The organism is Mucilaginibacter sp. AK015 (assembly GCF_014200785.1).
Lineage (GTDB): Bacteria > Bacteroidota > Bacteroidia > Sphingobacteriales > Sphingobacteriaceae > Mucilaginibacter.
This window is the reverse complement of record NZ_JACHCV010000001.1, coordinates 1671230-1728900: the sequence shown is the minus strand read 5'-3', so window position 1 is coordinate 1728900 and position 57671 is coordinate 1671230. Positions and strand designations below refer to the sequence as shown.

The 57671-nt window shown below is 45.5% G+C and carries 54 protein-coding genes (2 of these 54 running past the window's edge); 25 read left to right on the top strand and 29 right to left on the bottom strand.

From position 1 onward, the window contains the following. On the top strand, positions 1-216 hold the end of the coding sequence (locus HDC91_RS07605) for a hypothetical protein (protein ID WP_183550088.1). The gene continues 381 nt to the left of window position 1, outside the view; the window shows 216 of its 597 coding nt (coding positions 382-597); its start codon lies off the left edge, out of view; it ends in the stop codon at positions 214-216. Here HDC91_RS07605 and HDC91_RS07600 read toward each other — a convergent pair. Genes HDC91_RS07600 through kaiC form a run of 4 tightly spaced genes read right to left on the bottom strand, consistent with a single transcriptional unit; the run spans position 185 to position 4206 of the window. Beyond that, a complete protein-coding gene (locus HDC91_RS07600; RefSeq protein ID WP_183550086.1) occupies positions 185-1834 on the bottom strand; it encodes an ATP-binding protein in 1650 nt (549 codons plus the stop codon). The two genes, HDC91_RS07605 and HDC91_RS07600, sit on opposite strands and share 32 nt — an antisense overlap. A 1-nt stretch (position 1835) precedes the next feature. Beyond that, a complete protein-coding gene (locus tag HDC91_RS07595) occupies positions 1836-2156 on the bottom strand; it encodes a circadian clock KaiB family protein (protein WP_162431445.1) in 321 nt (106 codons plus the stop codon). 17 nt (positions 2157-2173) lie between these two features. Continuing rightward, positions 2174-2464 carry a circadian clock KaiB family protein gene (locus tag HDC91_RS07590; RefSeq protein ID WP_183550083.1) on the bottom strand — a complete coding sequence of 97 codons (291 nt, stop codon included), beginning with the start codon at positions 2462-2464 and terminating at the stop codon, positions 2174-2176. Beyond that, on the bottom strand, positions 2464-4206 hold the full coding sequence (kaiC, locus tag HDC91_RS07585; protein ID WP_183550080.1) for a circadian clock protein KaiC: 1743 nt from the start codon (positions 4204-4206) through the stop codon (positions 2464-2466). Before kaiC ends, HDC91_RS07590 begins: the two co-directional genes overlap by 1 nt. A 359-nt stretch (positions 4207-4565) precedes the next feature. Between kaiC and HDC91_RS07580 the strand changes: the two genes are divergently transcribed. Both HDC91_RS07580 and HDC91_RS07575 read left to right on the top strand, forming a co-directional pair. Next, the gene (locus HDC91_RS07580; protein WP_183550077.1) at positions 4566-7181 is read left to right on the top strand and encodes a PAS domain-containing protein; all 2616 of its coding nucleotides are present in this window, start codon (positions 4566-4568) and stop codon (positions 7179-7181) included. A 62-nt stretch (positions 7182-7243) separates the two neighbouring features. After that, on the top strand, positions 7244-7609 hold the full coding sequence (locus HDC91_RS07575; protein WP_183550074.1) for a response regulator transcription factor: 366 nt from the start codon (positions 7244-7246) through the stop codon (positions 7607-7609). Between the two features lie 75 nt (positions 7610-7684). On the opposite strand, the gene HDC91_RS07570 is transcribed toward HDC91_RS07575, so the two are convergent. Together HDC91_RS07570 and HDC91_RS07565 are read right to left on the bottom strand one after the other, a co-directional pair. Next, the gene (locus HDC91_RS07570) at positions 7685-8131 is read right to left on the bottom strand and encodes a DUF983 domain-containing protein (RefSeq protein WP_183550071.1); all 447 of its coding nucleotides are present in this window, start codon (positions 8129-8131) and stop codon (positions 7685-7687) included. Continuing rightward, complete coding sequence (locus HDC91_RS07565) at positions 8128-9006, bottom strand: helix-turn-helix transcriptional regulator (RefSeq protein ID WP_255476670.1); 879 nt, start codon at positions 9004-9006, stop codon at positions 8128-8130. The genes HDC91_RS07570 and HDC91_RS07565 overlap by 4 nt, the downstream gene beginning before the upstream one ends. A gap of 226 nt (positions 9007-9232) precedes the next feature. On the opposite strand from HDC91_RS07565, the gene HDC91_RS07560 reads away from it, so the two are divergent. Then, the gene (locus HDC91_RS07560; protein ID WP_183550068.1) at positions 9233-9865 is read left to right on the top strand and encodes an HAD family hydrolase; all 633 of its coding nucleotides are present in this window, start codon (positions 9233-9235) and stop codon (positions 9863-9865) included. 68 nt (positions 9866-9933) lie between these two features. Here HDC91_RS07560 and HDC91_RS07555 read toward each other — a convergent pair whose 3' ends face one another. The 3 genes from HDC91_RS07555 to HDC91_RS07545 form a co-directional block, all read right to left on the bottom strand. Beyond that, a complete protein-coding gene (locus HDC91_RS07555) occupies positions 9934-10254 on the bottom strand; it encodes a hypothetical protein (RefSeq protein ID WP_183550065.1) in 321 nt (106 codons plus the stop codon). A 1-nt stretch (position 10255) separates the two neighbouring features. Further along, on the bottom strand, positions 10256-10732 hold the full coding sequence (locus HDC91_RS07550) for a PA2169 family four-helix-bundle protein (RefSeq protein WP_162431453.1): 477 nt from the start codon (positions 10730-10732) through the stop codon (positions 10256-10258). 188 nt (positions 10733-10920) lie between these two features. After that, positions 10921-11697 carry a DNA-formamidopyrimidine glycosylase family protein gene (locus tag HDC91_RS07545; RefSeq protein ID WP_183550062.1) on the bottom strand — a complete coding sequence of 259 codons (777 nt, stop codon included), beginning with the start codon at positions 11695-11697 and terminating at the stop codon, positions 10921-10923. Positions 11698-11822: 125 nt separating this feature from the next. On the opposite strand from HDC91_RS07545, the gene HDC91_RS07540 reads away from it, so the two are divergent. From HDC91_RS07540 to HDC91_RS07530, 3 genes are all read left to right on the top strand, one after another. Further along, positions 11823-12881 (top strand): type III polyketide synthase, encoded by a 1059-nt coding sequence (locus HDC91_RS07540; protein ID WP_183550059.1) that lies wholly within the window; start codon positions 11823-11825, stop codon positions 12879-12881. A 4-nt stretch (positions 12882-12885) separates the two neighbouring features. Continuing rightward, entirely contained in the window at positions 12886-13377 is a 492-nt protein-coding gene (locus HDC91_RS07535) for an isoprenylcysteine carboxyl methyltransferase family protein (RefSeq protein WP_183550054.1), read from the top strand. Positions 13378-13503: 126 nt separating this feature from the next. After that, the gene (locus HDC91_RS07530; RefSeq protein ID WP_183550051.1) at positions 13504-13941 is read left to right on the top strand and encodes a lipocalin-like domain-containing protein; all 438 of its coding nucleotides are present in this window, start codon (positions 13504-13506) and stop codon (positions 13939-13941) included. Between the two features lie 71 nt (positions 13942-14012). Here the strand turns inward: HDC91_RS07530 and HDC91_RS07525 are convergent, their stop codons facing one another. Then, the gene (locus HDC91_RS07525) at positions 14013-17033 is read right to left on the bottom strand and encodes a DUF2723 domain-containing protein (RefSeq protein WP_183550049.1); all 3021 of its coding nucleotides are present in this window, start codon (positions 17031-17033) and stop codon (positions 14013-14015) included. Positions 17034-17268: 235 nt separating this feature from the next. On the opposite strand from HDC91_RS07525, the gene HDC91_RS07520 reads away from it, so the two are divergent. From HDC91_RS07520 to HDC91_RS07490, 7 genes are all read left to right on the top strand, one after another. Then, positions 17269-18921 (top strand): gliding motility protein RemB, encoded by a 1653-nt coding sequence (locus tag HDC91_RS07520; protein WP_183550046.1) that lies wholly within the window; start codon positions 17269-17271, stop codon positions 18919-18921. Positions 18922-19180: 259 nt separating this feature from the next. After that, positions 19181-20431, top strand: coding sequence for a DUF2130 domain-containing protein (locus HDC91_RS07515; protein ID WP_183550043.1), 1251 nt, complete (start codon positions 19181-19183; stop codon positions 20429-20431). Between the two features lie 223 nt (positions 20432-20654). Beyond that, the gene (locus HDC91_RS07510; RefSeq protein ID WP_183550041.1) at positions 20655-21722 is read left to right on the top strand and encodes a M20 family metallo-hydrolase; all 1068 of its coding nucleotides are present in this window, start codon (positions 20655-20657) and stop codon (positions 21720-21722) included. Between the two features lie 37 nt (positions 21723-21759). Next, the gene (locus HDC91_RS07505; RefSeq protein ID WP_183550038.1) at positions 21760-22110 is read left to right on the top strand and encodes a four helix bundle protein; all 351 of its coding nucleotides are present in this window, start codon (positions 21760-21762) and stop codon (positions 22108-22110) included. Between the two features lie 42 nt (positions 22111-22152). Continuing rightward, complete coding sequence (gene argH / locus HDC91_RS07500) at positions 22153-23487, top strand: argininosuccinate lyase (RefSeq protein WP_183550035.1); 1335 nt, start codon at positions 22153-22155, stop codon at positions 23485-23487. Positions 23488-23581: 94 nt separating this feature from the next. Next, positions 23582-23782 carry a YwbE family protein gene (locus HDC91_RS07495; RefSeq protein WP_183550032.1) on the top strand — a complete coding sequence of 67 codons (201 nt, stop codon included), beginning with the start codon at positions 23582-23584 and terminating at the stop codon, positions 23780-23782. A 20-nt stretch (positions 23783-23802) separates the two neighbouring features. After that, positions 23803-24492, top strand: coding sequence for a DUF1345 domain-containing protein (locus HDC91_RS07490; protein WP_183550029.1), 690 nt, complete (start codon positions 23803-23805; stop codon positions 24490-24492). Positions 24493-24529: 37 nt separating this feature from the next. Here the strand turns inward: HDC91_RS07490 and HDC91_RS07485 are convergent, their stop codons facing one another. Further along, positions 24530-25831: an MFS transporter gene (locus HDC91_RS07485; protein WP_183550026.1), complete on the bottom strand. Its 1302-nt coding sequence runs from the start codon at positions 25829-25831 to the stop codon at positions 24530-24532. Between the two features lie 94 nt (positions 25832-25925). Between HDC91_RS07485 and HDC91_RS07480 the strand changes: the two genes are divergently transcribed. Further along, positions 25926-27212 (top strand): DUF2851 family protein, encoded by a 1287-nt coding sequence (locus HDC91_RS07480; RefSeq protein WP_183550023.1) that lies wholly within the window; start codon positions 25926-25928, stop codon positions 27210-27212. A gap of 1 nt (position 27213) precedes the next feature. Then, positions 27214-27435, top strand: a complete 222-nt coding sequence (locus tag HDC91_RS07475) for a PspC domain-containing protein (RefSeq protein WP_162431466.1) — start codon at positions 27214-27216, stop codon at positions 27433-27435. A gap of 146 nt (positions 27436-27581) precedes the next feature. Here the strand turns inward: HDC91_RS07475 and HDC91_RS07470 are convergent, their stop codons facing one another. From HDC91_RS07470 to HDC91_RS07460, 3 genes are all read right to left on the bottom strand, one after another. Beyond that, positions 27582-28499 carry a DUF72 domain-containing protein gene (locus HDC91_RS07470; protein WP_183550020.1) on the bottom strand — a complete coding sequence of 306 codons (918 nt, stop codon included), beginning with the start codon at positions 28497-28499 and terminating at the stop codon, positions 27582-27584. A 141-nt stretch (positions 28500-28640) separates the two neighbouring features. Beyond that, the gene (locus HDC91_RS07465; protein ID WP_183550017.1) at positions 28641-29402 is read right to left on the bottom strand and encodes an SDR family oxidoreductase; all 762 of its coding nucleotides are present in this window, start codon (positions 29400-29402) and stop codon (positions 28641-28643) included. A gap of 194 nt (positions 29403-29596) precedes the next feature. After that, a complete protein-coding gene (locus HDC91_RS07460; RefSeq protein WP_183550014.1) occupies positions 29597-29989 on the bottom strand; it encodes an AraC family transcriptional regulator in 393 nt (130 codons plus the stop codon). Between the two features lie 139 nt (positions 29990-30128). On the opposite strand from HDC91_RS07460, the gene HDC91_RS07455 reads away from it, so the two are divergent. Together HDC91_RS07455 and HDC91_RS07450 are read left to right on the top strand one after the other, a co-directional pair. Then, on the top strand, positions 30129-30521 hold the full coding sequence (locus tag HDC91_RS07455; protein ID WP_183550011.1) for a hypothetical protein: 393 nt from the start codon (positions 30129-30131) through the stop codon (positions 30519-30521). 2 nt (positions 30522-30523) lie between these two features. Beyond that, on the top strand, positions 30524-31678 hold the full coding sequence (locus tag HDC91_RS07450) for a hypothetical protein (protein WP_183550009.1): 1155 nt from the start codon (positions 30524-30526) through the stop codon (positions 31676-31678). Between the two features lie 253 nt (positions 31679-31931). Here the strand turns inward: HDC91_RS07450 and HDC91_RS07445 are convergent, their stop codons facing one another. The 5 genes from HDC91_RS07445 to HDC91_RS07425 form a co-directional block, all read right to left on the bottom strand. Continuing rightward, on the bottom strand, positions 31932-32177 hold the full coding sequence (locus HDC91_RS07445; protein ID WP_183550006.1) for a hypothetical protein: 246 nt from the start codon (positions 32175-32177) through the stop codon (positions 31932-31934). 453 nt (positions 32178-32630) lie between these two features. Further along, on the bottom strand, positions 32631-34247 hold the full coding sequence (locus HDC91_RS07440; protein WP_183550003.1) for an amidase: 1617 nt from the start codon (positions 34245-34247) through the stop codon (positions 32631-32633). 53 nt (positions 34248-34300) lie between these two features. Continuing rightward, positions 34301-34816 (bottom strand): hypothetical protein, encoded by a 516-nt coding sequence (locus HDC91_RS07435; protein WP_183550000.1) that lies wholly within the window; start codon positions 34814-34816, stop codon positions 34301-34303. 13 nt (positions 34817-34829) lie between these two features. Continuing rightward, positions 34830-35333, bottom strand: coding sequence for a hypothetical protein (locus tag HDC91_RS07430; protein WP_162431475.1), 504 nt, complete (start codon positions 35331-35333; stop codon positions 34830-34832). Next, entirely contained in the window at positions 35330-36616 is a 1287-nt protein-coding gene (locus HDC91_RS07425; RefSeq protein WP_183549998.1) for an ectonucleotide pyrophosphatase/phosphodiesterase, read from the bottom strand. The genes HDC91_RS07430 and HDC91_RS07425 overlap by 4 nt, the downstream gene beginning before the upstream one ends. Positions 36617-36931: 315 nt before the next feature. On the opposite strand from HDC91_RS07425, the gene HDC91_RS07420 reads away from it, so the two are divergent. Beyond that, positions 36932-37897: a glycoside hydrolase family 5 protein gene (locus tag HDC91_RS07420; RefSeq protein WP_183549995.1), complete on the top strand. Its 966-nt coding sequence runs from the start codon at positions 36932-36934 to the stop codon at positions 37895-37897. A 50-nt stretch (positions 37898-37947) separates the two neighbouring features. Continuing rightward, complete coding sequence (locus HDC91_RS07415) at positions 37948-38409, top strand: hypothetical protein (RefSeq protein ID WP_183549993.1); 462 nt, start codon at positions 37948-37950, stop codon at positions 38407-38409. Here HDC91_RS07415 and HDC91_RS07410 read toward each other — a convergent pair. The 3 genes from HDC91_RS07410 to HDC91_RS07400 all read right to left on the bottom strand — a co-directional run bounded on the left by HDC91_RS07410 (position 38403) and on the right by HDC91_RS07400 (position 39926). After that, positions 38403-38825 carry a BLUF domain-containing protein gene (locus HDC91_RS07410; protein ID WP_183549990.1) on the bottom strand — a complete coding sequence of 141 codons (423 nt, stop codon included), beginning with the start codon at positions 38823-38825 and terminating at the stop codon, positions 38403-38405. The two genes, HDC91_RS07415 and HDC91_RS07410, sit on opposite strands and share 7 nt — an antisense overlap. Before the next feature lie 70 nt (positions 38826-38895). After that, positions 38896-39657, bottom strand: a complete 762-nt coding sequence (locus tag HDC91_RS07405) for an MBL fold metallo-hydrolase (protein ID WP_183549987.1) — start codon at positions 39655-39657, stop codon at positions 38896-38898. Further along, positions 39654-39926: a hypothetical protein gene (locus HDC91_RS07400; protein ID WP_162433190.1), complete on the bottom strand. Its 273-nt coding sequence runs from the start codon at positions 39924-39926 to the stop codon at positions 39654-39656. Before HDC91_RS07400 ends, HDC91_RS07405 begins: the two co-directional genes overlap by 4 nt. Before the next feature lie 171 nt (positions 39927-40097). Here HDC91_RS07400 and HDC91_RS07395 point away from each other — a divergent pair, with 171 nt between their 5' ends. Next, positions 40098-41231, top strand: coding sequence for an acyltransferase family protein (locus HDC91_RS07395; RefSeq protein ID WP_183549984.1), 1134 nt, complete (start codon positions 40098-40100; stop codon positions 41229-41231). Positions 41232-41301: 70 nt separating this feature from the next. On the opposite strand, the gene HDC91_RS07390 is transcribed toward HDC91_RS07395, so the two are convergent. The 3 genes from HDC91_RS07390 to HDC91_RS07380 form a co-directional block, all read right to left on the bottom strand. Beyond that, on the bottom strand, positions 41302-42180 hold the full coding sequence (locus tag HDC91_RS07390; RefSeq protein ID WP_183549981.1) for a diiron oxygenase: 879 nt from the start codon (positions 42178-42180) through the stop codon (positions 41302-41304). A gap of 59 nt (positions 42181-42239) precedes the next feature. Beyond that, a complete protein-coding gene (locus HDC91_RS07385) occupies positions 42240-42911 on the bottom strand; it encodes an outer membrane lipoprotein carrier protein LolA (RefSeq protein ID WP_183549978.1) in 672 nt (223 codons plus the stop codon). 178 nt (positions 42912-43089) lie between these two features. After that, positions 43090-45660, bottom strand: coding sequence for a DNA translocase FtsK (locus HDC91_RS07380; RefSeq protein ID WP_183549975.1), 2571 nt, complete (start codon positions 45658-45660; stop codon positions 43090-43092). An 84-nt stretch (positions 45661-45744) separates the two neighbouring features. Here HDC91_RS07380 and HDC91_RS07375 point away from each other — a divergent pair, with 84 nt between their 5' ends. Then, the gene (locus HDC91_RS07375) at positions 45745-46395 is read left to right on the top strand and encodes an ankyrin repeat domain-containing protein (RefSeq protein WP_183549972.1); all 651 of its coding nucleotides are present in this window, start codon (positions 45745-45747) and stop codon (positions 46393-46395) included. A 5-nt stretch (positions 46396-46400) separates the two neighbouring features. Here the strand turns inward: HDC91_RS07375 and HDC91_RS07370 are convergent, their stop codons facing one another. From HDC91_RS07370 to HDC91_RS07355, 4 genes are all read right to left on the bottom strand, one after another. Continuing rightward, entirely contained in the window at positions 46401-46586 is a 186-nt protein-coding gene (locus HDC91_RS07370) for a hypothetical protein (protein ID WP_162431487.1), read from the bottom strand. A gap of 180 nt (positions 46587-46766) precedes the next feature. Continuing rightward, positions 46767-47501 carry a DNA-formamidopyrimidine glycosylase family protein gene (locus HDC91_RS07365; RefSeq protein WP_183549969.1) on the bottom strand — a complete coding sequence of 245 codons (735 nt, stop codon included), beginning with the start codon at positions 47499-47501 and terminating at the stop codon, positions 46767-46769. A 126-nt stretch (positions 47502-47627) separates the two neighbouring features. After that, positions 47628-48488, bottom strand: coding sequence for a YitT family protein (locus tag HDC91_RS07360; RefSeq protein ID WP_162431489.1), 861 nt, complete (start codon positions 48486-48488; stop codon positions 47628-47630). Positions 48489-48679: 191 nt separating this feature from the next. Continuing rightward, positions 48680-49441: an NUDIX domain-containing protein gene (locus tag HDC91_RS07355; RefSeq protein WP_183549966.1), complete on the bottom strand. Its 762-nt coding sequence runs from the start codon at positions 49439-49441 to the stop codon at positions 48680-48682. A gap of 181 nt (positions 49442-49622) precedes the next feature. On the opposite strand from HDC91_RS07355, the gene bglX reads away from it, so the two are divergent. The 3 genes from bglX to HDC91_RS07340 all read left to right on the top strand — a co-directional run. Beyond that, a complete protein-coding gene (bglX, locus tag HDC91_RS07350) occupies positions 49623-51932 on the top strand; it encodes a beta-glucosidase BglX (RefSeq protein WP_304609458.1) in 2310 nt (769 codons plus the stop codon). Between the two features lie 858 nt (positions 51933-52790). After that, the gene (locus HDC91_RS07345; protein ID WP_221262122.1) at positions 52791-56003 is read left to right on the top strand and encodes a TonB-dependent receptor; all 3213 of its coding nucleotides are present in this window, start codon (positions 52791-52793) and stop codon (positions 56001-56003) included. A gap of 33 nt (positions 56004-56036) precedes the next feature. Then, a protein-coding gene (locus HDC91_RS07340) for a RagB/SusD family nutrient uptake outer membrane protein (RefSeq protein WP_183549960.1) crosses the window boundary here: on the top strand, positions 56037-57671 show its 5' portion. 201 nt of this gene lie beyond the right edge of the window; 1635 of the gene's 1836 nt are visible here — the first part of the coding sequence; it begins with the start codon at positions 56037-56039; its stop codon lies beyond the right edge, outside the window.

The following is a 57671-nucleotide window of genomic DNA, read 5'->3' as shown; positions in this document are numbered from 1 at the left end:
GCGGTGGGCATTATGCTGGCGCGAACCAAAATGATACCGTTGTGGGCGGGTATAGTTCTTTCGGCGGCGGGTGTATTGTTTCCGGTATCGCGGATTTTACGAATAGAGGCAATAGCCCACGCCGTTGATTTGTTAATGCTGGTGCCGATGGGTTATGTGGCCTTTCGCGGTGTAAAAAGTACAACTAAACCAGCGGAAGCTCAAAATAGAAGGTAGAACCCTGGCCGGTTTCGCTATCTACACCTATAGTGCCGTTATGATTGCTGATGATCTCCTGCGAAATGTACAGCCCCATGCCTAAACCGCTGGTCATGTTCTTTCTGTCTTCTACACGGTAAAAGCGCTCAAAAATGCGGGTTTGCTGGGGCTGCGATAGCCCGATACCGTGGTCGGTAACAGATACGCGTGCTTTATTGTTATTCTTTTTAACCGTTATCAGCACGTTTTTATCGTTTTGCGAATACTTTACCGCGTTGTTGATCAGGTTCATCAACACCTGTTCAAGGCGTTCATTATTTCCTTTTACAATAAGATCACCCTCTATCTGCTTCTCAAATATATACGATGAATAAACATGTTCGGCATTTTCAACGCATTGGTTTACCAGCTCGGTTATATTTACATCATTCAGGGAATACTCTAACCTGCCGGCCTTTATCTTGCTCACATCAAGCAAGTCGTTTATCAGGCTTTGCAATTTGTTTATGGATACCCCTGCTTTGTTAATGTATTGGGTAATAATTGGCGGCAGTTGTTCCTTTTTATAGCCGGCAATAAGCTGCAGGTAACCTTTTAAACTGGTTAAAGGGGTTTTCAGTTCGTGGCTGGCAATACCAATAAATTCATCTTTACGGTCCATCTCGCGTTTCTGGTCTTCAATATCGGTTGCCGTACCAACCCAAAAAATAATTTCACCTTTATCGTTTTTAAGCGGCTGGGCGCGGTTAAGGTGCCAGCGGTAAACGCCATCGTGGCGTTTGTAGCGATTCTCCACCTCAAACATTTCGCCCGTAGCCAGCGAGTGGGTATATTTTTCGATGGTCATTTTCAGGTCGTCCGGATGTATCAGTTCTTTCCAGCCCAAACCCCCTGTTGTCTCGAAATCTTTTCCTGTGTAATCGTACCAGCGCTGGTTGTAAGAGTTTACATTGCCATCGGGCAGGTTTGTCCAGGTCATTTGCACAATGTTGTTGGTGAGCAGCTTAAAGTGCTCACGGCTTATTACCAGGTCGTGGGTACGCTCTTTTACCGTAGCCTCTAAAGTATTGTTCAGCTTTTCGGCGTTGGCGCGCGATTCTTCCAGCTGCTCGTTACGCAGTTGCAGCTGTTTTTCTGTTTCCTTTAGCAGGCTTAGGTCGGTTACAATTATACTTAAAGCCGTACCGCCATCAAGGTCGATGGTATTGCACGAGAACATGCAATGCATATCCTTACCGCCGCCATCTTTTAATATAATTTCTAACCGGCACTCTTCGTTCCAGCTGCTTTGTATCAGTTCTTCCAGCGCAGTTTTAGATTGATCGGGCACGAAGGAAGCCAGGGGGGCGCCTATAGCTTTTTCCAGAGGCGTATCAGCCATTAAGGCAAAGCGGGTGTTGCAATACAAAATTATGCCTTCGCTGTTTATGGTGACCGCCCCTTCGCTCATTTTTTCAATAAAAACGCGATAGGTTTGGTCGGCAGTTTTTAACGTATATAACTGGTGGCCCTCAGTATCCTTTACTACCAGGGCATCAACCTGGCCGGTACGTATAGCATTTATGGTTTCCTGCGCTTCTTCCAGTTGAAAGCGCAGTTCCCGAATTTCTTCTGAATGTTGATCCTGCTGCTCCATATTAACTGTTATGTGCTATTCCAAGCCCTCTTAGCACCCTTTGCGTATCGCTCATATCGCCTATCATCCGGCGTTCGGGGTAGGGTGCTTTCTTTATCATTAAAGGTACGGCTATCACATCGTCGCCCTCGGCAAGCTGGGGCTGCTGGTGTATATCAATAATTTCCAGCTGATAGTTGCCGGCCAGGTGTTCTTCGCAGATAGCTTTGATGTTTTCAACCGCGCGGATAGAGTTGGGGGACGCCCCCGTTATAAACAAACGTAATATAAAAACCCCGGCGTCTGTATCAGACATGCCTGCAACCTCGTTCTGATCGGCCATAACTATGTTTATTACAATTAAGCCGGGCGAATGTTTAAACCAACCAAAACCTTTTCTTCGTTTGACAGATCGCCTATAATTTTACGGATAGGCTCCGGCACCTTTCTAACCAGGGTGGGGATAGCCAGTATCTGGTCTCCTTCTGCCAGCTGAGGTTTCTCTAAAAGATCAATTACTTCAATGCGGTACTGGCCTTTCAGATGTTCTTCGCAATATTTTTTAAGGTTGCTTAACGCGGTAACCGATTTTGGTGTTTTACCCGCTACATACAACCTAAGCTCCCATTTTTTTTCAACGTGTTTTACCATTACTTTTTACGGCTTGTTTTTGATTCGGCAACCGTTTCGCCTTTTCTTAGCCTCACCACTTCCTCACGGTTTTTGTTTAGTATTTCTTTTTTAAGTTCTTCTTCCAGGTAAACCTTGTTCAACTCCTCTTCAACTGATTCGAACTCGGTATGCAGGCTGGCTATTTTGGCTTCAAGCACCTTACGTCTCCGTAGTATCTCCCTGTCCTTACGGCCTATAGCACTGCTGTGAAGTGCCTCGCCTGCCTTTTCAAGCAGCATTTGCTGCTCGCGGGCCGACCCGGTTAACACTCCTTCGGGGCCTAAATACACCTCAACAAGTTTTAGCCCGTTATTGGTAATTATAAATTCGCGCACCTGGTTTGAGTGTTTCATCCCGCGCGATTTCATGACATACAGCCCCCGGTTGCGTTCGCCGTTAAATTCAATGTCACGTACCAGTATCCAGGCATCAACCAATGATGATACGCCTTCATCGGTTTGCTCGTTTACAATGGTGTTTAATGATAGTGCGGTAAACATTACCGAAATACCCTCCTCCTGTAAAAAGTCTATCATCCGCACCAGCATGTTCTTTACTTCGATTACCGATCCGATGTTGATGAAGTTGGTTATCGGGTCGATGATGACCACTTTTGGCTGGTATTTTTTAATGCATTTATGCATAGCCACCAGGTGCATTTCAAGCCCGTATAAATTCGGCCTCGAAGCGTTAAAGTGCAGATATCCATTATCTACATGTTTTTGCAGATCCATACCGATCGACCTCATGTTCCGGATGATCTGGCTTGGCGATTCTTCCATGGCAAAATACACGCACGTTTCTTTACGCCTGCAGGTTTCGTTAGCAAATGATGCAGCTAAGCTTGTTTTCCCGGTGCCTGCCGTACCCGATACCAGCACGCTGCCCCCGCGGTACAAACCTTTGCCGCCCAGCATCTCATCCAATGCAGGTATCCCGGTCGACAATCTTTCCGTAGAGACCTTATTGGCCATTTTTAGCGATGTAACCGGCAGCACCGAGATGCCGTCCTCATCAATCAGGAAGGGGTACTCGTTTGTGCCATGCACGGTACCTCGGTATTTTATAACGCGCAGTCGGCGGGTAGATATCTGGTTTACCACGCGGTTATCAAGCAGGATAACACAATCAGACACGTATTCTTCCAGCCCCTGCCGCGTTAATGATCCTTCGCCACGCTCGCCGGTAATTATTGCCGTTACTCCCTTTTCTTTCAGCCAGCCGAACAAGCGGCGCAGTTCCATACGCAGCACAGTTTGGTTGTTTAACCCCGAAAATAAATTCTCGAGTGTATCAAGCACCACTCTTTTGGCGCCGATGCTATCGATAGCATAGCCTAAACGAATAAACAAACCTTCCAGGTCGTATTCGCCTGTTTCCTCAATTTCACTGCGATCAATATGTACGTGATCTATTTTTATTTTTTTATCGGCCTGCAACTTGTTAAGATCAAAGCCCAGCGAGGCTACGTTCATGGCTAATTCTTCTGATTGTTCCTCAAACGCCACAAACACGCCCGGCTCATTGTACATAACAGCCCCGCGAACGATAAACTCTATCGACATTAGTGTTTTGCCCGATCCTGCTTCGCCGCATATTAAAGTTGGCCTGCCCAAAGGCAATCCTCCTTCGGTAATTTCGTCAAGGCCGGTAATACCCGTTAAGGCCTTGGGTAATGTGCTATATTTTATAGGCTCTTTATTTTTTTTTGACTTACTCATGTAATTCAGTAGTTTTCATAAAAGTATAAATTATACTGTAGCAAGCAACTCATTTGCTTAAAACCAGCCTTATTTATTCAAATAAGTTGTAAATTTTCTATCTCAAAATTATCTGCTTAACTACCTGAATTTATAATTGTTTGAATTATAACATTTTATTTGCAGGAATCCGTTCAAGAATAACCCTTAAATAAAATCTTTAACAATCATTTAATTTATTTAGAGATAAGGTAAACCATAGTTTGGCTTTTGCAGCCCGTTTTATTAACCAAAAAAATTAATGCTACATTTACATTCTGCTTACAGTTTATTAGCCGGTACTTTGTTTCTGAATATTTATACATTTATTTCTGCCATAAATGGAAAGTTACAGCTACCCTGTGCAAAACGAAAATCTGTTTAAGACTATCATAGATCAGTCGCCCTCGCCTGTGGGCTTATACGTTGGGCGCGATATTGTAATAACCTTAGCTAACGATGCCATATTAAAGGTTTGGGACAGGGACCGGTCGGTTGTTGGTAAAACCTTCCGCCAGGCCTTGCCCGAACTGGAAAGCCAGCAGTTTTGCGATATACTTGACGAGGTTTTTGCAACCGGTATAGCTTACCAGGCCTATGCCGAAAAGGTTGACCTTATTGTGAGCGGCGCACTGCAAACCTTTTATTTTAATTTTACCTATAAGCCGCTTAAGGATGATAAAGGCGAAGTGTGGGGGATACTAAACACAGCCGAGAATGTAACCGAGCTGGTGCTTACCCGCCAGAAACTGGCCGAAGCCGAAGAGCGCTCGAGGTTCGCCCTCGACTCGGCTGAGATGGGGGCGTGGGATATGGACCCGGTGAGCGAAACCGTAACCTGGGACGACCGCTGTAACACTTTGTACGGCTTTGCTAAAGGCGAGGGTGCCAGGTATAGCGACGTATTGGCACACATACATCCTCACGATCTTTCAAAAGTGGAAGAAAAGATTAGGGAAGCGCTGAACCCTGATGGCTCGGGTATCTACGATGCAACTTTCAGAATAATTGACCCGACTAACAAACAGGTGCGCTGGCTGCGCAGCAAAGGCAAGGCACATTTTAATAGCTCGGGTAGCTGCATACGGTTTGCCGGCACTACGCTGGATATATCTAACGAGATAAAGGATAAGGAGGAGCAGCGCAAGCTGATGACCCTGATAGATAATACATCAGATTTTATAAGCCTGTCTGAAGTTGACGGGAGCGTTAAATACGTTAATGCTGTTGGCCGCAAAATGGTTGGACTTGATGATGAAGACGTTTTGCCGCATAATTCTCAGTTTATTATGCCCGAAGAAATTGATAAACTGAAAAATGAGGTAAATAAAGCGCTGGAAGAGCAGGGTAAGTGGAGCGGCGAATGTTTATATCGCCATTTTAAAACCGGCGAAGCTATACCGGTGTATGGTACCACCATGTATATTTATGACCCTAACGGAAAGCCGCAGGGCAGGGCTACTATAGCCCGCGACCTGCGTTCAGAAATTGTAGGCAAACAGGCGCTTATCAATAGCGAGCACCTTCTGAAAAATATTACCAGCGCCGCCCCCGCCGCCCTGTGGATGGCCGACGATAAGGGCATGATCATTTATGCCAACGAAACCTGGACAACGTGGACGGGCCAATCAAACGAGCAGTTTTTAGGTAAGGGATGGCTGGAATTTATTTTGCCTGAGGACAGGCACCGGGTGGCCGAGAAGTTTTTGGAAGACCTGAAAACACAACAGCCATATAAAGTTGATTTTAGGATACGCCGTAAAGATGGTGAGATACGCTGGTGCATTGCTACCGGCAACCCTCAATATAACCACTCAGGTAAATTTATGGGATACATTGGCGCTTGTACAGATGTAACCGAAAAAACCATTGCCGATATAGAGCTGCAACTAAAGAACGGCGAACTGAACGACCAGATAAAGCAGTTTGAATTTGTTACCGATTTTATGCCCGTACAGTTGTGGACGGCAAACACCGCCGGCGAACTGGATTACGTAAACCAACAAACCGTTGATTATTTTGGCTTGCCAATGGCAGACGTTATTGGCGAAAGGTGGCTTAGCCATGTACACGATGACGACCGGGATGGATATATAAGCGCGTGGATGCAGGCCATAAAAGCCGGTAGCCTTTACCAGTACGAATTTAGGCTGCGCGATAAAAACGGTAATTATAAATGGCACCTGGTAAGGGCATTACCCTTTATATTGGATGGAGAGATAGTAAGGTGGTTTGGTACCAACACCGATATTGACGAACAAAAGCAGATGCAGCGCCAAAAGGACGATTTTTTGGGTATTGCCAGCCACGAGTTAAAAACGCCCGTAACCAGCATTAAGGCCTATGCGCAGGTATTGGGCGCCATGCTAAGCCGCGAGGGAGAGGAAAAAAAGGCTGCCATGGTTATGAAAATGGATGCGCAGCTAAACCGGCTTACCAATTTAATAGGCGATTTGCTTGATGTAACCAAAATAAACTCGGGCCGGATATTGTTCAACAGGGCATGGTTTGATTTTAACCAGGCCGTGCAGGAAACCCTTCAGGATATCCAGAATACTACGCACAAACATTTACTGGTGATGGATTTTAAAGAAACCGGCAAGCTTTATTCTGATAAAGAGCGCATTGGGCAGGTGGTAACCAACCTGGTAACCAATGCCATCAAATACTCACCCCAAAGCAACCGCATCATCATCAGTACCAGCCGTAGTGATGACATGGTAACAGTTTGCGTAGAAGACTTTGGTATTGGTATCCCCGAGGATAAGAAGGAAAAGGTATTTGAACAATTTTACCGGGTAAGCGGCAGTAAGCAGCATACTTTTCCCGGTTTGGGGCTTGGGTTATATATCTCGAACGAGATAATACGCCGCGAAGGCGGAAAAATGTGGGTAAACAGCACAGAAGGAAAAGGGTCTACTTTTTGCTTTTCGTTACCCGTTAACAAAGGCGCGTAATTTGAACCAGCCGGTTAATACCTGGTTAAACCTGCCTTATGTTTTCAACTCTAATATCATAAATGAGCCAGATGCAAAAAAAAATAATGATAGCCGATGATGACCCCGGAATAGTGGATGCCGTAGAAATGCTGCTTCAGTTTGAAGGCTATGCTGTAACCACCACATTCGACGGCTCTACCGTGCTTGATATGCAGGACGAACTGCCTGATTTACTGCTGCTTGATATATGGATGAGCGGCGAAGACGGACGCGATATTTGCCGGCAGTTAAAGGCTGCTGCCGCCACCCGTAATATCCCTGTTATCATGGTGTCAGCCAGCCGCGATATCCAGGAATCGGCATTAGCTGCCGGCGCCGATGATTTTTTGGCTAAGCCTTTCGAAATGAACGAGCTGTTAGAAAAGATAGAACGGTTAACGCATTAAGGGTATTAATAAAGAATTTCACTCCCCGCGATGCCTTCTTTGCGAAGAGAAGGGATTAATAGCAAATTACCGAAATTATTTCTTTTTAATGTCAGGCTGCTCAACCTTATTTCTGTCTTCCGCCCTCCAGGGTTCGTAATGTAAGCCTGGTGTAAGCCAGTATAACAAAGCCACCCGCGAATACCGGTAGTTAAAAGGTGATAAAACGAATATCACACCCAGTAACACGGCCACATAAAGCCACGGCGAGTTTGACCCTGTCAGGATGTGCAGGCCCACCGCGAAGGTTACCATCTCTGCAACGTTAAAGGCATAACTTATAAACATAGCCACATACCAGTATCCCGGTTCACGCTCGTAATGAAGCCCGCAGTGCGCGCATCGCTCGTGCATTTTTTGCGAGCCAAAGTTGTAGGTAGGCGTGCTGTAAATATCGCCCCTGCGGCAGCGCGGGCATTTAGCTTTTATATAAGCTTCTAAAACAGGTACGTAGCTGGCGGGTTTTATGTTTGTAGGTGTCATTGGGCAATAGGGTTTTTCCGGAAATCCTCGGGGGTTAGGCCGGTATATTTTTTAAAAAACTTGGTGAAGTACGAGTTATCGGCAAAATTAAGCTTGGCGGCAATTTCTGTGATGTTAAGGTCAAGGTTTATCAGCAGGCGTTTTGCTTCTAATATTACGCGGTTGCGTATAACCTCGCCTGCGGGGATACCCAGCATATCATTACACAACGCGTTTAAATGATTAGGCGTAATGTACAGCAGGGCCGCGTAATCTTTTGGCAGGCGCAGGGTAGCAAAGTTTTTATCGGTAAGCTTTTTGAAACTTTGCAGCAAAGTATAATTATAGTTTGGCGTGGTATTTTGGCTGCTGTATACGCCGTGCCTTGCCACTAAAATAAATAATTGCAACATTAGCGCGCGTATCATATCCATGGCCATATGGCCCGGGCCATGGCTCTCTGCTATCAACTGTTCAAACAGGGCGGTAACCTGCAGTTGTTTATCTGCGCTTATATTTATTACTTCGTCATCAACATTGCCGGTAAAAAACGGCAGGCTTTCCAGGTAATCTGGCCGCAGCAGGAACGACTGGAAAAATTCCGCCGAAAAATTGATGATATAACCATCTACCGGGCCTTCAAAACTCCACCGGTGTACCTGCCCCGGCGACATAAAATAGATCTGGTGAGGCTCAACAGGGAAATATTTAAAGTCTATAGAATGTTTGCCGCTGCCTTTTGTAAAAAAAACTACGTGGTAAAACGTGTGCTTGTGGGGAAGGCTAAGGTTTTGATGTTTTTGCAGATACGGGGCAAAACGGCTGATGAGCAGATCGCTGTGCTGATGATCAGCCAGGGAACAAATATCATAAACCGGGAATGCTTTTTTCATCATCACAAAGATAGTTAACTATTACCTGTAGTAATGGTGTAAAATGGTGTTGTTATGGTATTTTTTACCGATTTGTGATTTTGACGTTTGCTGCGTTGTAAAGTGTTAAAGACGCGATACTTCGCGTTTCATTCCATGCAATACTTCGCATCTCATTTTCATAATATGGGTGTCAACAGCATTATATATAAATCACCTGATTTTGAAATTAACTTATTAATTTCACCCCATGCAAAAACCTGACAGTCTTATTTTTGATATGGACGGTACCCTTTGGGATGCCGTTGACACTTACGCCCATTCATGGAATGTTGTTTTCGCGGAGCAGGGTATCAATAAAACAATTACGCGCGATGTTTTAGCCGGCATGGTGGGCTGGGAAGGGAAAAAGGTTATTGAGGTTTTAATGCCTGATCTGGAGCATGACAGAAGAATTGAAATATACGATATGGTGAACGGCCAACGCCATAACCTGATCAGCGAAAAGGGCGGCATATTGTACGATGGTGTGAAAGATGGCCTTAAACTGCTGGCCGAAAAGTACCCGCTTTTTATACTTAGCAACTGCGCCAAAGGCATTATCAGGCAGTTTATTGACTGGGCGGGGATAGACGACCTGATAAAGGACGAGATGGCACATGGCGTAAACTTTATGCCTAAAAACCATAACATCAAACTATTGATGGATAAGCACGGGCTTAACAGCCCTGTTTACGTTGGTGATACCGCCGGCGATGGCGAGCAAAGCCGCCTGGCGGGCATACCCTTTGTATTTGTAAGTTACGGCTTTGGCCAAACAGACGATTACGACCTTAAGTTCAACGATTTTACCTCGCTGGTAAATCATTTTGTGAACTTATAAAGCCCCCCTGTAGCCATTGCCACGGTGCAGCGAATTGACGGGGTGGTTGCAATGATTTTGGCCCGTGTTTAAAACAGTGTATCTGCCTTTCCGGAGTTAGGCGTAAGTATTTTGCTTAAGTTGTATTGTCTGTCGGGGGCGTCGTTACCCTTTATAAGCCCTTTAGTGAACAAACCCTCCAGTACCTCGCGGGTTTGCTGCAGGTGTGTAGCCGTATCTGTTTGCGGCTCCAAATCGTTGAGCTTAGCGGCTACCTCAGGCGCTGTGGCGTATTCCAGCTGCGCCAGGGCATATATCACATTGTCCTGCATAGAAGCCCCTGCATCATACTTATGGGGCACATGCAGAGGCTTGTAGTCTTTTAAGAAATCCTGGTCGGGGCTATCCATGTTATGCTACGTTTTTGCTTGAATCGCGCAGTGCTTTAATGGCATCGTGCGCTATTTTTAAACCGTTTATATGATTATTCAGCAGGCTTACAACCTGTTCGTCCTCCCATATCAGTTCCTTATCATCAAGGGCTTTTCTGTAAGCGCTTTTGGCTACGTCTTCACCGTATTCGCAGTCAGACAGTACCGAAACGTTATCCTTTTTGGTGAAAGCCGATTTTACGTCCATCCAGGCATGATAAAACTTCCCCGAAAGGGTAGTGCCGTCGGTCGGCGAGCCGCCCAGCAAGTGGATGTAATCGTTCAACTCATTTACATATCCTTTGCTCTGGTCAATGTACCCTTCAAACACTGTTTTTAAAGCGGTGTCTTGTGTGCCTTCAACAGCTTTTTGATAACCCGTTATCCGGTCGTTATTTATCTTTATCAGATCGTTCAATGCCGATATCTGGTGTTGTATGTGTTGTAATGTTCCCATGTTGATAGCTTTTCTTTGCTAAACATGGCGTTGGAGTTAAATGTTTTGAGTTTATAGAAAATATATTAATCAAATAAAACCTGTCACGTCCTTGGCACCGATTGGGTGGCATTGTCGATAGAAAGGCAGGCGGTAAGCGTGTCGCAGATTACCCACATCGCCACGCTCGCCGCAATAACGCGTTTTTATTATTTATACAATTCCTGCTCTTCCGTATAATACGTTTTACGCGATTTTTCGTCTATCAGTATCGGCGCGCCTTTGGGGCTATGTTTCTTTTTTGAATTATGTATCAGCATAAAATCGCGCACTTCGCCGGCTATGATATCAGGGTTTGCCTTGATGATCTCTTTTTCGGCGTTTTTTAAAACGGAATGGATGGAGCTGACCAGGTCCTTCACTTTCCCTTCCGGGATCTTATTACAAACCGAAAACGGCGATATACCGGCATCCCACAATATCTCGTCGGCATAAGCATTGCCAATGCCTCGAATGATCTTTTGATCGAGCAATACGGTTTTGATGTTAGTTTTCTTTTTGCCCAGGATGCCCGTTAAGTACTCTAAACCTGCACCGGGCGATAAGGCGTCGGGCGCGTCTTTGGCATCGGGGTTAAGGGTAGGGGTGGCAATCCCCTGAAAATCCGTAAGCACCAGGCCGGTATCGTCCGTAAATAGCAGTTCCATTATGGGATATTTATTATCGTGTTTGCCCTCAAATAAAAAAAGTTTGCCGTGCAGCATCAGGTGCAGGCCCAGCACATCCCCTTTGCTGAATTTAAAGAACAGTTCTTTCCCGTCGCGATAAACCGAAGAGAGTTTCTGCCCATGCAGGGTGTCTTGTAATTCCTTATGGGTAACGTTTAGCTTTGGAGCCTTATGTATGGTTACCTGTTTAAGGGTTTTACCGCTTAGCTTTTTATCAAGGTTATGACTAAAAACCTGCAGATCGGGTAGTTCGGGCATGTTGTTGTTTTTTAAATCACTAAATTAAGCTTAGGTATAAATAAAACAATAGCCCCGGTTAAAAGTTGTCAACCAAAGTCCCTTTTATAACGTATCTGTTATAGGGCTTTATTAAATTAATACAAATGCCACATATAGCAGCAATTTCTAAGATAGATCTACCGGACAAGGTTGACCAGCAGCAGGTAAAAAAGCAGGCACGCGAAATTTTCCTGGCCAATTTTCCACAAGCCGACAGGCTCATTCAGGCTTTTGACAATACCGGCATTGTTACCCGCAACTTCGCGAAGCCGATAAGCTACTATGCAGAAAATACCACTTTTAAGCAGCGGAATGATGATTATATACAACTTTCGCTGCAATATTCGGTAAAGGCCATTGAAACGGTTATTACAAAGGCTGGCATTAGTAAAGCACAAATTACCGATATCATATTTATATCCACTACCGGCCTGGCCACCCCAAGTATGGATGCGCTGATTATCGACCGGATGCAACTTGATCCGCATATAAACCGCACGCCGGTTTGGGGCTTGGGCTGCGCAGGCGGGGTGTCGGGCATGGCAAAGGCGAATATAGCGGCAAAGGCAAACCGCGATGCGGTGGTGCTGCTGGTTGCCGTGGAACTTTGCTCGCTTACGCTCATAAAAAACGATTATAGTAAAAGCAATTTCATAGGGTCGAGCTTGTTCTCTGACGGGATAGCGGCATGCCTTATAAAAGGCGATAATCATGAATATGTTGCACCTAAAGTGGAGATAAAAGCGGCCAGCAGTAAACTATACTACAATTCGCTTGATGTAATGGGCTGGGATTTTGGCGAAGAGGGTTTCAAGGTGGTTTTTTCTAAGGATATCCCCACTTTTATTCACCAGAACATCAGGCATGATATTGATGATTTTTTAGCAAAGCAAGGCCTGCAGCTTAGCGATATCAAAAACTTTATTTTTCATCCCGGCGGCAAAAAGGTGCTGGACGCATATGCCGACGCTTTAGGAGTTGAAGGCGACTTTTTGAAAAACACCCGCGAGGTAATGAACAACAACGGTAACATGAGCAGCGTAACAGTGCTTTATGTGCTGGAAAGGTTTATGACCGATGGTTTTACCGATGGTTACGGGCTGATGCTGGCTATGGGGCCGGGCTTTAGCAGCGAAATGGTTTTACTTGATATGAAAAACTGATCACATGATATTCACGGTATTTATTCTGTTCCTGATATTTCAGCGCCTTGCCGAACTTTATGTATCCTCGCGCAACGAAAAATGGCTGCTTAAAAACGGTGCCGTGCAATACGGACAGGAGCATTACCCTTTTATTGTAGCATTGCATACCCTTTTCATTATATCGGTAATCGCCGAATATATGTGGCGTGACAACGCTATGGTTAGTTACCCGCTTATCGTGCTGTTTTTTGTACTGATCGTTATCAAGGTGATCGTCATATCTACCCTCGGGCATTACTGGAATACTAAAATTTATAAGGTACCCGGCACCCGCCCGGTTGCTACCGGCATTTATAAATACATAAAGCACCCCAACTATATTATAGTTATCTGCGAGATAGCAATAATACCACTTGCATTTGGGCTGTATTATACCGCAATAACATTCACTATCCTGAACGCTATAATGCTTTACGTGCGTATTAAAAAAGAAAATGAGGTTTTGGCGATGTAATCCACGTGATTGACCAGTTGGCCTTGGTTATAATTTAAATTAACTATGAGGAAATAAATTTAAAAATATTCGGTATAATTGTAACAAACGCGGTTAATAATTATCCAAACCAACAAACTAAAAATAATGAAATTAAAATTAATTACAGCAGTGGCAGCAACGGTGGTGCTATCTGCTTTTACTATTGTATCAACGTCTGAAAAGGATTTGGTTGGTTCATGGAAGATCGACGACTCGAGTATAGAGGGCACGGTTAACAAGGTTATCAAAAAAGCTGTTGAAGCCAACCCCGACGCGGAAGACCAGATCAATGCTCAAAAGGATGCTATTGCCGGCATGGTGAAAGCAGTAAGGCTGAACATTAACGCAGATCATACTTATGAGTCGGTTTCACCGCAGGGTACAAAGCCGGGCAAATGGGCTTTGACTGATAATGGCAAAACACTTGAATTTACAAAACAGGACGGCAGCATCCGTAAAGACGCGATAATCGAATCGTCGGCAACCCGCCTTAAAATGGTTAACGGCGATCTGGCCGATACGTTAGTTTACGTTCACCCGTAATTTAAAATTTTCCAAAAAAAAAGCGCCCTGCCGGTATTTACCGGCAGGGCGCTTTTGCTTTACAAAGCATGTTAAGGTTGTCCCATTATCGGCGCAAACTTGGTAGCGTAATCCTTTACCTGTGCCTGCAACTTGTTGCTGAGCGCGGTTTCTTTAGCCGTTTCCGAATATTCGGACATGCCGTTTAATACCTGCATGCCGATTTGTACATCGCGGGTGTTTACGCTGTTGGCGTCGTCTTTTAACAGGTGATAATTGTAATCAAGCTGATCAACCAAAAACTTATCAATACTGGTTATGAACTTATTGCCAAGTTTATGATCGCCTAACTCGTAAGCTATTTTTGCCAAAAACATTTTGCGGGCGGTAACATCTATATAAGGGTAAAGGTCTTCAGGCAATTCGTCATCGCATTTGTGCAGTACTTTAAGCGCCATATCCGGGTGGCCTTCCTTTACCAGGTTTTCGGCCAAGTCTAAAAAGGTGGTCAGCAACACCGGGTAAAACATATTGGTCGATTCGTGATCAAGATATTTTGCTGTTTTAAACTTGCCGTATTTAAACTTGTTCATCATGTTATCGTACATCACCAGGCTGTTGGTTTTGCTAAGCTGGTCGTGGTTGGCGGTATCGGCCTTTAGGGGCAGCAAGCGATAGGTGAACCCTTCCTTATACAGGTATGGCTGCAGGCCAATAAGGTTGCTGTTGCCAATAGTTGTGGTAAAACATATCGGCCTTTTCCAGTTGGTATGTGCCAAAATATCAAGCAAGGCCAAATTATCCTTAGTAACATAATTTGATGTGTATTTCCACTCGATAGTGCCGGCCAGCTGATCTTTTTGCGCCGGCGTTATTACCTTGTTTTTCATCACATCATCAGGCTTAACGGTGATCTTAAAGTTTTTGGTAGGCAGGTAGTTGATCATTTCGCCGCCCTGGCTCTGCGCCATTACGCTTTTATCATCTGATGTCAGAAAATCAAACACATCCTTTAGTTCAACAGGCCCTGCAATTTTGGCGTCGTTGTAATAAATAACATCGCGTACGCCATCTTTATATTTATCATACGGCATGGTTATCGGCAGCGGTTCCGACTGGTTCATTTTCTTTTGCATCTGGCGTATATACCAATCGCCGCTAAACAAACTCAGGTTAACAATTCGTACGTCAGGGCGTATGCCTTCCACTTCCTGGTCGTACCATAACGAGTAGGTGTCATTATCGCCATATGTAAACAAAATAGCGTTTGGCGGGCAGGATATCAGGTAGTTATAGGCCATATCGTGCGCTGTCATTTTGGTAGAACGGTCGTGCCCCGGCCACTCCTTAACGGCCATGAGTACGGGAGCTGCCAGCAAACAAATACCGGTAGCGATATAAGCCGATGCACGGACGTTAACCTTACGGCTGATACCATCGGCAATGGCAATAACCGCCATGCCTATCCAAATGGCAAAGGCGTAGAATGAGCCCACGTACGAGTAATCGCGCTCACGCGGTTGTACCGAAGGCTGGTTTACGTAAAGCACAACCGCAAGGCCGGTAAAAAACCACAGCAACCCGATAATAAGCGCGTCTTTCTTTTTACGCTCTACCTGGTAAACCAGGCCTATCATGCCCAATATAAATGGCAGGGCGTACAAGGGTGTGTAAGTAGGGCTATTTACTACCGACTTAGGCAAATGCCTGCCGCCATCAAAGATACCGCTTGTCCAGTTACCGTCAATGCTTTCCGTGCTTTGCTGGCCATCCTGATCATTATACCGCCCTACAAAGTTCCATAAAAAGTACCGGAAATACATTTGGTACACCTGCCAGCTGGCCATCCATTTAATATTGTCAATAAAATTCGGCGCCTGCCCTTCGGGCAATTGCAGCCAGCCGCGATAAAATTGTACGTCACCGGCGTCGGTGCTATACATGCGCGGCAATATGGTGGTATGGTCGTACTGGTAATTGGCCCGTTTACCCGCAACTTCATATTTATCCTTCCCTTTGCGGTATATAGTGCTGCCATCGGTTTGCCCGGTTATCTGCGCGTCGAAATACGGTCCGGTAAGCAGCGGGTTTTCGCCGTATTGGATGCGGTTAAGATAGCCATACAAGGTAAACGCGTTATCAGGGTGGGAGTTATTAAGGTTGGTATTGGCCGTTGCCCTGATGGGTATATAAGCAAACGAACCATACCCGAAATAAATGAAAGCTATACACAAGAACGCCAGGTTTAGTGTTGGCTTATTTTTACGGATGCTGTAAACAATACCCGCCACAATACATCCTATCAGTAATACAAAAAAGAACAACGCCCCGCTGCCGAAACCCAGGCCCAGGCTGTTTACAAAAAACAGATCGAAAAACGCGGCGAATTTGATAGTATAACCCCGTATGCCGTATTGCACAAAACCAAGTATGGCAATACTTACCAGGAAGGCCAAAAACGCGTTGCGTACCGTAATATTTTTGTATCTGCGAAAATAATATACCAGCGCAATTGCAGGGATGGTAAGCAGGTTTAACAAGTGTATGCCGATGGAAAGCCCCATTACGTAGGCTATAAAAATCAGCCATTTATCAGCGCCCGGTTCGTCGGCGTGGGCATCCCATTTTAGTATTGCCCAGAAAACAATAGATATGCACAGCTGCGATAACGCAAAAACGATGGTTTCGACAGCCGAGAACCAAAATGTATCGGTAAATGTAAAGGCCAGCGCGCCAACCAGGCCGGCGCCCATAATAACGGTGGTTTGTGCATCGCCAAAGTTGCGTTTGCCGCTGGCCAGCAGCTTTTTGGCCATAGCGGTTATGGTCCAGAATAAAAACATTACCGCTGCCCCGCTTGCAATAGCCGAGCCCATGTTGGTAAAGTAGGGCACTTTGGTGTTATCGCCCAGTGATAGCAGCGAGAAAACTTTGCCAAGCATGGCAAACATAGGGTAGCCGGGCTGGTGCGATACCTGCAGCCTGTATGCGCACGAAATAAATTCTCCGCAATCCCAAAAACTTACTGATGGCTCTAACGTTAAGATGTAGGTTGCTGAAGCTATAACAAAGCAAAGCCAGCCAAAAAGGTTATTTATTTTATTGTATTGCATCCTTAAATGGTATAATTAAGCGCGGCAAATATCAGTATTTTTTGCAGCTTGATAATGCTATAACCAACCGGCATATATAAATTTAACAGAAATTAACTGTTCAGGGGGGTATTGTTTCATTAGTTCAATGGTTCATTGGTGTAAATTGAAGCTATTTAAAGTTTAGAAATTTAGGATTTAACATAGGATTTTTAACGTTTTAGAATTTAAATAAATAACAGTTATTTTGTTGTGTATGCAAAAAAACTATACAAGGCTGGCAGGTAAAATAGTTTTACTACTGTGCGTTATCGCTTTATCAGTAACGGTAGGTAAAGCGCAATCTGTTTATTTGCCGCAATCGTATCAGTTATATCAAAAGTTTAATGCCGATATATACTCAAAGGGCAGCCGTATGCACACCGCATTACGCCCGTTTTTAATAGACAGCACGCTGAATGAAAGGTACGGGCAACTGTTGGATCGCGGTGTTGATACCACCCGAAAAAATTGGTTTTCGCGTAAGTTGTTTAACGAGCACTTGATAGATGTTAAAACCAACGAATACACCTTTTACGGTGATATACTTTTAGAGAGCACTTTTGGTAAAGACTTTAACGACGAATCTACCGAGCCAATCAATTTTAAACCTGTAGGGTTTGGCCCCAACTCCCGGATCGGTTTAAATACGCGCGGGTTTCAGTTTGGCGGCACAGTAGGTACAAAATTTTCGTTCTACACCAGCGGCTACGAAAACCAGGCCTCGTTCCCGGATTATTATACGGATTATGTAAAGCTTACCGGCTTTGTTCCCGGGCAGGCTTATGACCGTGCCCCATCAAAAAGCTACCGCGATTATTCGTACGCTACCGCCATATTATCTTACACACCTATAAAGCAGCTTAATATTACTTTAGGGCAGGATAAAACCTTTATTGGCGATGGTTACCGCTCTATCCTGCTATCAGATTATAGCGCCCCCATGCCATTGTTACGTTTAACCGCCAACGTTGGCAACATACAGTACATGATGATGTGGACCTACATGCAGGATATCAATGTGCCTCAGTTTGACAGCTTTGGTGGTAACCGCCGTAAATGGGGCCTGTTTCACTACCTCGACTGGAATGTAAGTAACAGCCTGTCGTTCGGGTTCTTCAATGCTTATACAGTGCCCGAGGCTGATGACCAGGGCAACCGCCGAGGGTTCGACGTTAACTTTATAAACCCCGTTATCTTCGCGAGCGGCCTGGGGCCATCATCGCAGCCGGGCAATGCTTTGGTAGGGTTTACCGGCAAGTATAAGATATTTGACAAAACCGCTTTATATGGCCAGTTGCTGATAGATCGTTTTAAAGCCAGCAGCTTTTTCAAAAATAACACCACCGACAATACCAACGGTGTGCAGCTGGGTATACGCGGCGCGGATATTTTTGGCGTAAAAGACCTTAACTACCTGGTAGAATACAATGCGGTTAAACCTTACACCGGTTTCAGCAACCAGGTTATCAGTTCCTATTCTTACTACAGCCAGCCGCTTGGAGATCCCTTCGGAGCCAATTTCAGGGAAGTTACAGGCATCATGAACTACTCGATAGGCCGGTTTGATATCCAGGGGCAATTGCTGTACGCCAAATATGGCACCGACGGGCTGAACGAAAATAACGGCAGGGATATCATGAAACCTTTCCCGGCGACACCGGCTAATACCACCATAGGGCAGGGCATAACCAGTAATTTATATTATGCAGAAGGCACGGTATCGTTCCTGATCAACCCGAAATACAACATGCGTTTAGAGCTTGGCGGCATATATCGTCAGGAAAAAAGCGATCTTGCCAATAAAAAGGCTGCGGTAATTACTTTTGGTCTGCGCAGCAGCTTCAGGAATTTATACCACGATTTTTAAATAAGTTTTCAAATGTAGCGACGCAATACTTCGCGTCTTTGTTCTCCAAAGCAGTTTCATAATTTATATCACGATTTTGAAGTTCCCGCCCAGATAAATTCCCTCCCCTGGGAGGGGTGCGGTTGACAGTTTAGTGGCAGGAAGGGGTTTAGCCGCTTTTGTTAAACCCCTCCCTACACCCTCCCGTTGGGAGGGAATCGCACAAACCCTCGCTCATTTCTTTTCCAAAACCCCTATCTTTGATGCTCTATTTTAAATTATGGCTACAGAAGTTAAGTGCCCAAGCTGCGGACATGGTTTCCCTATTGAGGAAGTTATGGCCGAGGAATATAAGCAACAGCTAAGGCTGAAAATGCAGGATTATACCCGGCAAAAAGAGGAAGAATTTCAAAAGAAGGAGGCGGAATTTTTCGCGCGCGAAAAAAAGCAGCAGGACGCTTTTGAACAGCGCCTTGCCGGCGAAAAGAAGGCCCTGCAGTTAACGCTTGAAGAGAACCTGCGCAAATCCATCGCCTCGGATTTCGAGAACCAGTTGCTGATGCTCCAAAACTCGGTTAACGCAAGTGCCGAAAAATTAAAGGAATCGCGCCAGAAAGAGCTTGAATTTTTACAGCGCGAGCAGTCCCTTAAACAAAAGGAAGAAGAAATGGAGATTGCCCTGCAGCGCAAACTGCAGGAGCAGCGCGCCGAATTGAGCGAGCAGATACGTAAACAGGAAAACGAAAAGCACAACATAAAAGATACCGAATACCAATTGAAGCTTAAGGAGTTGGAAAAGCAGTTGGAGGATCAGAAAAAGCTTGCCGACGAGATGAAGCGTAAAGCCGAGCAGGGGTCGATGCAATTGCAGGGCGAGGTGCAGGAACTGATACTGGAAGAACAGCTGCGCAGCTATTTCCCGTTTGATGTGATCGCCGAGGTAGGCAAGGGTGTGCGGGGGGCCGATTGTGTTCAGATAGTGCGTAACCAGTTTGGGCAGGAGTGCGGCCGTATCATTTACGAAAGCAAGCGCACCACGGCCTTTGGCGGCGATTGGATAGATAAACTGAAAAAGGACATGCGTGCCCAGGGCATTGATGTTGCCGTTATTGTAACCCAATGTTACCCTAAAGGCATGGATTGCTTTGGCGAAAAGGACGGTGTATGGATATGCAGCTTTGACGAGGTGAAGGCGGTATCTTATATACTGCGCGATGGGGTGATCAAGCTGGCCAATATGGCAAAGGCGCAGGATAACAAAGGCGATAAAATGCACCTGCTGTATGATTACCTTACCAGCAGCGAGTTCTCGGAACAATGGAAAGCCATCCGCGAAGGCTACATGAGCATGCGCCTGTCTATACAGAAAGAACGGGATGCCATGGAAAAGCTTTGGAAGGCGCGCGAGAAGCAGCTGGAAAAAGTGTTGCTGAACGCTGCCCATATCAAAGGATCGATAGAAGGCATTGCAGGCAGCGATGTGATACAGCTGAGTTTAGATGATGAGGATGAGCCATTGCTGTTAGAATGAGCGTTTAACGCGTATGTAAAGTATTAATTTTCATTAAAAACGGGGATTTTTCGACTTGTCTAAAAATTAAATATCTGACTATCAGGTGTTCACGTATGTTCACGATGTTCACGTGCGCCGAACGTGAACACTTTTTGGGCATTAACCAATTGTACCCGTTGCCCACTTTCGTCAAAAAACTATTACTTTTACCGTTTCAACATCGGGAATATTCCCGCTACATATGGCCGATATAACCACATTGTCGCAAGTGGCTTTACAACTGCTGCAGCAACTCATTTCTATACCATCTTTCAGCAAAGAAGAAGACCGTACCGCCGACCTGATAGACCAGGTATTGCAGCAGCATGGTATTGAAACGCATCGTAGAAAAAATAACATTTGGGCGTACAACAAATATTACGATGCTGCTAAACCCACCATCCTGCTCAACTCGCACCATGATACGGTTAAACCCAACAGCGGCTACACCCGCGACCCATACGACGCCAAAATAGAAGACGATAAATTATATGGCCTGGGCAGTAACGACGCCGGCGGCTGCCTGGTATCGCTAATTGCTGTATTTCTGTATTACTATGAGCAGGAAAATTTAAAATACAATTTTTGCTTAGCCGCTACCGCCGAAGAAGAGATCTCGGGCGTTAACGGGCTGGAACTGATCATCCCTGAACTTGGCCCGCTTGATTTTGGTATAGTAGGCGAACCTACACTGATGCACCTGGCCATTGCCGAACGCGGCCTGATGGTATTGGATTGCACTGCCCACGGCAAAGCAGGCCACGCCGCCCGCGAGGAAGGCGAAAATGCTATTTACAAAGCGCTTGCTGATATCGAGTGGTTCCGCAGCTATAAATTTCCGAAGGAATCGGAACTGTTTGGGCCGGTAAAAATGTCGGTGACCATTATCAACGCCGGTTCGCAGCATAATGTAGTGCCCGCAAGCTGCACCTTTACCGTTGATGTAAGGGTAACCGATGCCTACCGGAATGAGGAGGTGCTGGAGATCATCCGCCAGCATGTAAGCTGCGATGTAAAACCGCGTAGCATCCGCTTAAAACCGTCGTCAATAGATAAAAACCACACGTTTGTTCAGGCTGGTGTTGCATTAGGCCGTAAAACATACGGCTCGCCCACCACATCAGACCAAGCCCTGCTGGATATTTCGTCCATTAAAATAGGCCCCGGTGACTCGGCCCGTTCCCACATGGCCGATGAATTTATCTATGTAGATGAAATAAGCGAAGGGATAGAAATGTATATTGAAATGCTAAATACTATATTATTTTAGATTTACGAATTACGATTTTAGATTCATTTAACACACTGTGAATAAACAGGAACTGCTTTCGAGAACCAAACAATATTCAATTGCAAATGCAAGATTAGTGCTTAGTATTCCCGTAAATATTGTTAACCGAAATTATTGCGATCAACTTGCGCGCAGCGCCAGTTCCACTGGTGCAAATTACCGGGCGGCCTGCAGGGCAAAGTCAAAAGCAGATTTTATTAACAAATTGAAAATTGTAGAAGAAGAACTTGATGAAAGCATGTTCTTCCTGGAGCTTTTGGTAGAACTTAATCCGGAGCTAAAAGAAAAAATTACACCGATCTATAAAGAAGCGAATGAACTTCTTTCTATTATTGTATCATCAATTAATACATCCCGCGGAAATTGAAATTTGTCAAATCTAAAATCGTAAATCTAAAATCGTAAATCCATGACGAAGCTTTGGCAAAAAACCACCAATGTTGATAAGCTGGTAGAAAATTTTACTGTTGGCCGCGACCGCGAGCTGGACAGGCAAATGGCCGCTTTTGACGTGCTTGGCTCCCTTGCACATACAAAAATGCTGGAATCCATCGGACTGATGGATGCTGCCGACCTGATGCTGGTGCAGCAGGAACTTAAAAACCTGTATACCGAGATAGCAAACAATAATTTTGAGATAGAACCGGATGTGGAGGATGTGCATTCACAGGTTGAGATGCTGCTTACGCGTCGTATTGGCGACGCCGGTAAAAAGATCCACAGCGGCAGGTCGCGCAACGATCAAGTGCTCGTTGACCTGAAACTGTTTTTTCGCCACCAATTACAGCAGGTGGTTGCCGAAACCGATACTTTATTTCGCCAGTTGATACAGCTGAGCGAACAACATAAAGATGTGCTTTTGCCGGGTTATACCCACTTGCAGGTGGCTATGCCATCATCTTTCGGGCTCTGGTTTGGCGCTTACGCCGAGGGCTTGGTCGACGACCTGGAAATGGTTTTAGCCGCCTGGAAGATCACCAATAAAAACCCACTGGGATCGGCCGCGGGTTACGGCTCATCGTTTCCGCTTAACCGCACGATGACCACCAAACTGCTCGGCTTTGAAAGCCTGAACCATAACGTAGTTTACGCCCAAATGGGTCGTGGCAAAACCGAGCGTGTTATAGCGCAGGCGTTATCTTCAATAGCGGCAACGTTGGCCAAAATGGCTATGGACCAATGCTTGTACCTGAGCCAAAACTTCGCTTTTGTAAGCTATCCCGAAAACCTTACCACCGGCAGCAGCATTATGCCGCATAAGAAAAACCCGGACGTTTGGGAGATCATGCGTGGTAAATGTAACCGCCTGCAGGCCCTGCCCAACGATGTGGCACTAATGACGACCAACCTGCCATCCGGCTATCATCGCGAACTGCAGTTGTTAAAAGAGCTATTGTTCCCGGCGTTTACCGACCTGATTGATTGCCTGCAAATGGCAACGTTTATGCTGCAGAACATCACTGTAAACAAAAATATCCTTGACGACCCTAAGTATGCTTACCTGTTCAGCGTGGAAGAAGTAAATAAATCGGTACTGAATGGCACTCCGTTTCGCGATGCGTATAAACAGATAGGGCTGGATATCGAACAAGATAATTTTAACCCCGAAAAAACGGTTAACCACACCCACGAGGGCAGCATAGGCAATCTGCAAAACCAGCAGATAACCGAATCGATGGATAAAGTGATCGGTAGTTTTGACTTTAAAAAGGTTGAGGATGCGATTAGCTGGTTGGTGAAGTAAGAGAGTCAGAAAAGACCGTATGTCCGTAAGTCAGAAAAGACGGAGGACTTATTAATGAATTTAATCTTTCGGACTTTCGGACTAATAAAATAACATGCACGGACGTAACAGAACAAACATATACCCAGGACTTGAAGTAGATATCATCCTGAAAAAGGACCAGCGCAGCGGGAAGCTTACACGCGGCGTGGTGAAAGACCTGCTTACCAGCGCCTCTTACCACTCGCGTGGTATAAAGGTGCGGCTGGAAGACGGGCAGGTGGGCCGTGTGGCAGCGATAGTAGAGGAAGATTAAATTAGTTCATAGACTACAATATGCAACGTGTAACCCAACCTAAAAAGAATCTGCTGCTTCGCCTGGATGCGCATTACAAGCTTTATTTAGCGCTAATCATAGGGGCGGTTACATTCTTTTTTGTCAGGCATAATCCATCAATACCTGCGGTAACCCTCACAACATGGATTGGTATTGCATCAAGCATTATTATATTGGATTGGGTAACCATCATATGGGCTCACCCAAAAGATATCCGCAAAACTGCCAGCCTGGAAGATAGCAGCCGGGTAATGATATTTGTTTTTGTGATGGCCGCCTCGCTGGTGAGTTTAATAGCGATATACCTGTTGTTAAAATCAACCAAAGGCCAATCTGACCAAACTGTTACCAGCTATATTATACTGGCAATGGCAGCTGTGGTAGTTTCCTGGTGGATGGTGCACACGGTTTTTACCATGCGTTACGCTCATTTATATTATAACACCGATGATGGCAAAAAAACACCTTTAGGCGGCCTGGATTTTCCGGGCGAAGACAAAGACCCGGACTACCTTGATTTTGTATACTTTTCTTTTGTAGTAGGTATGACCTTCCAGGTATCCGACGTCGAAATATCTTCTAAACACATCCGTCGGTTGGCGTGGGGGCATGGCCTTATTTCCTTCGCGTTCAATACAACTATTGTTGCATTAAGCATTAACGTGATCTCGGGGCTGGTATCGAAATAAGAGCCTCTCCCCAGTCATCTCCGGAGGAGGGCGAATTTTAATCCTCTATCTTCGAATGCTTCTGGGTATCATTCATAGTAGTATAAACCACAAGCGATACAACGATACACCCGGTAACGTACCAGTAAAACCAGTTCTCGTGGCCGTATTTTTTGAACTCTAAGGCCAGCCACTCGGCCGAGCCGCCAAATACGGAAACTGCTATGGCATACGGAAAGCCAACTCCCAACGCCCGGATATGCGCAGGGAAAAGTTCGGCCTTAACTACAGCGTTAATAGCAGTATAATTACTTACAATAAGCAATGCAAACATAATTAATGCAAAGGCTACCCAAAAGTTATGGGTTTGGCTTAGGTAAATAAATATGGGTACGGTGGTAACTGTACCTAAAACGCCAAAAGTTTTTAGCATAGGTTTGCGGCCTATCCTGTCGGATATATAACCATAGAGTGGCTGTATCAGCATAAAAACAAAAAGGGTTAGGCTGGATATGAGTGTAGCATCGTTCTTACTGAAACCGTTAGTGTTCACCAAAAACTTTTGCATATAAGTAGTAAACGTGTAAAACGCAACTGTACCGCCCATGGTAAGGCCAATAACGGTTAATACCGCCCGGGGATGTCCGGCCAGCGCTTTTAAGCTACCCCGCAAATTGTTGTCAACAGCTTCCTTCTTATCTAATGCAACAGATTCTTGTAAACTGCGCCTTAAATACATCACTATGATGGCCAGCATAGCGCCAATAGCGAACGGGATGCGCCATCCCCAGGCATGCAGTTGCGCCTCGGTCAGGAAAATACGCTGCAGCAGTATCAATACGGCAAGTGCAAGCAGTTGCCCCATTATCAGCGTAACATATTGAAAGCTCGAGTAAAACCCGCGGTCTTTTTTGGTGGCCATTTCGCTGAGGTAAGTAGCGCTGGTGCCGTACTCGCCGCCTACGCTCAAGCCCTGTATAATGCGGGCCAGCACAAGCAGTATCGGCGCGGCGATGCCGATGTGTTCGTAATCGGGCGTAATGGCGATGATCAGCGAACCTGCGCTCATCAGTAAAACCGAAAAGGTAAGCGCAGTTTTACGTCCGCGTTTATCAGCAAAGGTGCCCATCAGCCAGCCGCCTATGGGCCGCATTAAAAAACCAATGGCAAAAATGCCTGCGGTGTTCAGCAACTGTACCGTAAGGTTCCCCTTTGGGAAGAACGAACCCGCAAAATAAAGTGAAAATGCGGAGTAAACGTACCAATCGTACCATTCGACCAAATTCCCCAGAGATCCGCCCACTATTGACCATAAGCGGGTTTGGGTAGTTTGCGGGAAGGGGGTGGGATTGGTGTCCATGTGATTGGTTTTGGTGCAAGATAAAATTAATTATGGGTAAGATTTGACAACTTTTAAAAGTTGTCAAATCTCGTTTTCTTAATTATATTGCTTAATGCTTTTCACCGAAGACTTTTTGCACTACATCTGGAAGTTCCGCTTGTTCGACCGTATCGACCTGCGCACAACCGAGGGTGAAGAGTTAGAGGTATATTCGTCGGGTTTGCATAATACCCATGCCGGGCCCGATTTTCAGAACGCCCGTATCCGTATAGGGCAAGCTACCTGGGCAGGGAACGCGGAATTGCACCTTTCCTCGTCAGACTGGCAACGGCATGGGCATACAACAGATAACGCATACGATAATGTAATTTTGCACGTGGTTTATCGTGATGACGAACCGTTGATAAGGGCCGACGGCCGTAAGGTGCCTACCCTTGAACTTAAAGATCGTATATCGCCGGATTTGTATAACCGGTATCACAATCTTGTTTTTGGTACGCAGACGGTTATCCCTTGCGAAGCAAGTATTGCCAGTGTAGATGGCCTTACCATGCAAAACTGGCTAACACGGATATTGGTTGAGCGGCTGGAAAAACGTTCAGAGTCGGTTATTGCCGCGCTTGAAATAAACCGCGGCGACTGGGAGGAAACCTTTTACCAGTTCCTGGCGGCAAATTTCGGGTTTAAAACCAACGCCCTGCCATTTGAGTTGATGGCAAGATCGCTGCCGCAAAGTATCCTCGCCAAAAATAAAAACAACGCCATGCAGATAGAAGCCCTGATATTTGGGCAGGCAGGTTTTTTAACTGGAAATTTGGAGGACGAGTATCCGCGAAAGTTGAAACAGGAATACGAGTATTTGGCTAAAAAGTACACGTTGCAGCCCATCGAAAATCACCTTTGGAAGTTTTTAAGGATGCGGCCTCAAAACTTCCCCACCATCAGGCTGGCGCAGTTTGCCGCTTTGGTGGTAAAATCGAACCACCTCTTCTCAAAAGTGCTGGAAATAAAGGATGTTAAAAACCTGCGCGAACTGTTCACTGATATCGGCGTAAATCCATATTGGGAAACACACTACCGCTTCGATAAGGAATCGGCACCGGCAAGTAAGGGCCTGGGGGCGGCATCTATTGACACGATATTGCTCAACACCGTCGTATTGTTCTTGTTTAGCTATGGGCGGCACATGAAATTGCAGCATTTTGTAAGCCGGGCACTAAAATTGCTTGAGAATTTACCTGCAGAGCAAAACAATATTACGGCAGATTTTGCTAACTTAGGGGTGAGAATTGATAATGCCTTTGAGTCGCAGGCGCTGCTGGAGTTAAAAAATACGTATTGCGATTATAAGAAATGCCTGCAATGCGGCGTTGGTATTAAAGTGTTAAGACCAAATTGATATGTTACAACGGATAATCACCTTTTTTGAGCGCTACTCGTTTGGGGTATGCACCTACCTGGGCGAGCGTTTTAATATTTCGATCAGCAAGATCAGGCTTTTCTTTATCTATTCGTCGTTTTTGGCGGTGGGATTCCCGCTGATATTTTATTTCTTTGCGGGCATAGTACTCGATATCCGGAACTATATCAAACGCAGCCGTACGCGCGCCGTAGACATGTGATCTCTTGAAAAAACTCGACTTTTTTCCGGTAAAATCTTAAAAAATTACAGCCTTTTATTGATAAAACGGTTTCCATTTTTAGGCCAGGTATTTTCGCCAAAAACACGCTCGCATCTCCCTGACGCAGTCAGCGGGTGAGCGACGATCTATCCAAACAAGCCCTTGTCCCGGTCAATAAATTGGGGGCGCTGCATTTGCATATCCAGCGTTTGGTTTAGCTTGTCAATCACGTAATCACATAGCTCCGGCGAGTAGCGCTCATCGTGCTGGTGCATAAAAAACCATACCGACTGCAATCCCTGCTCTTTCCATTCGGCAATGCGTTCTACCCATTCGTCGCAGCGGGCATAATCAGTAGGGTGCAGGCTGTTGCCCACAAAACGTATAAAGGCATGCGGCGTGGGCAGCATCATGTGCAGGCAATCGCGGCGGCCGCTGGCATCGGTTATTATAGAGCCTATGTTCAACCGTTTAAAAAGGTTAAAAGCGGCATCGCGGTTTTCGGGTACGGCAAACCAGTCTTTGTGGCGCAGTTCAACAAATACAGGCACATCGGTGGGCAGCTGCTCAAGGTAGGCGGTTAGCTCCGGTAAGCTTTTGGGTGTGAAGTTGTCGCTCAACTGCAAAAACAGCGGGCCAAGCTTATCGCCGAAGGCCATAACACCCTCGTAGTATTGGGTGGTAACATCCTCAGCGTTTTTAAGCCTGCGGATGTGGCTGATGCTTTGCGAAAACTTGGGGCAAAATTTAAAATTTGGGTTTACATCTGCTTTTTGTTTCCATTTGGTGATGGTTTCGGGGCCGTATGTTTGATAAAAAGTTGCGTTAAGTTCAATGCAGTTAAAATGCTTTACGTATTCATCTAAAAAGTTGGCGTCCTTGGTTTTAGGCGGGTAAATTTTGCCCACCCATTCTTTACGGCCCCATTTGGCACAGCCCACATGCACCTGAAGCGGCTGACTTTTATCAGCTGCGGCCAGGGTTTCGCGGGTAAAGGCCGGGTCGGGCGGCAGGGTAAAATCTACAAGGGGCAGTTCATGATCGGTTACGCGGCCAAATTCCATATCGATAATTTTTGGTGAGCAAGTTAAGTATTAATATCATCGCCATAAATATTGGTTTAACAAAAAAACGGCGATCCAAATTGTTCGCCGTTTATGAATTAAAGCCCACTAATATCCAATTAACCAATCGCTGATCTCCGCTTACAGGAACATCCCGCCCGAAGCTTCGATCCTTTGCGCGTTTATCCAGCGGGCATCTTCAGTGCATAAAAACGCGATTACGCCGCCAATATCATCCGGCTGGCCGGGGCGCCCAAGTGCGGTAATCGAGGATATGAACTCGTGCATTTTAGGATGGCTTTCAAACGCCTTTTTGGTAAAATCCGTCTCTACGATGCCGGGCGCAACCAGGTTGGCGGCAATGCCCCGGCTGCCCAGTTCCTTCGCCAGGTATTTGGTAAACACCTCTATAGCGCCTTTCATTGATGCATAAGCCGCGTAACCCGGTGTGGCAAACCGTGTAAGCCCGGTGGATAGGTTGATGATGCGCCCACCATCGGCAATGGTGTTAAGCAATGTTTGTGTTAAAAAGTAAACGCCTTTAAAGTGAACGTTAAACAGGTTATCAAAATCCTCTTCGGTGGTTTGGGCAAACGGCGACGCGGCATCGATACCGGCGTTGTTTACCAAAAAATCAAAAGTGTCCCGGTCCCATTTTTGCTGCAGGGTATCGGTCAGCTGCTGCTTAAAGGCATCAAACGTTTTTATTTTTGATGTGTCGAGCTGCAGGGCAGCGGCGTTTTGTCCTGCCAGCGCTACCTGGTTCACTACCTCGTCCGCTTCCTCTTTTTTGGTGCGGTAGGTAACAATAACATCTATGCCTTTGCCGGCTATTTTTAAAGCGGTGTTTTTACCAAGGCCCCTGCTGCCGCCCGTTATCAGTGCAATTTTTTGTGTGCTCATTTTGTTGTGTGTTTTAATACATTACAAAGTTGCACCCAAAACGTTGCTAAAAAATGGTGACAGTTACAGAATAAATGGTGACAGTTACAGTATTTTAACGAGTAAGGTTAGAATACGTCAATTTTGGGGGAGCGATAACGACGTAGCCAACATGCGTATCGAAGATTGCCACGCTACGCTCGCAATGACGTTGTTTACAGACGCACCGGTTCAGACAACACCCGTTCCCGGTATTCTTTCGGCGTTACGCCTTCAAAGCGCTTGAAAAACTTGGTGAAGTTTGAAGCATCGAACGTAAGTTTAAAAGCTATTTGTTTTATGGGGATATTTTGTTGCAGCATAGTTTTGGCAAGGTCCATTATCCGGCTTTCAAAATACCAGCAGGGCGGTTTACCTGTGGTGAGCTTTATGGTATTGGTGAGGTGGGTGGGGTGTATGTGTAGCAGTTCGGCAAAATCCCTTATCTCCAGCATTTCGGTGGTGCGGTCATGCATAATATCGTCCAAATGCTTATCAAGTTCCCGCACGTAGTCGGCAAATATTTCGTACCGGCGGGCCAATATTTTCTTTGGGATGGGAGTTGGCATATGTAAAAGTAAGTATTTTATCAGCAATCAATAACTGAATGATAATAGGGGGAAAACACCCTGTTTTTTTCAGTCCAGTAATCAGTAACTTTAGGTATAACCTTAAACACATCAATTATCACATTTAATACTTCACAAAATGAGCACTTATCAAACGGGAAGCGGCGCCGGGCAAATAAGCCTGGCTGCAGACATCACTACTGTAGGGCTGGCTGCTTCAAGGGCAATCACTATCGATCTTAACTCTCAGGAACCCGGCAAACCGGTAGCGCATTCTGATAATGCTACAGGCGATATAGCGCAGCAGCAGATAGGACAGGCCGGGCAACTGCGCGGCCTTAGGGTTTCAATTGTTACCAAAGTAGAATTCTGGGGTAGCGCAGACCAACGCAAGGCGCAGTACGAAGCGCTATCTGCAACGTACACTTTAGATGGTGGCAGCGCAGGAGCAAAAACGTATAACGACCCCAAAATTACAGTGGACGAAGGTTACAATGTGGCAATACTTTCTAAAAATATTGATATGATATAATTATGAAAAGATACCTGCTTACCTGCGTATTATTAACAGCTGCTTTAACGGTTTGCGCACAGGACGAAGGCATAAAGCTAAAAGACCTTGCTGTGCCAAATTCACCGGCTTTTATACTTACCGATATTACGCCCACACTTGTACAAACGCCAAATACTCCAAAGAAATTTATATTGGGGGTTGCCCAGTCGTTTGGTAACGCATCTTCGGGTTTCCCTGATAACTACTCGGCAGAGTTTGCACCCTATTGGTTTCTAAACGGAAGCAAACAAAACGTGTATTCGGCACTTGGCCTGCAAACACGGGTAAATGATGAGGGGAAGCTTATCCCCGGATATAAAGAAGATGTTTTTTCGGGGTTGAAATTTACGAGCATATCCATCGCTTTTATTAATAAGGACCTGATACCCGATGGTACCGACCAGGCACACAAAGTATTTGCTATCGGCTTAAAAACAACTATCATAAAGGTGCAGCAGTCGGGCTCGGCAGGAAAAATGCTTAATAAAATAAAAAAATGGCATGCAGATGCCCTGGCCGATATCGCGAAGTACCAGGACGCATTGGCCCGCGATAAGCCACAATCATTTGTAGATAGCCTGGTAAAAGCCATTGCGCTGCGAAAGGCTAATGATAGCCTTGACCTGTCTAAACAGATAAATGACTATATACAGGAGAAGCCAAAATTTTCATGGGATGTGGCCGGCGCGTATGCTACCTATGGCATAGGCGATGCCGACTGGCAGCCCGGCCGCAGCGGAGTATGGACAACCGTGTCCACTTATTTACCACTGGCATCGGCCACAGGCGGGCCTTCAAAAAATTATTTTAATATGAATGTTTCGGCACGTTCGCTTTGGGATAATTATACCAAAAACGATGCGGGATTGATTGTTAAAAGCTCAGCCTTTGACATTGGTGGTAAAGCCGGGCTCGATTTTGACGGGTTTTCGATGGGGGTGGAATCGTTATACCGCCATATTAACGGAAAGGCCGGAAACGAGAACAGAACCGTAGGTGTGCTAAGCTATAAAATAGCCGATAGTGTATACCTCATGGGGGCGTTTGGCAAAAACTTCCAGTCGCAAAGCAAATCAATAGCTTTATTTGGTATAAACTGGGGCCTTGGCAATGAAAAGGTTGATATAAGTAAGTAAGGTGTTGGTGGACGAAAAGTTTTTCAGTTCTTCGTTAGGATAAGTGCGGTGTTGTATGATGCGTTAGCGGATGTACTTTTTCTTTTTACTCAAAAGAAAAAGTACCAAAAAGAAAAGTCGCGGCTGCGTCCTGCTCTGTGAAAGTTAGTGCTTTATCAATGCCTGTGCTACCCGAACAGGCCAATGCCGCATGTTTGGCGGCGTTAGGGTAGTGCTTTCCTGGCGGCTGACTTTTCTATCGAAGATTGCCACGCTATCGCTCGCAATGACGGTTTATGTTTTCTGTCGTCAGCAAAGCAGCTTCGGGCGAAAGCGGGCAGAACGATGGTGGCCTTGAGCGGGGCAAGGGCATAGCAATACTTGCCTGAAGCGCATGGCTATGTGCGAATGAAGTAGGGGCAAGATTTTGCAGCCCGTGGTTCTGCCCGCTTTGCAGGGTAAAGGCCTTGTGCGCAAAGAAGCCTTTTTGCTGACTTGATTTTTGGTTACTTTGTATCAAGACAAAGTAACAGCCTTCCGCGGCAATTGAGCGGACTAACGGCCGATAAAGCACGGGCCTGTTCTCCGTTAAGAATGGCAGTGAGGAGTATGAATCGTCAGTGGATGTACTTTTTCTTTTCTCTCGAAAGAAAAAGTACCAAAAAGAAAAATCGCGGCTGCGTTCTGCTCTGTGAAAGTTAGTGCTTTATCAATGCCTGTGCTACCCGAACAGGCCAATGCCGCATTTTGCGGTGTCGTTAAGGCAGTGGGGGGCTTATCGCTCTGACCCATCGAGGATTGCCACGCTACGCTCGCAATGACGTGTCGGTGGGGAGTTGTAGGGGGGGTGTGATTCAAGTCAAAAGAAGTAGCCCTCCTCGGCAATGAGCGGGTCTATCATTCATCAACGCACAAGCCAGGGGGCGTGTACCACACATTACATGCAAAGTAACCCAATAACAATCCACGATAACTATACAAACAGGTCCGGTTTAAACTTTGGCGGTGTACGCCTCTTTGACGCCTGCTCATAAGCATACGCAAGGCTTATTAATTTCCCTTCGCTCCAGGCGCTACCTACAAACGACAAGCCCATGGGCAAGTCGTGCCAGGCACCCATTGGTACCGTAATATGCGGATAGCCCGCCATAGCAGCCGGGCCCGAAAAAGAGAACCCGTTATCATAATCGCCATTGATCAGGTCAATACATACGGCAAAGCCATTGGTAGGTGCTATCAGTGCATCCAGTTTGTTTTCCTGAAGCAAGCCGTCAATACCCTGCCTGCTGTATTTAGTGGTTTTGCCCACCGCGTCAAGGTATTCTTTGCTGTTCAGGTCGCCTTTTGTTTGGGCAAATTCGGCCGTTTCCTGCTTAAAAAATGGCATGGCTTTATCCTCATTTTTCTTGTTAAAATCGATAACATCAGCCAAAGTCTTAACCTTTGAACCGGCTTTGCTTAAATACTTGTTAAGGCCATCTTTAAACTCATAAAGCAATACCGTAAATTCCGACCCTTCAATGGGTTTTAAACGGGTATCCAGGTCAACCTCTAAAATTTCTGCGCCTTGTTTTTTCAGTGTCGCAATTGCCTCCTGAAGCAGCCTGTTTGTAGATGCAGGCAGCTTTTCAATTTTAACCAGCCCAAGCCGCTTGCCTTTTAAGCCATTAATATCAAGGTATCTGCTGTAATCTTTTTCGGGTTTACTTTTAATAGTGGCGTCATCGGCCGTATCAATGCCGGTAAGCGCGCCCAGTAATATAGCCGCATCTTTTACGGTGCGCGCCATGGGGCCGGCTGTATCCTGTGTTTTTGATATGGGGATGATGCCGCTGCGGCTCCATAAGCCTACGGTTGGCTTAATGCCTACCAGCCCGTTTACGGACGATGGCGAAACGATAGACCCATCAGTTTCTGTACCAATGGCTATTGCACAAAGGTTGGCCGCGGTTGCCGCGCCCGAACCGGCGCTTGAGCCACTCGGGTTCCTATCCAGTACGTAAGGATTTTTGGTTTGCAGGCCACGGCTGCTCCAGCCGCTGGTTGAACGTGACGAGCGGAAATTCGCCCACTCGCTCAGGTTGGTCTTTCCTAACAGCACGGCGCCTGCTTCGCGTAGCTTATGTACAATAAAGGCATCCTGTTTGGCAAAATTGTCGCTTAAAGCCAGCGAGCCGGCCGTGGTATGCATATTATCGCCGGTATCAATATTATCCTTTATCAGCACCGGGATGCCATGCAGCGGGCCGCGCAGCTTGCCAGCCTTGCGTTCCTTGTCCATATTATCAGCCATGTCCAGCGCGCTTTTGTTCAGCTCTATCACCGAATTGATCTTTGGCCCCGCCTTATCTATAGCATCTATTCTTTTTAGGTACAGTTCGGTAATACTGCGCGAGGTGTGCGTGCCGTCGGCCATCTTTTTTTGCAGATCGGCGATGGTGGCTTCGTTCAGCTCAAAATCATCGTTAAAAGCATTATTTTCTGCCGGAACCTGTGCCTTATCAGCAGGTTGGCTGCATGATGCCGCGCCGATGGTGGCCAGGCCAATGCCCGCCAGGGCGCCTGATCGTAAAAAGTTTCTTCGTTGCATTGTTTAGTACCGTTTAACAGTACAATTAACAAAATAATTAGCTGGTTTTAAAGCTAATCTGCAAAGAACATCGGTTTACCCGACGATGGTATCACTAACTCGTCGTTATAATCGGGCAGTAGTTTGTGTAAAACCTCGCCGGGCATATTCCCCACATCCATAAATGTCCAGCTTTTGCCTTTATCATCGCTGATAGCTAACAGGTACGACTGCGTAACATAATGCCCGTTAAACATTTGTAGCGTAATGGTTTCGGGCAGCAGGCAATGTATCTGGGTGCCAGCATTATAAAACGGTCCCGGCGAACCTATCGAGCCGTTAAACTGCATAACACCTTGTTTTTTTAATCCGTCTATCCGCTCAATCATCAACTTTTGCATGGCTTCGCGGCCGCCGGATAGTTCAACCAGTTTTGGATAGGTAAGATCAATAACCGTTTTATAATCGCCTTTGAAGGTAGCCCTGGCCAGTCTGTCGGCCTGTCTTTTAAGTAATGCCGTATCCTGCGCAACACCAGCAAACGGGATAATAAACAGCAAAATGCCGTATAGCTTATTAAAAAAGGACATCAGCATTAAACCATTACAGCATTACCGGCTGCGAAGGCTGCGGGATAATAAGGTTATTATTAAAGTTTGGGAACAACTGTTTAACCGAATTGATGGTACGCTGGTTCATGTCCAAAAAGCTCCAGTTTTTGCCTCCATCATTACTTATTGCCAATAAATTGCTGGTGGCTACCATCCGCCCTCTTGAAGTTTTCATGATAAGGTGCTCGGGTATAAGGCAATGTATCTCGGTGCCGGCTTTGTAAAATTTGCCCGGCGAGCCGATGGTTATTTTCTCGAACGAAAAACCCTGCGATTTCATCTGGTTAATGCCTGCCGACATTATTTTTAGCATTTGCTCTTTCCCGCCGCCCAATGTAACCGCTTTGGGGTAAGTGTTAGCAATAACAGTTTTAAAGTCGCTGTTAAGCAAAGCTTTGGCAACCACGTCCGCCTGCCGTTTAACCGTGGCAGCATCCTGCGCAAAAAGGGATACAGGTAAAATAAGCAGTAAGGCTATCCTGAAAATTAATTTCATTTGGTTTTTTTATGTTTTTTTCTGACCAGCACCTTGTTGGCCAGATCGTCTGTGCCATCAATTTTATCGGTGTGTTTGATGCCTAATATATTGCTTATTAAATTAAATACCGAAACATTTTTAAAAGCGGGTATGATCAGGCGCTTTTTAAACGCGGGCCCCCAGGCATAAAAGCTTGCGTGCATGTCTTTAACAGCCGCAGGGTCGTACCCATGCCAGCCGGGGTTAATTTTTTTACTGTTCCAAAGGTTAAATACCCTGGGCACATGGGGGATAAGCAAGATATCGCCTATACGGTTATGCCAGTCATCGGCGGCGCCGTAATGTAAATGCGCTGGTATATTGGTTTTTAAGTACACTTCGTAATCCTTAGCCTCACGCTTTAGCGCGTTGTAAGTGCCATGAATGTCCTTTTTGTTTTTGGCGTAAAGCTCAACCAGGATACCATCCCCGGATATTACAAACTTTGAAGTATCAATAGCTGCCGGGATGCCGATGGGGTTTTGGTTATCAACCCTGGTCATTCCGTGGTCTGATACAAATACAAAATTTACGTCAAGCCCGGTGGTTTTAACGGCTTTTTGCAGCTCGTTCACTGCCGAATCTATAAATATTACTTCCTTTTCCGTCTCGGGCGATTCGGGCCCGTTATGATGCGCTGCATGGTCAACCTGCGGAAAGTAAAAGGTAATAAAATGTGGCCTGCTGGCGGGTGGAAGTTTCAGCCAGTTCACTACAGCTTTTATGCGGTTATTAATGTCTATCTTTTCGTTGTATACATAGTAGTAGGTAGGTTGGACGCCTTTTATTACGGCCTCCGAAGCCACCCAGTAAAAGCTGGCCGATAACATTTTCTGCTGCTCGGCAAGCACCCAAAGCGGCGCGCCGCCGTACCAGCTGCCATCGGCAACCTTATCCTTTTTGTTCATGGAGTATCTCTCCTTACGGTCGCGGTCGTAAAAAGTATTGTTAACCAAACCCGAGTGGGAAGGGTAAAGGCCACTAACAATGGCATAATGGTTTGGAAAAGTTACCGAGGGGTAAGATGGGATCATAGAGGTGGCGCTTACCCCTTCGCCCGCCAGGCGTAACAGGTTATTGGCGTGGTAGCGTTTGGCAAAATCGTACCTGAAACCATCAGCCGAGATCAATATTACATAGGGTTTCTTTTTTTGACCGGTGGTGTTTTTGCGGTTTGGGATCACATGTTGAGTGGTATCCTGACAAAAAACTTTTGAGCCGATGACGAGCAGCGCAAGCAGCAAAAAACTATATTTCTTCATGTAGCTATTGATGGTCAAAAATAGGCAAATAAGGTTAAGATAAGGCTATGTTAACGTTAATGTTGCAGATGGATACCCACCCGGTAGCGGGACTCACCCCGGCTTCGCTGCGCTGGCCGACCCTCTCTGCTGCGCAAAGAGGGTGAGGAGTCAAGGGCGTGGAGGTAACCCGGGTATTTTATTTGTTAGTCTGAATTTGTAAACATTTATATGGTTTGCGATGACCTGCATTCATCAATTTTTAACATAGTCTAACTGTTTTTTTGCAAAAGCATTGATAGGTTTATCTAAATATTTAATTTGTTGGGCATGAAGATGAAAGCTTTATTATTACTGGCCATCCTTTTTGTAAGCGCCGGCGCTTTAGCGCAAACACCTGTTGATTTGAACGGCGCTTTAACTGTAAAAGGAAACCAAATAGTTAATAAGAACGGTGTGCCACCGCAGCTAAGGGGTATTAGCCTATCGTGGAGTTTATGGGCCGGAAAAAAATATTATAATCCTGCGGTGATAAACTGGCTCGCCACTGACTTTAAAGCGACCATTATACGCGCATCAATGGGGGTGCAGCCCGATAGCGGTTACCTGCAGCAGCCCGCAGTTCAAAAGCAATTGATAACAGATGCGGTGGACGAAGCCATCAGGCAAGGCGTGTATGTACTGATAGACTGGCACGACCATAACGGGCACCTTCACATCCCGCAGTCAAAGGCCTTTTTTGCAGAAATGGCACAAAAGTATAAAGGTGTGCCCAATGTGATCTACGAAATATGGAACGAACCGGCACGTATAAGCTGGGATACGGTAAAAGATTACGCTTTGCAGGTAGTTACCGAGATACGTAAATACGACCCCGATAACCTGATTGTGGTGGGCAGCCCAAAGTGGGACCAGGATGTGGATGTAGCCGCTGCTAATCCGATAACAGGATTTAAAAACATTGCTTACTCTTTTCATTTTTATGCGAGCGACCCTAACCACCAGGATGGGCTGCGCGCCAAGGCCGATAAGGCTATTGCGATGGGCCTGCCCCTAATTGTTACTGAGTGGGGCGTGGGCGAATCTGACGGGAATGGCAGGTTTGATATGGCAATGAACAAAAAGTGGATGGATTGGGTAGAAAAGAACCGGCTGAGCTGGGTAAACTGGAACATAACCGATAAACGCGAAACCACGGCGATACTGCAACCACACGCGCCCTCAACAGGCAACTGGACGGCAGGGCAGCTAACCCCGGCAGGCGTTTACATCCGCGAAAGGCTGCGAATGCTTAATAAGTAAAATTACTGTTGTAATTGCCGGCTAATGCGTTTTAACACTTATATTTATGCATGGCACAGGGCAGGGGATATTGGGCACTACTTGCAGCACTAATACTGCTGGCCTGCAATACACATAAGCAAAAAATATATACCAGCGATTGTGCCACAGATATCACGTTTAAAAAGTTAAGTTTTCATACCCTTACAGACAGCATTAAACAATATGACGGGAAATATGTGGAGGTATCCGGCAGGTATGTTGAAGGGAAGCATATATCAGCCCTGGTTAACGACAGTACCTTTACAGATCACGGCAGCCGTCACTCGTTTTGGGTAAATTTTACGCAGGATTGCCCCTTATACCTTAAAGGTAAAAATACCGGCCTGTTTGAAACGGAAGACGGCGAGTATAAAAAGATAAATAACCGTAAAATGACCATTCGCGGTCGGGTAGATTTAAGAAAAAAGGGCTATAAAAACGCCTATATCGCCACAATTAACGAAGTAAGCTATCTTGAGCTGGATCAATAACTCATACTAAGCTTATTGCTTTCTATAAATGTTTTAAGCATTGTAACAGCAGCGCCCCCATCGCGCTTACCCTCAATTTTATTGGTCGACTTCAGGTAGCCGGCCAGGTGGGTGATATTATCGGCATTGGGCGTGTAAAATCCCATAGACCATTCCGGAAAATTTCGTTCGGTAATAGGTTCGTCTACTAAGGTAATTAAATTTTTATGCCTGGAGTCGGTTTCTATTTTCGACAGGATATGATCTACATCGCTGCTGTTCCCTTCAAGTACCTGTATAAATGTGCCTTCGCTGTAAAGCAAAACCCCTGTTACCTGGTGCTTTAAATTCATATTCCGGGCGCTGTTGAGCAGATTTACCAACTGCTCGTCTTCCATCAACTTTACAGCGGTGCTTATATAAACAATATTTTTCATAGCGTAAATAGTTCGCAAGGTAATATTTTACTTTGAATGAAAAAATTGTTCCTATAAATAAAACCAGGGGCTATATCTCTAACTGCAGCCCGTCATAAGCTAACTCAATGCCCGGCGGGAGTTCTTTACTGATAGCGGCGTGCCTGCCCAAACGGTGGCTGATGTGGGTAAAATAGGTTTTTTCGGCATTAATTTCCTGAGCGAAAGCTATAGCCTCTTCTAAGGTAAAATGCGAAATATGGTTCTCCTTTTGCAAAGCATTTATTACCAATATTTTCGATCCCCGTATTTTAGCCACCTCGCTGCCGGTTATTGTTTTGGCATCGGTTATATAGGTAAAGTCCTTTATCCGGAATCCTTTTACCGGCAGTTTGTAGTGCATCACCTCGATAGGGGTAAAACGCACCGCGCCAACATCAAATGGCTGCAAGCCTATTGTATGCAGGTTTATTTGCGGGATGCCCGGGTAGCCTTTCTCATCAAAAATATACGGGAACTCGCGGCGCAGGGCCTTTTGTACCCGTTCGTCGGCATAAATATCTACGGGGCCCTGCTGCTTGTAATTAAACGCGCGTATATCGTCCATACCGGCCACATGGTCCTTATGTTCGTGGGTAAAAACAATAGCGTCAAGATGCATTACCTTTTGACGCAGCATCTGGTACCTGAAATCAGGCCCCGAATCGATAACTATCACCTTTCCGTCGCCTTCAACCAAAATAGAAGTGCGCAGGCGCTTGTCGTGCGCGTCGGCTGATGTGCATACCTCGCACTGGCAGGCTATAACAGGTACGCCCTGCGAGGTTCCGGTTCCTAAAAAAGTAATGGTCACAGCTGCAGGGTGGTTTGTTTTAACTGGTGCAAAAAGGCTACCTGTTTATCATCTAATAAGTTATGGTCTATCTCCAGCGTGCGTGCCAGTTCAGCTACCGATGCTATTTTACTTTCCAGGTTGGCAAATTTGTTTACCACTACAACGCGGCTGCTTTGCAGCAGGCAGGCGCCGGTTTTAAAATTACCTTTCTCGTACCTAACCCGGTAACCGGCCGTTTTTAACAGCATTTCCAGTTTTTCGAGGGTGTGGTTAGTAATGGTGAGCATCTTTTCAAAAATAGTAACATTTAGCATTACAGCGGTAAATTGTTGTAAATTGTATAAAAGCAACTTATTAAATAAATTTATAAAGATGTATTATGTTTTGTATTTAGGTTTATTTAATTACTATATTGGTACACCAAAAATTCCCTGAATAATTTAACCAATTCACAAATTATGAATTCAAAGTCCGAACGGTTCCTTTCGCTGGATGTGTTTCGCGGAATGACGATTGTTTTTATGATCATTGTAAACACCCCGGGCAGCGGCGCCGCACCTTTTGCACCGCTTGAACATGCCGCCTGGTTTGGCTTTACCCCAACCGACCTGGTGTTTCCATCATTTTTGTTCGCGGTGGGCAATGCCATGAGTTTTACGATGAAAAAGTTTGACGGACTTAGCACCGGTACCGTTTTATACAGGATTTTGAAGCGCGGGCTGCTTATTTTTTTAATCGGTTACCTTATGTACTGGTTTCCGTTTGTTGACCACGGCGCAACCGGCTGGACATTCAGGCCTTTTAGCAGCACCCGGGTTATGGGTGTGCTGCAACGCATCGGGCTTTGCTACATTTTTGCCTCGCTGATCATCTACTTTGTTAAAAATAAAACAACGGTTATTATAATAAGTGTGTTGCTATTGGTGGGTTACCAGCTGTTATTGCTCGCTTATGGCGATCCTAACGCCCCTTACGCTATGCTTACCAACGCGGGCACCTATCTTGATAAATATTTACTCGGCGATAGCCACCTTTACCATGGCGAGGGCGTAGCCTTTGATCCCGAGGGCATCCTGAGCACTTTGCCGGCCATTGTAAATGTTATAGTGGGTTACTACGCGGGCAAGTTTATACAGGAAAAGGGCAAAGGTTACGAAACCATTGCACGGCTATCCTTAATGGGCGCTGTGTTCATCTTCATCGCGCTAACCTGGAATATGAGCTTCCCGATAGGCAAAAAATTATGGACAAGCCCCTTTACGCTGTTAACTACCGGTATAGATATGATCATGATATCGGCACTGATATACGCGGTTGAGGTGCGCGCCTGGAATAAATTTAAGTGGACCTCTTTTTTTACAACCGTGGGGAAAAACCCGCTGGCTATTTATATCCTTTCGGAGGTATTGATCATTGCTTTCTGGATGATCAAAATAGGGGATAAAAACCTGGTAGGATGGATAAACGATGCGTTTTACCAAAAGATAGCGCCCGGCCCTATTGGCTCGCTGCTTTTTGCCATCAGCTATATGATGATATGCTGGTGCGTTGGTAAGCTGCTGGAAAAGAAAGACGTTTATATCAGGGTGTAAGGCGGTGTCAGATCATCTGAAATTACAGTACTTTAAAATAAAAGGCCGGTATACATCCCGGCCTTCTATTTTACACCTTCGCCTTTAACAACAACCGCCATGCCCAGCGGGTAGCGTTGTTGAAACCGCCCCAACTGTCTACAAATTCGATGATCTGGCCCAGGCAGTTTTGGGTAAATTTGGTGCGGTAATTTTGTTGCGCTTGTTTAAATACTGCACCCGGGTTAGCCAGGCCAATGCGCTCATAAATCTCCTTGCGTATATACATGGTACGCACAAAATAAATATTCATCAATATCACAAAGCTGTAAAGCGTTTTTTTGATATACCCTGCTTCGGCAGTGTAGCTTTGCAGCAGGCCTTTTGTGAAAAGGATATGCCGCCCTTCTTCAATATTGTGCAGCTCGAACACTTTACGTATCACCTTATAAATTTCGGGGGCGCGGCGTGCATAGTTGCCGTAAACATCGGTTATCAATTCAACCGCTAAGCTGCCCATAAACAAATAATCGGCAGGAAGGTATCTGGTACTCACCCTTCCCGCAAAACTGTGCGCGGGTGTTTGCAAAAGCGGGATACCCTTTAACCGCGTAATTGCTTGGGCAAACATTTCCTGGTGCCGGTATTCTTCAATTATTTCCCTTATTAAAAAACGGTGCTCGGGGCTATCAGTGGGCAACTGTAATGCATACCTCGACATAAATACGCAAAACAGCGCTTCGCCCCAGCCATAAGAGTAGAGCACCTGCACAATCTCGTGGCGCCCAAGGTCTTTTTTCTGCTGAGGGGTAAGGGTATCGTACACGGGCAGGCCGTGTAAGGAGGTAAGCGCTTCCGGCAGGTACAGATCATCCTGCAGCGGGTCTTCCTGCCAGGGCACGTAAGTTTCGGGCATCAGCGGCCGCTCCTTGCTTATTTTTATTAACCGCTCTATTTCATCTGCCTTCATAACGTTATTACGAAAATAGCAACATAAAAGACAGCAGCAGGTTTTACAAAAAGCAGCAGTTACCTCAGGTCAACCACCTCTACACCAGGATATGCCTTTTTATTAAAGGCGAACGTAGCATCTGTAACTTTGTAGTTAGGGGTAAAGGTGCGCAGCGTGTAAGTGTACTTACTGCCGTTTTTGTCAAAGATCTGGGCGCTATAAAGCTGGTTTTTTGCCTTATCTATCATTAGCCTGACCTTGAAATAATTTTTCTGGCCATCTTCGGGTGTCAGGTCAACCACCTGGTATATTCTGCCCGCGATTTTTTGCTGGCCGGTGTAAATGTATTTATACCCTTTCTCGTATATGGTAAATATCTTTGCCGGGTTAAAACCTTCATCGCTGTTATCGGCAACGTTTAACTGCACCTCGTTGGCATCCTTTAAAAAAGTCCATTGATTTTTTCCATCGCTTATGATCTCCTGGGCAACTGTCTTTTTACCGGGGGCATAAACGGTAACCTTGTACTTGTTTACCTTTGAGCGCGATACAAGCGTGCCTGTTTGCGTTTGTTTTACATTTGCCTGCTCGTTATCAATGGTTAAGGTAAAATCGGTTTTAACGGCATCGTAAGTGCGGTATTGTTTGCTCAGCCTGTTCAGTATAACCTTTGCATCGGCATCTTTCTGCGCAAACGCGCTTGCAACCGTAAGGGTAGATAATATTATGTAGATGAATAATTTTTTCATGCTTGTTTTAGTTTGATAGTTAGTAGCGAATTTAATGCCAACACGTCGTTGCGAGGAACGAAGCAATCTCCGGATAGAAAAGTTGCCAATACGCAAGGCGAATAAGCATAGTTACGAGATTGCTTCATTCCTCGCAATTACGATGTTTAAAGTTTAGAGTGTTGTAAACTAAATTAGTTTAATCGCGGGGTTTTTGCAGCTCTTCAAGCGCCCGCTCCAGGCTGTACTCGTCGGGATAAAGTACATCCCGGGCCTTGCTGCCCTCAAAAGGCCCCACAATGCCGGCGGCTTCCAATTGGTCGATGATGCGGCCTGCACGGTTGTAACCCAGTTTCATTTTACGCTGTATAAGCGATGTTGAACCTTGCTGGTGCAGAACAATAAGCCTTGCAGCATCCTCAAACATCGGGTCGCGGTCGTCCGGGTCAAAATCTTTGGGGCTGCTGCCTGCTTCACCCTCGCCAATATACTCGGGCAGGAACATGGCGGAAGGATAGCCCCGCTGGTTGCCAATATAATCGGATATGCGCTCCACTTCAGGCGTATCTACAAAGGCGCATTGCAGGCGTATCAGGTCGCTGCCGGTTGATAACAGCATATCCCCCCGACCGATCAGCTGGTCGGCACCGCCGGCATCCAGTATGGTGCGCGAATCTATCTTCGATAACACCCTGAAGGCCAAACGCGCCGGGAAGTTAGCTTTAATAGTGCCTGTAATAACATTAACCGAAGGCCTTTGGGTAGCAATAACCAGGTGAATACCTACCGCACGGGCAAGCTGCGCAATACGCGCAATGGGCTGCTCTACCTCTTTACCGGCGGTCATCATCAGGTCGGCAAATTCATCAATTACCAGTACAATAAAGGGCAGGTAGCGGTGTTTCTCAGGGTCGCTTATTTTGCGGTTGATGAATTTGGTATTATACTCTTTCAGGTTACGCACCTGCGCGTCTTTTAGCAGGTCGTAACGCTGGTCCATCTCGATACAAAGCGAGTTCAGTGTATTTACTACCTTTTTGGTATCAGTGATAATAGCGTCGGCCTCATCGGGCAGTTTGGCTAAAAAGTGCCTCTCTATCTTACGGAAAAGCGTCAGCTCTACCTTTTTAGGGTCAACCAGTACAAATTTAAGTTCGGCAGGGTGCTTTTTATACAGCAGGGAAACCAGTATGGCATTAATACCAACAGATTTACCCTGGCCGGTGGCGCCCGCAACCAATAAGTGCGGCATTTTGGCCAGGTCGGCGATAAATACTTCGTTTGATATGGTCTTACCAAGGGCAATGGGCAGGTCCATGGCGTTGTTCTGCCATTTTTCGGTGGCTAGGATCGACCGCATGGAAACCATCTCGGGGTTTTGGTTTGGTACCTCGATGCCGATAGTGCCCTTGCCCGGCATAGGGGCTATAATACGGATACCCAAAGCAGCTAAACTCAGGGCGATATCATCCTCAAGGTTTTTAATTTTTGAGATACGCACACCAGGCGCGGGGATAATTTCGTAAAGGGTAACGGTTGGCCCTATGGTTGCCTTTATCTTATCTATCTCGATATTGTAATGGTTTAGGGTTTCAACAATTTTGTTTTTGTTGGCTTCCAGTTCTTCGGCATTTACCGCGATTTTTGCTGCGCCGTAATTTTCTAACAGATCTATACCGGGATATTTATAACTGGCCAGTTCCAGCTTGTGATCATAAGTGCCAAACTGTTCAACCAGGCTTTTAGCTTTATCATCGTCGCTTTTTTCGATGTTCAGGATAGGGGTAGGGCGTTCCTTGTCAATGGTAAGCGGTATCTCTGTTTCCTCTTCGGGCTCGTGGTTGCTGGTATCCGGCCGCAAAACCACCGGCTCATGAAACACGGGGTTTTGCTGTAAAGGCTCCTGTTTAAGGGGCTCGGTAGTTACTACAGGCTGGTTGGCCAGCATATCTTTAACGCGGTTGCCGTTACGCGGCCACTCTACCGGCAACGAAATTTCTTCGTCAATAAGTTCTACCGGCTCGGGCGATACCTCATCCACAACCGCCGGTGCAAGCTTTTCTTTCCGCTGCGGCAGTTTAAAATCAATATTATACGCGATGATAAGTACGGCTAATATCAAAAATAGCAGGATGAAACCCGTGCCGGATTGGCCTATCTGCGCAGTTAATAAACGGTTTGTCCAGAAGCCGAAGTTACCCTCTAAATAGTGGGGTGCATCGGCTGCAACAAAGGCATGGAAAAAACCCAGCGTAACCGATATGAAAATGATGCTGAAAAACGTATAAGCCAGCATTTTGCTAACCGAAAATAATTTTATTTTAAACAACAGGCGGTAGCCGATTATAAAAAACACAAATACAAAAAGAAAAGATGCTATGCCAAACCACTCGTATATGAACTGGTTTGAAAGCAGCGCGCCGAACTTGCCCAGCCAGTTATCAACCATGGGGTTGTTAACCCCGTTTTCAAGCAGTTCTTTGGTGGTTTTGAATAAGTTGCCCCAGCCGCCGTTTGTTTTTGAAACGTAGCTCTGATCTTGCGACCAGGTGAACAGGTACGATGTAAAAGCGATAAGAAAAAAGATGGATAATACCAGAAATACCAGCCCTGCTATTTTTACCGCCCGGCCGTCGCGCAGGTCAAATATGGGCAGGCGCTCGGCAGTTTGCCTGGCTGGCCGCTCTCTGTCGGCTTTTGCGCCCGGTTTGCGCGGTTGGCTCTCCTCTTTAAAAGTATTTGATCTAAACTGATTTCCTTTCGTCGGCATCCTGTGTATTCGGCGTTTAATTGCCAAATATAAAGTTATTAGATTAAACAGTTATTTTTTAATTTTTTACTAATATTGAATTAAATGAGCGTCGAAAAACTGGAAGAATTTATTGCTAATGCCGATACAGATGCCTTAGACGCTTTGCTGACCGCTAACCCCGAGTTGGCTAAGGTAAAAACCAGCCTTAACGTATCGCCTTTAATGCTTTCATGCTATTATCATAAACCGGCCGTTACCAATATTTTATTAAAACATACTGATGATATCAGCCTGTTTGAGGCGGCTGCTGCCGATAGGTTTGACGACGTAGCCCACCTGGTATACACACATCCCGAAAGGATAAATGCATACGCCGACGACGGCTTTACAGCCCTGGGCCTGGCCTGCTATTTTGGGCGCTTTGATGTTGCCCGTTACCTGGTGTTAAAAGGGGCCGATGTTAACCGCCCCAGCGATAATGGCTTTAACGTTTACCCGCTGCATTCGGCCGCGGCAGGCAATTTTACGAGCACCGCCCGCATGCTGATAGAGAACGGTGCCGATGTAAACGTAAGGCAGGCTGCAGGCAGCACACCACTGCATGCGGCCGCTCAAAATGGCAACCCGGAACTGCTGATCTTGCTCCTTGACAAAGGCGCACGGGTTGATATCCGTATGGAAGGCGGTAAACTCCCTTCCGACCTCGCCCGCGAAAAGGGGTTTGACGAGATAGCCGATATCCTGGAAACCTGATTATATTATTCGAACTGCAACTCCCATTTGTCTTCGCCGCCATCAACAACCCGAAAGATGGTTTTTTCTACCGAGGCGCCATCTATTGATGATTCAAGTCTTACGGTTTCATGATCGTGGTATTCATCTTCGCGGGGAACCATAACAGCGGTCATGTCGGCAGGGTTGCCGTTGATTTTTATTGTTTTCATAATTGTATGGGTTTATAGGTTTTTAACAAGATGATTTACAATAAGTTTGAATGTAAAAATAGGTCATTTCTAAGATAGAGCGAAATCTTGTTCGATATGCAATGTTTTCCGCCCGCCGCCCGGACAGGATTTCACCTCGTACCCCGTTCAAAAATGACAATTCGGACTGAACGTTGAGCATTACTGGTATTTAACCTGGCACAATTCGCAATAAAAACTTGCCCTGCGCGATCTGCCCGTATCTTTACTTATAAACGGCACATGGTTTCGGGGGCATTCTTTTTTATGATAGGCCTGCCAGTGCCTTTTTAAGGTGCCTTCTTTTCGTTGCTCTAAAAATTCAAAGCTATACAAAATGGTTTCGGTTATCAGTTCCTTAACCTTTTTGGGCGGCATTGCGGCTATAACGCTTTCGGGGTGTATCCGGCTTCTGAAAAGGGCTTCATTTTTTATGATATTGCCCACACCGGAAAATATCTGCTGATCCATCAGCGCGTCGCAGGCCAGCAGGCCCGGAATAGCTTTCATCTTTTTGATGGCCTTTTTGGTATCCCATGCCTCACTCATCACATCGGCCTGCCAGTCGTACACCTCATCAAGTGGTTCTTCAATCAATTTTAACTGGCAAGCGTAAAAGTTTAGCTCGCCATCTTCAAATTGCAGATGCAGGCGAGGCGATTTTTCGGTGCGCGAGTTGATGCGGTAGGTGCCAAACATCATCATGTGTATGCGGATGGTAAACCCGGCGAAGCAAATCAAAAAATGTTTGCCCCAGCTTTTAAAAGCGGTAATGGTTTGGCCGGTAAGGATGCGGGCATCAAGCGTACCATTGTTACAGCTTGCAGCTATTACTTTTTGACCTGTAAACGGCTGTAATTTTTCTTTTAATATCAGTATGCTTGGCCCCTCAGGCATGTTAACTGGTTTAAGTCCCCCAACTCCTTGAAGAGGAACTTTTAAAAAACAATTGAAGAAGTCATTGTTTTAACGGATGAACAGAAAAATAGAAAATATCGAACACTGAATGTCGAATGTTGAATTTTAATGCCCCTTCTTCCGCTTCAACAATCCGCCGGTGGTATCATCAACGCTTTGCTGCACTATAAAGGCGGCGGGGTCAATCTTCAATACCTCGCGTTTTAAAAGGGGTACTTCAAGCCGGGTAGCTACGGTGAAAATAATCTCGCGTGGAGAGTTGATGTGCCCATCCTTGCCATAGCCACTTTTACCCTGGTAAACGGTAACCCCACGCCCAAGCGATTGGGTAATAGCTATCCGTATCTCTTCGCCTTTGGCCGATACGATGGTCATGCCGGTGTATTGCTCTAAACCATTCAATATAAAATCTATCATTTTTGATGCGCCCAGATAGGTTAATATAGAATACAGCCCGGATTCTACCCCCAGCAAAAATACGGCGGCGGTAAATATCACTACGTTCAATATTAATATAACATCGCTTACGCGCACAACCTGTGCCTTTCTGCTTACCAGCAGCGCAGCAATTTCGGTGCCGTCCAACACGGCGCCGCCGCGTATAGCCATGCCAATGCCCGAACCAATAAACACGCCCCCAAAAACCGCCGTAAGTAGCTTATCATGCGTAACATCAGGAAAATTAACAAACGCAATACATAACGAAAGGCCTGCAATGGCCAGCGCGCTTTTAATGGCGAAGGTGACGCCAAGTTTACGATACCCTAAAAATAAAAAAGGAAAATTTATAACAAATATCAGTACTGATAAAGGAGTTTTCGTGATATCGGCTACCAACATAGATATACCGGTAACCCCCCCGTCAATAAAATGGCTCGAGAGCAGAAACCCCTTTAAGCCCATGCCAGCGGATAATATCCCAGATATAATAAGTAATGAATCGACGAATGCGCCCCTGAATTTCATAGTGCTATTTATACAGTAACCAATTAGATGAGTGGTTAAGATAGCAAAAAAATCAGCAGCGGTGACACAGATTAGTCACCAAAAATTTCACGCGCCTGATTGTTAGGCGCTTGCGGGTGTTCATGATGTGAGCGTGTGCTGAACGTGAACACTTGCCCAACACAGTCGCTTCAGGGGGGCAGGTTTATTGTTTACCAGCCGCTCTTTAGTCCTTCTTTCAGTGCCGCCTGGTATTTCTCCAGGTCGAAAGCGTACAGGTAGGGTGCTTTATGGGCACCACCTTTACGGGTTTGGTCCAGCTTGTTTAAAATACCGAAGCCTAAAATACGGCGCTGGAAATTACGGCGGTCCAACTTTTTATCCAGGATGGTTTCATACAGCTTCTGCAGTTCGGGCATGGTAAATTCGCGGGGCATCAGGTTATAACCAATCGGCTGGTAATTAAGCTGCAGGCGTAGGGTATCTAATGCCGTCCTGAATATCAGTTCGTGGTCGAGTTGAAAGGAGGGCAGGTCGTTAAGGTCGCGCCAGGTGCATATTTCAGAAAAGTCGTCGGGCGTGGGTGTCACATTAAAAAAATCAACTAAGGCATAGTAGCCTATAGATATAAAACGCTGGCCAAAAAAGTTTTTCTCTTCGGGCAGCATATCCTTATACATTTCGTTGTGCACTTTAGAGCGGTCGGGGTCGCCAAAAACATGAAACTGTTGTAAAAATATCTCGTCTATACCGGTCCGCTCCTTTAAAATTCGGTCGGCGGCCTTTTCAATAGGTTCCTCCTTGCGCACAAAGCCGCCAGGCAAATACCAGGCTTCTTCGTTGTTGCTTTTCAGCATCAACACCTTCATCTGCCCTTCATGAAAACCAAATACCACACAATCAATAGATATGTGGTTAAGGTACTTCTTTCCGGCTTCGGCCCAAAACTCTTCCAGCTCTTGCTTAGTTAACATTTATGTTATTGATAAAAATACTTTGAATGTTTAAATTTAATATTTACAATTGTGTACCAATTACACCATGTGTTAAGCATTATTAAAAACCAATAATAGCTAATAAATTTTTATAGTGTTTTAATAATGCAAAAATTAACATTTATTTGGTTTATAACCTTACGCCCCAAATATCGCATTGATGAAAAGATATTTTACCAATAAGCCAGTTGCTTACCTAAGCGCGGCTATGCTGCTTTGCCTGCCTTTAGGCAACGCTTTAGCTCAAATACAAAGCGAAACGGCAAAAATGAATGCCTTTGTAAGTGGTTTAATGAAAAAAATGACCGTTGACGAAAAGATAGGTCAATTAAACCTGGTAACAGGCGGCATGGCCATAACGGGATCGGTAACCAACAACGGTATCAGCGAAGGGGTAAAGAAAGGCAGCATTGGCGGCATATTTGGGTTATATGGCACCGAAAACGTGCGTAAAATGCAGGAAGCGGCAGTAAAAGGTACACGGCTGCACATCCCATTAATATTCGGCCTTGATGTAATACACGGCCACCGTACCATATTCCCGATCCCGTTAGGGATGTCAACCACCTGGGATATGGGGCTTGTTGAGCAGGCCGCCCATATTGCCGCTAAAGAGGCTACGGCCGAAGGGTTGAACTGGGTATTTTCGCCGATGGTTGATATTGCCCGCGATGCCAGATGGGGGCGTATATCTGAAGGTGCAGGCGAAGACCCATACCTGGGTGGTAAAATTGCCGCCGCTATGATAAGAGGTTACCAGGGTACCAGCATGAGAAATGCCGACGCGGTTATGGCCTGCGTAAAACATTTTGCGCTTTACGGCGGCGCCGAAGCCGGCCGCGAATATAATACGGTTGACATGAGCCGCCTGAGCATGTATAATTATTACCTGCCCCCATATAAAGCAGCACTTGATGCAGGCGCGGGCAGTTTCATGAGTTCGTTCAACGTGGTTGACGGTGTGCCTGCAACAACCAATAAATGGCTGTTGACAGATCTGCTGCGCAAGCAGTGGGGGTTTAAGGGTTTTGTGGTGTCGGATTACACCGCTTTAAACGAAGTTACCAACCACGGACTGGGCGACCTGCAAACTGTATCGGCCCTGGCCTTAAAAGCAGGGTTGGATATGGATATGGTGGGTGAAGGCTTTTTGACCACCCTGAAAAGATCTTTGCAGCAAGGCAAGGTAACCCAGGCCGAAATAGATCAGGCTTGCCGCCGGGTGCTCGAGGCAAAATACAAGCTGGGTTTATTTGATAATCCTTACAAATCTATAGACCCGGAACGCGAAAAGACTGAGATAATGACCGAGGCTAACCGTAAGGCTGCACGTGTTACCGCCGAGCACTCGTTTGTACTGCTGAAAAACGCCAACCAGATACTACCGCTAAAAAAATCAGGAGGCAGCATCGCCCTTGTTGGCCCGCTTGCTGATAATAAAAGGGATATGCTGGGTACCTGGGTAATTGGCGGCGAATGGGAAAAATCGGTCAGCGTAATGGAAGGGATCAAACACATCGTAGGCGATAATGTGAAGATCAATTATGCGAAGGGCAGTAATATTACCGATGACACGACCTTTATGAAGCGCCTTAATTTTGGGCCCGGCATGGTAACGCTTGATAAGCAATCGCCCGAGGATATGATCGACGAGGCTGTTAAGGCGGCAAAAAAATCAGATATCATTGTCGCGGTGGTGGGCGAATCGCAAAGTATGAGCGGCGAATCGTCGAGCCGGTCAGATATCAGTATCCCTGAAAGCCAACAGATGATGTTAAAGGCGCTTGCCAAACTGGGTAAGCCCATAGTTATAGTATTATTTAACGGCAGGCCGCTAACCTTAACCTGGGAAAATGATAATGCCGCTGCTATACTAAACGTATGGGCGCCGGGTACCGAAGCGGGTAACGCCATTGCCGAAGTGCTGTTTGGCAACTATAACCCATCGGGTAAATTAACTACCACGTTTCCGCGTAGCGTAGGGCAAATACCTTTATACTATAACCATTTAAATACGGGCCGCCCTTACTCATCAGGCCCTACCAAGTTCAAGTCGAATTATCTCGACATCAGTAACGATCCGCTTTATCCGTTTGGTTATGGATTAAGCTACACTAATTTTACCTATAGTAATATAAAGCTGAGCAAAACACGGTTAAAAGGTAGCGAAACACTTACCGCAACAGTTACTGTAACCAATAGCGGCCATTACGATGGCGAAGAAGTTGTACAGTTGTATATTACCGACCCGGTTGCAAGCATAAGCCGCCCGGTGCAAGAGCTTAAAGGGTTTACAAAAATAAACCTGAAGGCAGGGGAGCAACAGGATGTGAGTTTTAAGATCACTACGCAGCAGCTTAAGTTTTACAACAGCCAGCTTAAATATGATTGGGAACCCGGCGACTTCATTGTACGGATAGGTACAAGCTCGGCCGGTACAAAAAGTGCCGGTATTAAATGGGCTAAATAACCTAAGCGTGGCAGGGTACGTTTTTTCTTAAATTATTTTTATATAAAATATCATCCAATATGCCTTAATAATATTATTAAGGCATATTTTTTTTATACAAAGTGTGTAATTGTCTAAAAAATGGGTTGGTGTAAAATACCCGTATTCAGGTGCCGATTTCTAATATCATAAATGTAAAAATGACATAAGTTTTCTATGAGGTTTGTTTTATGCACCGAACTTCTTAAAAAAATAAAAAAAGTATTTTAAATTTTAAGAAGGTGAACGGGCTTTCACGGCTTTTATAAAATTTAAAAGAGTTTTTTGGTCGGAAAAAGCCTTTATAACAACATTTTTACATTGTTAAATTGTTACTTTCATGTGGTTTATATTAACAATACGATAATTAATTATTAACACAGCTTGAATATTGTTTAATAAATGCAGTGATAAAATAAATAATTAATAATTCTGTAAATGCAACTTGTGTAACCTGTACACACTATTTATATTAGAGCATTACCAATTATAAACTTTTCTTTTTAAAGAAAGGCGTACTGAACTTAACGGACAAAAAACAATAACAAACCTTTGGTTAGGGGAGTTATGTTGTAAACGGAATAAATTTTTAGACAGGATAGTGTAACTATATGATAAAACTTTTACAATTTTTTCTTTTTGATCTACTCATGTTTATCGGGCGCCGCCCGGCCTTTCAAAAAAGAAATCTTCAAAGTTTCTCTTTAGTTGCTATTTCCAGCAAACAGCCCAACAACCGAATTACGTTCTTAAATCAAATATATTAATCAACTAAATCTCAATCTCATGTTTAAAAGTTTACTCCTTAAAGGAAGAGCACTATGCCTGCTACTATGCTGCATGGTTTCTTCATTGGTAGTTACAGCTCAAACAAAGCACACCGGAAAGGTTACTGGCAGCGACGACAAGTTGCCTGTAGTTGGAGCCACTGTGCAGGTTAAAGGCACTACCATTGGTACACAAACAGACGTTAACGGACAGTTCAGCCTGAACGTTAGTCCGGGTACCGTATTAGTGGTATCTTATCTGGGTTATCAAACCCAGGAAGTTACTGTTGGCGCGTCAGAAACAATTAATGTTGTTTTGCAGGTTGGCAATAACACGTTGAACGAAGTGGTAGTAACCGGCTACACCTCGCAACGTAAAAAAGACATTTCGGGTTCGGTTACAACTGTGAATGTTGCGGCAGCAAAATCAGTGCCTTCTGTAAGTGCTGAAAGTATCCTGCAAGGCCAGGCGGCCGGTGTTAACGTTGTAACACAAGGTACTCCGGGTGGCGGCTCACAAGTTACCATCCGCGGTTTAAGTAACTTTAACAATTCATCACCGCTGTATGTGGTTGACGGATTGCAAACAGGAAACATCTCAAACCTAAACCCTAACGATATCGAGTCGATCTCGGTATTGAAAGATGCGGGTGCTGCTGCTATCTATGGTGTTAGCGGTGGTAACGGTGTTATCGTAGTTACAACCAAAAAAGGTAAGCAAGGTAAAACAACCATCTCTTACGACGCATTTTACGGTACTACCCAGCCATTAAGCGGTAACGTATTTAATTTGCTAAATGCCGATCAGTTTGAGCAATTGGTTGCTAAGGTTGACCCTGATAACGATTTAATGAAGGGTAACCCTAAAGGTAACAAATTCTACGATTACGGTTATCAGTCGGGCGCTGGTGCTAAAGGTGTATTTAACCAGGAGCAAGCCAGCACATTTTTGCCAAACTATCACTTGGATAACGATCCTGCAAGGGACTACCTGATCCAGAAGTTTGTTAAAGGTGCAGGTACCGATTGGTTCCACGAGATTTTCAAAAGTGCTCCTATCCAGCAGCACTCGTTAAGCGCAAGTGGTGCAAGCGATAAAAGCAACTACTTTATGTCTTTAGGTTACACCAACCAACAAGGTACGCTTATCAATACTTACTTTAAAAGATACCAGGCCCGTGTTAACACCACCTTTAGTGTAAAAGACCACATCAGGTTGGGCGAAAACTTAAGCTATTACTATAACAGCTCGCCTAACGGCGGCGGTGGTTTAGTTGGTGGTAACCAGGCTGAAGGTAACCCTATCTCTGAAACTTACCGTACACTTCCAATTATTCCTGTACGCGATATTGCGGGTAACTTAGGTGGTACTTATGCAGGCCCTGCCGCTTTAGGTAACGCACTTAACCCGGTTGGTATGCAAGAGCGCCAAAGCACTACCCATACCAACGAATATGGTGTGCAAGGTACTGTGTTTGCAGAAGCCGACTTCCTGAAACACTTTACAGCACGTACTGCTTACAGTGCTGATATCTACAACCGTTACTACTATAACATCGGTTACCGCCAGTATGATAGCGGCGAGGCCCATGGTGGTAACAATAGCTACAGCGAAGGTTCATCATACGATAGCAACTTTAACTGGAGCAACACTATCAACTACAAGCAAGTATTTGGAAAACATAATATCAGTTTATTAGGTGGTTTTGAGCAAAGGGGCTATACCGGCCGCGAGATAAACGCGCAGGCTAAAAACCTTTTCTCACTTGATCCTTTCTTCGCTAACATCCAAAACGGTCAGGCCGGTCAGACAACTGCTGACAGCCGGTTTAGGGATCTTAACACCATCATGTCATTTTTTGGCCGTTTAGATTATACCTTTAATGACAGGTATATTATCGGCGCAACTATCCGTCGCGATGGTAGCTCTCGTTTTGCAGCGGGTAACAAGTGGAGTACTTTCCCTGCGGTATCTGCGGCATGGCGCGTAACTCAGGAAGACTTTGCTAAAGGTTTAAACTGGTTAAACGACTTAAAGATACGCGGTAGCTACGGTACATCAGGTTTCAACGGTAACGTAGGTGTAAACAGTGCTTATGCAGCCTTTGGTGGTGGCCCGGGTTCATCATCTTATGCTATCGATGGTTCGTCAAATTCAGTTATCCCAGGTTACTTAAGAAACTCATTGGGTAACCCTAACGCAGTTTGGGAAACTGATAAAACCTTAAACGTTGGTTTCGATGCATCATTATTTAACCACTTGGATATTAGTGCCGAATATTACAAAAAAACAATTTCGGACCTGTTGGTAGTTGTACCTGTTCCTGCAACAGTTGGTACACAAGAAGGAGCATGGCCAACTGTTAACAACGGTCAGGTTGTAAATAGAGGTTTAGATCTTACCGCTACTTACCACGGCTCGGCCGGTGAGTTTACCTACTCAATTGGTGCTAACATCACCACTGTAAGTAACGAAATTACAAAGTTAGGTGCTCCGTTCTTCGCCTCAGATGTTCGTAACGGTAACGTAGTTTACAACCAGGTAGGCGGCCCAATTGGCGCGTTCTACGGTTACAAGGTTGTAGGTTACTGGAATACCCAAGCCGAGATAGATGCGCTTGACGCACAACAAAAACCAGATTTGTTTGGATCTGTGCCGGTTTACCAGGATAAAGCTGCTCCGGGCCGCTTCCGTTATGCTGATGTAAACGGCGATGGTCGTATCACCGATGCTGACCGTACCCAGATTGGTGACCCGACCCCAGATTTCACTTATGGTGTTAACCTGAACCTTGGTTACAAAGGGTTTGACCTTAGCGCTGTATTATATGGTTCACAAGGTGGCGAAATTTATAACAGCGTGAAATATTGGACTAACTTTTACGGTACTCAAACCGGTAACAAAAGTATAGACCTGCTGAAATACGCTTGGGATCCTGCTAAATCTGCAGCAGAAAACGCAAATGCAAAAGCGCCTATAGCTGAAAAAACAACCACTTTCAGTACTTCTGATGCCGTAAACTCGTACTACGTAGAAAATGGCTCATACCTTAAATTAAAATCGGTACAAATTGGTTATAAATTTGCGCCAAGCATTCTTAAGACTGTTGGTGTTGATCAGTTACGTGTTTACGTACAAGGTACTAACCTGTTTACCTCTACCAAATATACAGGTCTTGATCCGGAGCTTCAGGCATATGATGGCCGTAACAGCCAGGGCATAGACAGAGGTAGCTACCCTAACAACGAACGCAGATTTATTTTTGGCGTAAACCTTAGTTTCTAACAATAACTAACATAATATATAAAGAGAATAGTTATGAAAAAAAGTTTTAAATTAAAAGTCCTTATACCGGCAACACTCGTGTTGCTTGGAGGCTCTTATTCATGTAAGAAGTATCTTGATCAGGCGCCTATCGGCTCGCTGATTCCCGATGTGGTTGCAACACGTACGGGTGTTGATGGTGTTCTTATTGGCGCATACTCAGTTGTTGACGGTGTATTTGACGGCCAGGCGGGGAGCCCATGGGAAACCGGTACCGATAACTGGGTATATGGTAGTGTGGTAGCCGGCGAGGCCTTTAAAGGCTCTAACCCTGGTGACCAGCCTGCCGCTGCAAACCTTGAGGCGTTTAGCGCTACAGGTGCTAACGATTACTTAGATCACAAATGGCGTGTATGCTATGCCGGTGTACAACGTGCTAATGATGTAATCAGGTTATTAGCCCAGGTTAAAGATGGTTCTGTTACGCCCGAACAACAAACACAGTATATAGCCGAGGCCCGTTTCCTGCGTGGGTTCTTCCACCTGGAAGCTGCTAAACTTTGGAAAAACGTGCCGTATGTGGATGAAACGATCACCTACGCGGCACAAAACTACAATATTCCAAATGATGGCCCTATATGGGATAAAATTGAGGCTGACTTTGCAGCTGCTGCACAAGACCTGCCTGAAACACAGCCGCAAATTGGCCGTGCAAACAAATGGGCAGCTTTAGCATTCGAAGCTAAAACGCTTATGTTTGACCATAAGTACGGCGATGCTTTTACTATTTTGAAAAATGTAATTGACAATGGTAAAACAAGTTCAGGCGCAAAATACGCTTTAGGTAAATATGCTAACAACTTTAACCCGTCTACCAAGAACGGCCCTGAGGGTGTATTTGTGGTACAGGCATCTGTACATGATGGTGCGAATGGTTTGAATGGTAACGCTGGTAACGTGTTAAACTTCCCATCTGCAGGCCCTGCAGGATGCTGCGGTTTCTTCCAGCCAACATTTGATTTTGTAAACTCATTTAAAGTTGATGCTAACGGATTGCCGTTAATGGATACTTATCAAAATGATTTCATGAAAAATGATCAGGGTGTGCCTGCCGGTACTGTGTTTATGCCGGGCGATGAGTTAGTTGATGCCAGGTTAGACTGGTCAGTAGGCCGTCGTGGTATCCCATATTTAGACTGGGGAATTTGCCCTGGTGCTGCCTGGGCCCGTGACCAGCCAAACGGTGGTCCGTACCTGCCAATTAAAAACGTATACTACAAAGCCGCGCAATCAACTACTTCAGATTCATACGGTGGCTGGGCTGCAAACCAGTCAACTTCAAATAGCTATAATGCTATCCGTTTTGCTGATGTTATTTTATGGGCAGCTGAGTGTGCAGTTGAAGCAAACCAACTTTCGGTTGCTGAAGGTTACGTTAACCAGGTAAGGGCCCGTGCTGCTGACCAAAGCGGTTGGGTTAAAGGTAAGCTAACCGGCTACACCGGCGGTGATGTTGAAAAGCCTGAAGTTGATAATAGCCAGTTTGCTGCAAACTACAAAGTAGGCTTATACACCGGCCAGTTTACTACAAACGGCCAGGCATATGCCCGTAAAGCGGTTTACTTTGAGCGCAAGCTTGAGTTAGGTATGGAAGGCCATCGTTTCTTCGACTTATCGCGTTGGGATGCC

What these genes read in the sequence shown, in the direction of transcription:
- HDC91_RS07600 (WP_183550086.1), bottom strand. Translation starts at nt 1,834, where the DNA reads ATGGAGCAGCAGGATCAACATTCAGAAGAAATTCGGGAACTGCGCTTT.
- HDC91_RS07595 (WP_162431445.1), bottom strand. Translation starts at nt 2,156, where the DNA reads ATGGCCGATCAGAACGAGGTTGCAGGCATGTCTGATACAGACGCCGGG.
- HDC91_RS07590 (WP_183550083.1), bottom strand. Translation starts at nt 2,464, where the DNA reads ATGGTAAAACACGTTGAAAAAAAATGGGAGCTTAGGTTGTATGTAGCG.
- kaiC (WP_183550080.1), bottom strand. Translation starts at nt 4,206, where the DNA reads ATGAGTAAGTCAAAAAAAAATAAAGAGCCTATAAAATATAGCACATTA.
- HDC91_RS07580 (WP_183550077.1), top strand. Translation starts at nt 4,566, where the DNA reads ATGGAAAGTTACAGCTACCCTGTGCAAAACGAAAATCTGTTTAAGACT.
- HDC91_RS07575 (WP_183550074.1), top strand. Translation starts at nt 7,244, where the DNA reads ATGAGCCAGATGCAAAAAAAAATAATGATAGCCGATGATGACCCCGGA.
- HDC91_RS07570 (WP_183550071.1), bottom strand. Translation starts at nt 8,131, where the DNA reads ATGACACCTACAAACATAAAACCCGCCAGCTACGTACCTGTTTTAGAA.
- HDC91_RS07565 (WP_255476670.1), bottom strand. Translation starts at nt 9,006, where the DNA reads ATGATGAAAAAAGCATTCCCGGTTTATGATATTTGTTCCCTGGCTGAT.
- HDC91_RS07560 (WP_183550068.1), top strand. Translation starts at nt 9,233, where the DNA reads ATGCAAAAACCTGACAGTCTTATTTTTGATATGGACGGTACCCTTTGG.
- HDC91_RS07555 (WP_183550065.1), bottom strand. Translation starts at nt 10,254, where the DNA reads ATGGATAGCCCCGACCAGGATTTCTTAAAAGACTACAAGCCTCTGCAT.
- HDC91_RS07550 (WP_162431453.1), bottom strand. Translation starts at nt 10,732, where the DNA reads ATGGGAACATTACAACACATACAACACCAGATATCGGCATTGAACGAT.
- HDC91_RS07545 (WP_183550062.1), bottom strand. Translation starts at nt 11,697, where the DNA reads ATGCCCGAACTACCCGATCTGCAGGTTTTTAGTCATAACCTTGATAAA.
- HDC91_RS07540 (WP_183550059.1), top strand. Translation starts at nt 11,823, where the DNA reads ATGCCACATATAGCAGCAATTTCTAAGATAGATCTACCGGACAAGGTT.
- HDC91_RS07535 (WP_183550054.1), top strand. Translation starts at nt 12,886, where the DNA reads ATGATATTCACGGTATTTATTCTGTTCCTGATATTTCAGCGCCTTGCC.
- HDC91_RS07530 (WP_183550051.1), top strand. Translation starts at nt 13,504, where the DNA reads ATGAAATTAAAATTAATTACAGCAGTGGCAGCAACGGTGGTGCTATCT.
- HDC91_RS07525 (WP_183550049.1), bottom strand. Translation starts at nt 17,033, where the DNA reads ATGCAATACAATAAAATAAATAACCTTTTTGGCTGGCTTTGCTTTGTT.
- HDC91_RS07520 (WP_183550046.1), top strand. Translation starts at nt 17,269, where the DNA reads ATGCAAAAAAACTATACAAGGCTGGCAGGTAAAATAGTTTTACTACTG.
- HDC91_RS07515 (WP_183550043.1), top strand. Translation starts at nt 19,181, where the DNA reads ATGGCTACAGAAGTTAAGTGCCCAAGCTGCGGACATGGTTTCCCTATT.
- HDC91_RS07510 (WP_183550041.1), top strand. Translation starts at nt 20,655, where the DNA reads ATGGCCGATATAACCACATTGTCGCAAGTGGCTTTACAACTGCTGCAG.
- argH (WP_183550035.1), top strand. Translation starts at nt 22,153, where the DNA reads ATGACGAAGCTTTGGCAAAAAACCACCAATGTTGATAAGCTGGTAGAA.
- HDC91_RS07495 (WP_183550032.1), top strand. Translation starts at nt 23,582, where the DNA reads ATGCACGGACGTAACAGAACAAACATATACCCAGGACTTGAAGTAGAT.
- HDC91_RS07490 (WP_183550029.1), top strand. Translation starts at nt 23,803, where the DNA reads ATGCAACGTGTAACCCAACCTAAAAAGAATCTGCTGCTTCGCCTGGAT.
- HDC91_RS07485 (WP_183550026.1), bottom strand. Translation starts at nt 25,831, where the DNA reads ATGGACACCAATCCCACCCCCTTCCCGCAAACTACCCAAACCCGCTTA.
- HDC91_RS07480 (WP_183550023.1), top strand. Translation starts at nt 25,926, where the DNA reads ATGCTTTTCACCGAAGACTTTTTGCACTACATCTGGAAGTTCCGCTTG.
- HDC91_RS07475 (WP_162431466.1), top strand. Translation starts at nt 27,214, where the DNA reads ATGTTACAACGGATAATCACCTTTTTTGAGCGCTACTCGTTTGGGGTA.
- HDC91_RS07470 (WP_183550020.1), bottom strand. Translation starts at nt 28,499, where the DNA reads ATGGAATTTGGCCGCGTAACCGATCATGAACTGCCCCTTGTAGATTTT.
- HDC91_RS07465 (WP_183550017.1), bottom strand. Translation starts at nt 29,402, where the DNA reads ATGAGCACACAAAAAATTGCACTGATAACGGGCGGCAGCAGGGGCCTT.
- HDC91_RS07460 (WP_183550014.1), bottom strand. Translation starts at nt 29,989, where the DNA reads ATGCCAACTCCCATCCCAAAGAAAATATTGGCCCGCCGGTACGAAATA.
- HDC91_RS07455 (WP_183550011.1), top strand. Translation starts at nt 30,129, where the DNA reads ATGAGCACTTATCAAACGGGAAGCGGCGCCGGGCAAATAAGCCTGGCT.
- HDC91_RS07450 (WP_183550009.1), top strand. Translation starts at nt 30,524, where the DNA reads ATGAAAAGATACCTGCTTACCTGCGTATTATTAACAGCTGCTTTAACG.
- HDC91_RS07440 (WP_183550003.1), bottom strand. Translation starts at nt 34,247, where the DNA reads ATGCAACGAAGAAACTTTTTACGATCAGGCGCCCTGGCGGGCATTGGC.
- HDC91_RS07435 (WP_183550000.1), bottom strand. Translation starts at nt 34,816, where the DNA reads ATGTCCTTTTTTAATAAGCTATACGGCATTTTGCTGTTTATTATCCCG.
- HDC91_RS07430 (WP_162431475.1), bottom strand. Translation starts at nt 35,333, where the DNA reads ATGAAATTAATTTTCAGGATAGCCTTACTGCTTATTTTACCTGTATCC.
- HDC91_RS07425 (WP_183549998.1), bottom strand. Translation starts at nt 36,616, where the DNA reads ATGAAGAAATATAGTTTTTTGCTGCTTGCGCTGCTCGTCATCGGCTCA.
- HDC91_RS07420 (WP_183549995.1), top strand. Translation starts at nt 36,932, where the DNA reads ATGAAAGCTTTATTATTACTGGCCATCCTTTTTGTAAGCGCCGGCGCT.
- HDC91_RS07415 (WP_183549993.1), top strand. Translation starts at nt 37,948, where the DNA reads ATGGCACAGGGCAGGGGATATTGGGCACTACTTGCAGCACTAATACTG.
- HDC91_RS07410 (WP_183549990.1), bottom strand. Translation starts at nt 38,825, where the DNA reads ATGAAAAATATTGTTTATATAAGCACCGCTGTAAAGTTGATGGAAGAC.
- HDC91_RS07400 (WP_162433190.1), bottom strand. Translation starts at nt 39,926, where the DNA reads ATGCTCACCATTACTAACCACACCCTCGAAAAACTGGAAATGCTGTTA.
- HDC91_RS07395 (WP_183549984.1), top strand. Translation starts at nt 40,098, where the DNA reads ATGAATTCAAAGTCCGAACGGTTCCTTTCGCTGGATGTGTTTCGCGGA.
- HDC91_RS07390 (WP_183549981.1), bottom strand. Translation starts at nt 42,180, where the DNA reads ATGAAGGCAGATGAAATAGAGCGGTTAATAAAAATAAGCAAGGAGCGG.
- HDC91_RS07385 (WP_183549978.1), bottom strand. Translation starts at nt 42,911, where the DNA reads ATGAAAAAATTATTCATCTACATAATATTATCTACCCTTACGGTTGCA.
- HDC91_RS07380 (WP_183549975.1), bottom strand. Translation starts at nt 45,660, where the DNA reads ATGCCGACGAAAGGAAATCAGTTTAGATCAAATACTTTTAAAGAGGAG.
- HDC91_RS07375 (WP_183549972.1), top strand. Translation starts at nt 45,745, where the DNA reads ATGAGCGTCGAAAAACTGGAAGAATTTATTGCTAATGCCGATACAGAT.
- HDC91_RS07370 (WP_162431487.1), bottom strand. Translation starts at nt 46,586, where the DNA reads ATGAAAACAATAAAAATCAACGGCAACCCTGCCGACATGACCGCTGTT.
- HDC91_RS07365 (WP_183549969.1), bottom strand. Translation starts at nt 47,501, where the DNA reads ATGCCTGAGGGGCCAAGCATACTGATATTAAAAGAAAAATTACAGCCG.
- HDC91_RS07360 (WP_162431489.1), bottom strand. Translation starts at nt 48,488, where the DNA reads ATGAAATTCAGGGGCGCATTCGTCGATTCATTACTTATTATATCTGGG.
- HDC91_RS07355 (WP_183549966.1), bottom strand. Translation starts at nt 49,441, where the DNA reads ATGTTAACTAAGCAAGAGCTGGAAGAGTTTTGGGCCGAAGCCGGAAAG.
- bglX (WP_304609458.1), top strand. Translation starts at nt 49,623, where the DNA reads ATGAAAAGATATTTTACCAATAAGCCAGTTGCTTACCTAAGCGCGGCT.
- HDC91_RS07345 (WP_221262122.1), top strand. Translation starts at nt 52,791, where the DNA reads ATGGTTTCTTCATTGGTAGTTACAGCTCAAACAAAGCACACCGGAAAG.